This window comes from Legionella drancourtii LLAP12 (assembly GCF_000162755.2).
Classification (GTDB): Bacteria; Pseudomonadota; Gammaproteobacteria; order Legionellales; family Legionellaceae; genus Legionella; species Legionella drancourtii.
The window spans coordinates 132433-183816 of sequence record NZ_JH413822.1; the positions used below are offsets into that span (position 1 = coordinate 132433).

A 51384-nucleotide genomic window follows, 5' to 3' on the forward strand; every position below is an offset into this window, starting at 1 on the left:
TGTAGCAAGCCACCGTGTACTCTTGTGGGCGCTTGAGTTGGTATCCCAAGATTAAAATGATCGCATATTAAATTTAAGTGTTGATTAATCACACAAACCACTCCACATTTTTCCAGTTGCCAAGGTTAGCTTTTTTAGCTGCTATTCTGGCTTCGCTGTTTCCAACATGAATTTCTAATTTGTGCCCATCTGGATCAAGAAAATAGAGAGATTCACCAGGAGATGTGTTCTCTTTAAAAATGTGAGCGCCGGAATTTTGAATTTTATCAGCCATCATTTCAAAATCTTCACTGCTTACACTAAATGCATAATGGGTATAACAAGACTGAGGTTCTCTTGCTAAATCAACGTTGAGGCAGAACCAAAAGTCTCCTATCAAGAAATATGCTCCTTGATCCCATTTAACTAATGGTTTAAACCCTAAAACATCTTTGTAAAACGAGAAAGCTCGGTGGATGTTACTAACAGCTAAAGTGATGTGATTGATGTTTGTAATAGTCATAGTTTTTTTACCATTAAATCACTGTTGTGTCCGATGAATGCTCCTTGCGTTGCTTGATATTGCCCAACTTTAGTAAAGCCGGCTTTATTATAAACTCTTATAGCTCTAGGATTGTTTTCGTCCGGATCGATAAAAAATGTGTCGGCTTTCGGATCTATGTCTTTTTTATAAAAAATCATAAATTCCGACAGCGTAGGCGCCGCCAGTCCGCGCCCTAAATATTCTTTATTGGCTATACCAAAATCGAGCGCGATTGTATACCCCGTTTCAGACATGTTTGCAAGGTGCGTATTCGAAAGGTCTTCTTGATCTTTTTTGAGAATATCAGACAGAACAAAAGCGTACGGCTGTTTATCTATAAAACCGATCCAGTACTGAGTTGTTCCTGCAAAATAAGTTTGCGGCTTTCCCTGGATAAAATTAAGAATATCATCTTTATGTTCTTGGCTGTTATCCCAGAACTCCATCATATGAGGCTCGGTAAGCCAACTAAAGATGGTGTCTATGTATGATGTCGACGCTTTTTGAAACGTAATGTTCATGTGTTTTTCCTTGAATAAATTTTTTGCATCATGCCATCCGTTAAAGCTTTTTCGGCTGTTAAATCAAACTTTTCAAAAGTTAAGCCAAGCGGTATACCTTCTCCTAAAGTCTGAGGAATAATTGTAAGAATGACTTCATTAAGTAGGCCTTCTTGTGCAAAGCTTTTAGCAAGCTCTGCACCGCCCAGAAGCCAGATGTCTTTATCTGATGTGCGGTCTTTGAACTTGGCCATAAACTCAAATGGGCTATCGTGCGTAATGCTGATGTAGGGTTTATCGGGTTCAAGTTTTTTGGAGGTGAAAACATAAGTGTGTTTATCCTGCCAGCCCCAATCACCAAAGCTTAAAATTTGTTTGTAGCTTCGGCTTCCCATTAGAATTGTATCGATGCGTTCCATTAGGTCTTTGTAGCCAACCGCTTCTAGTTCAGCATCATCTTTTGGATGCGGAAGCCAATCAACGCCGCCGTTAATATCTGCGATAAAGCCATCAAGCGCAGTTGCAATATAGAGGATTATTTTATTCATAGCATTACACCTTCTTGGCAATCGTTAATATCCGCTCAGAATTTTCTTTCGAAAACGCTTCGCCATTTATGTCGGTTTGAGCTAATACAACAAACCCATTTTCTTTTAAGATTTCTTGTAACTCATCGCTACCGTAAACTTGAAGCGTGTTTTCATAACCTTTTGATACTTTTGTAGGACTCTCATTTCCATCTTGATAAACATAGGTACTATAGGATGCTAAAATGCTGTCATCAGAGATGGTGCTAAATTGAATTTCTCTGAATTTCTGACCATCGGTTGCAGCCATCCAATCTCCAGTTAATTTTGTGATGTTATTACCGGCTTTCAGATAATCTAAATTAAATATGTCGAAAATATACAAACCACCTGCATTTAAGTTACGATTTATATTTTGGATGGTGAGTTTAAAGTCTTCGCGAGTCAAATGACCAATTGCATTAAATATGGTAATCGCAGCATCGAACTGGCCTGCATGAACAGTGCGGCAATCTCCTTGTAAGAATTTAATTTTCAACTGCTTAAGTTTCGCTTTTTGTTTAGCAATGTTGAGCATGCTCCGGCTAATGTCGCTGCCCATAACTTCAAAGCCTGCCTCGATGAGCCAAAAGACTTGAGAACCGGTACCGCAAGTAAGATCAAGAACGGTAGTAATCTGATGCTCTTTTAATATTTTCTCTAAAAGCGCATTGATGGCCCTCGAATTATTTTCATTAAATTCATCATAGCACTCAGCCCTTGTGTTGTAATAAGAGGCTTTTGCTGTTGTATGTTTAAGTGTTTTCATCTTCACCCTTGGCTTAGTATTTTTATATGATTCATAATGGCCTCCGCTGCATCTTCCGGGCTTAAATTGCTAACATTTAGCGAAAATAAATTAGGGTGGGAGATCGAGATAATTGGCCCATTATCTTCAGCATCGTTTGGATCAATTGACTTCCACCTTTCTCTTCTTTCTGGTCGTGTCAGGCGCTTTAGATGCTCTTCTTTATTAATTTGAATTTGTACTGGAATAAATAATGACCCTCGTGTTTCGGCCATTTGTTGCACTTGTCCGTAAAGTTCTCTATCTTCCTGAGTATCTGCCAAACAGTTTGTAAGCACATAACTATTCTTGGTGTGATGGACCAGGAAATCGAAAAGTTCAGCCCTTATGCGAGCGATAGTATCCCAAGCAAAATCAGGTATCTTGGCATATCCGTCATATTGCAATAGCTCAAAAATAGGATTATTGATCAGCTGATTATCGCAAACGATAAAACCATGGTTTGCAGCCAACTCCTTAGCAATGGTGTATTTACCGACCCCAGGCTTGCCTGTTAAATAGATGATGGTTGTTGGTTGTGTCATATCATCACGCTCCTAAATACATCTGAGGCCCGCGTTTTCAGCCACTGAGGCACGAGTTCTCTCAAGGGCTCGGCTCTAAAATCAATCTCAGATAATTGATGCAAGGGAACCCAGATTAATTCAATATGCTTTTCAAGCTGGGGAATTTTATGATTGCTTTTCAAAGATTCTGATTCAGCCTCAAAAATAAAATTATATTCATGGTTGTGACAGATACTGCTATGACCAGGTTCGAAGCTGTATTCTATACATCCTAAAAATCTCTTGATTTTGCAATGAGCTCCAGTTTCTTCTATTAATTCACGAAGGAGCGATGTTTCAACCGATTCACCATGCTCAACATGCCCCCCTGGGAGAAAATAAAAACTGATTGGCAGGTCAAGTGTTTTGCAAAGCAAAATATGGTCTTGATCTATTATCACGCCTCGACTCAAAACGTGGATATTATTCTTCGTGCTCATCTTCAACCTCACATTTTGTGCCTTGATGAAATATCATTTTCCACTCATCACCATATCGCTGCCAAATTGAAGATCGCAGCGAAGCAATGCCATCTTCTGTTGTTTTGTATGTTGCTAACGTCACGTCCTTGGATAATTCCTTAATCTTGAAGTCGCTGACCACAAATTTTCTTGAGGTTTCATCTGGTTTGATACAATCCTGCTTGTTATAAATCTTACCGGAGGTGCCAAACTCAAGAAAATCATCGGCGATTAACTTACTTAATTGCTCGGTGGATTGTCTTACAGAAGAGTCTAAAAGGGATCGCTCCATCGCTTCAATCGATTTTGACAAAATGCCAGCCTCGGTTATCCTTGATTCTTTTGGGGCATCTGACCTGAATCCATTCCAAAATAATCCACCATAAGATTCTAGAATTTTCATTACTAATAATTCTAATGCAGTAGAATGGCCTGTTTGGAAGAGACCTTCAAAAGCTTGCGTGAATTCTAAAGCAAGATCGGGATTATCGCTTTTCAGATAACGGATAATTGATTTACCGCTGGCGCACCACTTATTTTGGCTTCTAAAATAAAATTGCCCCAGAGCCTCAAGTAACCATGCAGCGGATGCAATCTGCTCATCGCGCCCGGCTGGACATTTAATATCATCCAGAACATCGGTAATTAAAAATCGTTCTTTGTTGATTTGTTCTTGGTCCCATGTAGCTGGCCCTGCATTCAAAACTTCTTGCGCGAGTGTTTTAACATTTTCTGAAAAAGCGCTGGAGTTTGTTACCTCGCGTCCATTCAAAATCATATGGCAGAGGCCAGAGATACCATTCCCTGTCCTTGATTCCTCAAAAAAATATCGCAAGGTATTAAAATCGTTAATAAATGCGTCAATAGGCCAACCATTGTAAATAAAGGCTTCTCGATAAGCGTGGGCTATTTCTTCAAAAATAATCACAAGATCTAGATCGGATGTATTTGTTCCCTTATTAACTGAAACAGATCCCGCCCAGAATATGGCTTTAGCATCAGGATAGCGTTCTTTAATAAGTTTTTGGATGGTTGGCAATGGTTCATTCCTCGAAGATAAATCCTTTAACATCCACACTTCTCCAGTATCTTCCTGTTCTGATACCTTCTTGAATCCTGCTTTCTCGTAGCATTTAACGGCAGCAACATTATTACTATCTGGATCGGCAAAAATGTGGGAGTACTGATTGCCTTGTAATTTAAGGAATTCTAAAATTGCTTTTGAGCCAACACCTTGTTGTAATGCCTCTTCTGCGCCAATAAAAATATCAAATGCACCCAAGTTTTCTGGTAGGCCTAAGAGTGACTTACTTCTGGGAAAATCGTATGCATTATAAATCTGAATGTAACCAACTGGATTTTGGTTATGCTGAATAATGAAGCTTTTGATGGGTTTCTCAAGGCCTTCTACAAGCTTATAGCCTTTGACGTATGAGCTATATTTCTCATGAACCAAATCCAGCGTATACGTCACACTCTGATCCCACCATGCTTTAACGTGCGGCGCTTCCAGCCACTTCAGTAACAGAGGAAAATGTGACTCAGCTAAGGGAGTGAAAGTGATTTTCATAGCAGATTAATCTCTTTAACGCGTGTTAAAACCTTCAGGGAAGTCAAAAATTGTTCCATATCTTGTTCTACGGGAGCAAAATACTCCTTCTCATTTGTTTTCATAATTTCAGCGGCTTTTTTGACGAGCTTTTTTCCGGCAAGTGATAGGCTAGAGTATTTTGCCCGCTCATCACCTTCTATTTGCGCGCGGCAAACAAGCCCACGTTTTTGTAGAGTACGAAGAATTTGGGATGTCATGGTTACATCAGAATTGGTGAGCCTAGCCAGATCATTTTGCGTTGCCTTGTCGTGATGTTTTTCTAGCTCAAACAGTGTCCCCATAAAGACATACTGTGTATGCGTTAGGCCAATAGCCTCTAAAGCCCTGTCTGTGATGCGCTTCCACGTAAAATATGCCTGAGCAAAAGTAAAACTTGGGCCCTCTAACACTGGGATTTTGTAGTCTTTTGTGGCGTTACCTGACATGTATTTTTCTCCATAAAAAGGGGTTGTTTTAGAAAAAAAATAACCATCATAACATGATTATGCATATTATAGATGCACAAAATATAGTTTTATGTCAAGATAAAGCTGTAGGAATCTCATAATTTTGTCATCTGGCGGAAAATTAAAAATGCAACTATTTGATCTAAATGGTAAAACATCATTAATCACCGGGGCTTCAAGTGGTCTTGGGGAACAATTCGCCCGTTGCCTATCAGGTGCAGGCGCACGTGTGATCTTGGCCGCTCGCAGGATTGATAAATTGAACGACTTGGCGCTTAAGCTTAATAACGCTAGGGCCATCCAGATGGATGTGTCAGACAAACAATCCGTAAAAAATTGTTTTTCTGAGTTAGAAAAGAATGGTGAAAAGATCGACATCTGCGTTAATAATGCCGGAATTGCTATTCTTACTCCTATTTTTGAAGAGGATGATAACGATAATTTTGAGTCGATCATTCAAACGAATCTGATGGGTGTTTGGTATGTCACAAAATCAGTGGCGAATCATATGAAGAACCATGGTATTCATGGATCGATTATTAATATCGGCAGTGTGAATGGGGATGCCATTCCTGCAAAATGCGGTGCTGCCTATAGTGTTAGCAAGGCAGCAGTGATTCATTTAACCAAAACCTTGGTTGGTGAGTTATCGCCCCATAAAATACGGATCAATTGTATTTCTCCAGGTTGGATTAGAACCCCTATGAATGGACCTGACTTAGAGCAAATAATTCCCTTGATTCCTTATGGAGATATTGCTGAACCAACTGACCTTGACGGGCTAGTGTTATACCTTGCATCCAACAACGCCTCAAAATATGTTACAGGCGCATGCCTAAATATAGACGGTGGTATGTCTTGGGGAGGAAAGTCATGGTAGAGAGAAATTATCCAAATCCCAACACTCTTTACCCCATAGAGGGCGTTTCAAGGACAGCATACTTAAAAAACATCATCACAAACCCTCAAATTATTGTGGGTGATTATACTTATTATGATGATCCTGAAGACGTGCACAACTTTGAGAAAAATATTCTTTATCTCTTTGACTTTATGGGGGACAAGCTCATCATCGGCAAATTCTGCCAAATCGCCACAGGAGTCCGTTTCATCATGAATGGATCAAACCATGCAATGAATGGTTTTTCCACCTATCCATTTAAGGTTTTTGGTGGAGAATGGGCAGAAAAAGATCCTATGCAAGTAGTGAGTAAGGGGGACACAGTTGTCGGTAATGACGTTTGGATTGGTAATAGCGTAACTATCATGCAAGGTGTAAAAATTGGCGATGGCGCTATTATCGGCACAAACAGCTTAGTGACCAAAGATGTTGAGCCTTACACGATTGTTGGCGGAAATCCTGCAAAGGAAATTCGCAAAAGGTTTGATGAAGAAACGATCCAATTGTTGCTTGCTCTAAAATGGTGGGACTGGGACGTCCAAAAAATCACGGATAATCTTGAGGTTATAACCAATGGCAAGATAGATGAATTGAAACGAATTTATGCGGAAAATAAATGAATTTAAGTAATAAGCAACTCAATACAACAGAGCAAAACCACCTGGGTCATTTTGCATATCTACTAAAAAATCTTGGTTTTGACGTTTATGAAATGAACAGTGTGACCGTCATTAATTGTGACCTAAAAACAAGTATGTTTAGTATTGTATATGGAGCACCTAAGGACACTACTTCTTTAACTTTGTCAGCTTCAAGTGACTCTGGTTATCATATTTACGAACGCCTTGGTTTTTCTAAAGCAGGAAAGTTTGAATGCTTTGAGTATAAAGGAGATCGCCCTTGACCATAGAGTTTATATCCACGCCCGCAAGTGAAGACATAGATTTTCTAACCAATAAAATCAATCAAGAGACACCTAAATTGGGCGAAGCCTATCCTTTTGCATTCTTTATGCGAGATGATAAGAACCAAATTATTGCAGGCTGCAACGGCAGTGTGATTTTCGGCAGCATTTATACAGATCAATTGTGGGTACATCCCGATCATCGCAATAAAGGTTTAGGATATCAATTGATGGAAGCTGTGCATGATTATGGCCGTAAGTCAGGATGTTCTATGGCAACGGTTGCGACTATGAGCTTTCAGGGAGCTAAAGCATTCTATGAAAAATTAGGATACGTAACTGATTTTGAAAGGCAGGGCTATACGCGCGGTTCTAGCTGTATCTTTTTAAAGCGGAGCTTGTAATGTTTAAAGTTGATTGGGAGAAAACAAGTCTCACGTACCAGCTTCCAGAAGGCATGGCAGAAAAAATGGTACGCCTTGCTTATCCTGATAAAAAACTTACCTCCACTGAATTGATTGCTGGCGGATGCGCTAATCTTAATTACAAAATTCAGTTGGAAAATGAACAAAAGCCACTGATTTTGCGTGTTTATTTGCGCGACAAAGATGCAGCGCACATAGAACAAAAATTAGCCGCATTAATCAAAGAAACTGTGCCGGCACCACTAACGCATTATATCGGCAAACTTGAAGGGTATCACTTTGCTATTACAGAGTTTATTTCTGGCATTTCTCTTCGTGATTTTTTGTTAAGCAACGCTTCTGATGCTAACGGTGCACTCATGAGTGAAGTTGGGATGATTCTCTCAAAAATCACAGCATACGAATTTTCAAAATCTGGCTTCTTGAACAAAGATTTGGAGGTGGTCGAGTGCGAATCCTCTGATGTTATAAAATTTGCACTGGATTGCTTGAATGATAGAACCGTAGTATCTGTGCTATCGCCTGAGATGATTGATGAAATCAAAAAAGCTATAAAGCAATATGCATATCTATTTTCCACTGACGATGAAAAGCACCTCGTTCATGGTGACTTTGATCCCGCCAATATTTTGGTAGAACAAATTAACGGCTCTTGGGTTGTTACCGGCATTTTGGACTGGGAATTTGCTTTTCCTGGGTCTTATCTTTGGGACATCGCTAACATGCTCAGATACGCCCATAAAATGCCACCTGAATTCCAGAACTCATTTGTAGATGCCTTACAAAAAAATGGTATTAAATTACCAGCTCATTGGCCCATTACCATACATTTATTGAATTTATCATCGTTGCTTGACCTTCTTAAGCGATCAGACCCTAAAGACCATCCCCATCGATGCGCTGATATTAGCGAACTTATAAATCATATTTTGGGAGAATTAAACGAAATGAATGAAAGAAGAAAGGTTCAAGTGCGATGCTATCAAGATGGGGATGCCAAACATATTGCTAGTATTTTTTACAACACTGTACATACAGTCAATGCCAAGGATTATAGTAAAGAGCAGCTTAATGCATGGACATCATACTATGATAATTATGCTGCTTGGCAAGAAAAATGTGCAAAACTAAATCCTTTTGTTGCAACAATAGATGGTACGGTAGTTGGCTTTGCAGAATTTGAGCCAAATGGCCATATCGATTGCTTTTATGTCCATCATGAATTTCAAGGTTCTGGAGTTGGCACGGCCCTTATGCGTGAAATCGAAATTGAAGCGAGAGAAAAATTATTGCCGCGCATTTATGCAGAAGTTAGCACTACTGCCAGAGCATTTTTTGCTAGCAAAGGATTTCAAGTGATAAAGCAACAAACGGTGCGAATTCGTGATATAGAACTGACAAATTTCCTTATGGAGAAATCCTTTGTAACTTGTGAATTACTATCATCAGATCATATCCCACTTATCTCTGAAGCTTTCAACGCAATCGGCTGGAATAAACCGCCATCGCTTTTCGAAGAATATTTGAAGGAACAAGACGCCGGAGAGCGACTGGTTTGGGTGGCTCACTTCAATGGCGAATTTGCCGGTTACGTGACCTTAAAATGGTGCTCACAGTATCAATCTTTTCAAGAGCAAAGCATCCCCGAGATTGTGGATTTAAACGTATTGCCGGCCTATCGAAAAATCGGTGTTGGCTCCTTACTACTTGATACAGCAGAAAAAGAAGCTGCAACGAACAGCCAAATCATTGGCATCGGCGTTGGCCTGTATGCAGGTGCAGATGGCGGCTATGGAGCAGCTCAAAGACTTTACGTAAAACGCGGCTACATCCCTGATGGCAAGGGTATTACTTATAATTATGAACCCACGATTCCAGGTAATCATTATCAGCTTGATGATGATCTGGTGCTGTGGTTTACGAAGAAATTAGGTTAACAGGATTTATGATAATTACTTTAAATTACCTCTTGACCCTCACGTTACGTCATATCTTATCTTTGAATTGTATTATTTGAGGGCAAGATTATGGCTTATACGGTAAAAGAATTAGCAAAGATATCTGGTGTAAGTGTACGTACCCTGCATTGGTACGATGAAATTGGTTTACTTAAACCTTTCTCAAAAGGAGCTAATAATTACCGTTATTATGAAGAGCAGCAACTATTGCGTTTGCAACAAATTCTGTTTTTTAAAGAGCTAGGCTTTGCCTTAAATGATATCCAAAGGCTTCTTTCGCAAAATGACTTTGACAACATTAGAGCATTAAATGCGCATAGAAAAATTTTGGAAGATGAAATCGTTCGTAAAAATGATCTGATCACTACGATCGATAAAACAATTCAACATTTAAGAGGAAAAGAGGCTATGACAGACAAAGAATTATATTTTGGTTTTGATAAAAAACTGCCTAAGAGCAACCAATATACATGTATAGCTCGTGGTACACCAGCAGAAAAAATGTTGGAGCATTTTAAAAAAGATGATGTCATTTGGTCAGAGCAAGAATGGTCTGATTTTAAAAATGAAGTAGATACGCTGGATAAAGCGATTGCGAAATTAATATCAAAAAATGCTAAACCAGAAAGCGAAGATGTACAAGCGCTGATCCAGAAACATTACGAACTGCAATCTAATTTTTTTAATTTGACTCATGATGCTTATTTGGCCTTGATTCACATGTATGAAGATGATGACGCCACGATCAAAACATTTTTTGAAGCTTATCATCCCAAAATGCAAAAATTTATATGCGAAGCAATGAGGCATTATGCAACTAAAATTTTGTAAAACAAATAAATATGGGGCCGGTTTAACTGGCCTCAAGCGACCTTGGGTTCTTTATGCAAAAAGATACTAAATTGAGAGATATTATGACTTTCCCCTACAAAATCATCGATCTAACCCACGTACTTGATAGCACAATCCCTACATGGAATGGTGGATGCGGGTTTAATCATGATGTGCATATCGATTATGCTGATTGCCAAGGTGAAGATAAATTTCGCGTCATGAAAGTGGGAATGCATGCTGGGATTGGCACGCATATGGATGCGCCAAGTCATTGTATTCCTGAGGGGAGATTCATTCATGATTTTGATGTAAATGATTTGGTAATGCAGTGCATGGTGATTGATGTATCAGGTAAATGCTTTGAGCGTTATTCCTTGAGCGTGCAAGATGTAGCCGATTTTGAAAGCAAGTATGGGCTTATTCAAAAAGGCTCATGCGTGATGGTTAAAACCGGTTGGAGCAAATTTTGGCATACACCTTCGAAATATCATAACAACCATGTGTTCCCATCCGTATCCTCTGAAGCCGCATCACTTTTACTTGAACGAGGCGTGAGCGCCATTGGTATTGATACACTCTCGCCCGATCGCCCAGAAGATGGCTTTAAGGTTCATAAACTCTTTTTAGGTGCGGATAAGATCATCATAGAAAATGTAGCAAATCTGGGTATGCTACCGACCGGAAGCTTTGTCATGGTCCTGCCCATCAAAATTAAAGATGGTACAGAAGCGCCGGTAAGGATCGTTGGATTGATTGAAAATGACAATGGAGCAAGCAGGTAAGGATATGGGTGTTAAATATTTTTAAGGACAAGATATGGAAGAAGTTAAACAACATACGAGTAATAAATTATAAAAAGGTTAGTTAAAATGAAATATTGGAAAGTATTAAGCTTGGCGTTTTGCACATTTGCTTTTGCAGTTAATTGCAAAGCACACGCAGGAGTGAAGCAGATTGAGACAAAGTACAATGTTAAAATTGGCGTTTATGCAATTGACACCAATAATGGTAACAGCTTTTCTTATCGTCAGGATGAGCGCTTCCCATTTCAAAGCACTGTTAAGATGCTAGTAGCAGCTGTTGCTTTAAAAAATATTGAAGCTGATGAGAGAATAAAAATTTCTTCAGATGATATTGTGTTTTGGAGTCCTATCGTTCGCCTGAATTTAGATAGAGGTTACATGACGATAAAGGAGCTTGCAGAAGCAGCAATGCGTTATAGTGATAATGCTGCAACTAATATTCTGATTACAAGGCTTGGAGGAACTAAAAGCATTAATGAATTTGCAAAATCAATAGGCGACAGATCATTTAATTTAGAAAATTTAGAACCTAATTTAAACTCAGATCCAAATAATATTCATGATAGCTCTACTCCCAAAGATATGGCCCAAAGTGTTCAAAAATTATTGATAGAAAATAATGTGTTAGGTCAAGAAAATCAGAATATATTAAAAACTTGGATGATGAACAATACTACAGGTTACAAAAAAATCAGATATGGATTGCCTCTAGGTTGGAGCGCGGCAGAAAAAACAGGTGGAGGCTCTGTTATTTCTAATGATATAGGAATTGTATGGTCGCCTGCATGTAAGCCAATAGTACTAGCAATTTATACATTTTCAAATAAAAAAGATAATGCGCAGAAGGCTGATAAAGCGATTGCTGAAACGACTAAATTTATTCTTGATGAGTTTTCTAAGAAAAACCTATGTTTCTCAGCAACGGATTTTAAATAAGATTTATATGGCGGTTAATTTAATGAAATATTTTAAAAATCTCTGTCTTATATTATGTGCATTCATCATTGCAAGTAATGCTTATGCTCTAGAAAGCAAAACGCTTGATATGTTTGACAAGACCCGAGACAGAAATGTTCCTGTGGTTATTTATCAAGGGGAAACGATAAATAAACCCGCGGTGATCATCAGCCATGGCTATGGCATCAAAAATACAGAATATTCGTTTATTGCAAATGCTCTTGCAACACGTGGATATTTCGTAGTGACTATACAGCATGATTTGGAGACGGATAAACCGCTTTCTACAACAGGAAATCTATTTGAAAGAAGAAACCCCCTTTGGGAACGTGGTGTTCAAAACATTTTGTTTGTGATGAATGAACTGCAAAAAATAGAACCACAGTTGAATCTGAACAAAGTGATTTTAATAGGCCATTCTAACGGAGGCGATATGTCTATGTTGATGGCTCAGACTCATCCCAAAATGGTTTCAAAAGTTATTTCACTTGATAGCAGAAGGTATCCTTTCCCAAGAAATCCGAAATTAGAGATTTTACGTTTTGGAGCAATAGATGATGAACCAGATGAAGGGGTCGTACCTGAGTCTGGTGTTCAAGTTATTTATGTGAAAGGTGCTCTGCATATAGATTTGTGTGATCGAGGAAGTCCGGAAATTAAGGATGAAATTCAAAAATCTATTATTCAATTTTTAGATAGGTAAATTATGACAACAATAACATACGAAGAGTTTGAGCGAGTGAATTTGCGCTCTGGTACGATTGTGAAAGTAGAAGAATTTCCAAGGGCAAAAAAGCCGGCATTCAAAGTGTGGGCAGATTTTGGACCTGAGATTGGCGTATTGCAAACATCAGCTCAAGTGACTGTGCATTATACGCCCCAGTTTCTTATTGGGCGCCAGATTGTGGGATGCGTTAATTTGGGAGAAAAGAATATAGCGGGCTTTACCTCTCAGTTTTTGCTTGTGGGATTTGCGGATGAAAGCGGCGCTATATGTTTGATAACAGTTGATCCAAAGGTTCCTAATGGACAAAAAATGCATTGACATAAGACGCTTCATCCTCACTGGTACCCCAGGAAGTGGAAAAACTTCTGTCATCAAAGAGCTAGAAAAATTAGGTCATACTGTTCTTCATGAAGCTGCGACGGATGTCATTAGCATAGAGCAAGCTAAGGGTATAGAAAGACCATGGGAAGAGCACGGGTTTTTAGATAAAATTGCACACATGCAAAAAGAACGCCAGATGAATTCTACCGGAAATATGCAGTTTTATGATCGCTCACCTTTTTGTACCTATGCTCTTGGTAAATATTTATCTCATTGGAGCAATGACGATTTTAAGCCTTCTTCCATATTGCTTGATGAAATTCTTCGTTGCCTAGAGGGTGGAGTCTATCAAAACAAGGTCTTCTTTTTTGAAAATTTGGGCTTTATCGAGCACACTGATGCTAGAAAAATTAGCTACGAAGATGCATTGGTTTTTGAACAGATTCATCTAGATGTTTATAAAGAGTTTGGTTTTGATATTATGATGTTATCAAAAGAGCTGACGGTCACTTATCGATGTGAATTTATTTTGGAACAAGTCGTATGTTAAAAATACTTGATAAAATTTTAGATCAATGGATTTTAGAAGAATTCAAAACCTTCCCTAATCAAGGGATACTCTGGGAAATTATTGAACATCAAAATACAGGAAAAATATTCGAGCTACCATCTAAGGCAATTTTGATTATGGAGAATTGCCCCGATCCATTTTTATTTATTGCAGGTGAGCTGGAAGATGAAGATGTGACGGAGGTCATCTCTCTTGTTGGTGGATTAGAGTTCCCCATGCTGTACTGCCGGGCTAAATATCATCATCTGTTTTTAAAACGCGGCTGGAATTTTCATTTGCGTAGTTCTCTATCGCTGCTTAAACTAAAGCAAATTATATCACCCGATCCTACCCTTGAAATTAAGCCTATCGAATCAATCGATCTTTTTAAACAATGTACCTGGTATAAAGAGCGATCTGAACTTTATGGGGCAGATGAAAATTTTTTACGCCATGGTATCGGCTACGCTTTATGCAAGGGCTCTAGTGTTGTTAGTGAAGCTTATGCAAGTAAGGGCGGTGGATATGCTGAAATAGGCGTTATTACCCATCCTGAGCATAAACGCAAAGGGTATGCTACATTAATTGTCGCTCATCTAATTAACGAATGTAAAAAATTGAAAATCATTCCACAGTGGAGTTGTAATATAGATAATCGAGCCTCTCTTTATACAGGTCTGAATATGGGTTTTGAAATTGATAGCTACTACACGTTACTTGTCCCAGATTGTGGTAATGTTTTATGTCAAAACTTAATAAATTGGTTAGAAAATAATAATTATTGTGCTTGATATTGAGTAACAGCTCGGGGAAAATACAAAATAGGCGTTCCATCAGGGGAACCAAACTCTGCAAACCCAAGTTGTCGACCGTCAGGCAATGTCATGCTTAAGCTATCACTCCTTGTTTTATTGTTCATAATCAAACCTCACATCAATTGCAAATAGTGCCCACCATAAAACATAATGGCGGACAAAATTTTCAAGATAATTTGTTTTCAGCATAAAATCGCATGGCCTCAACTAAATACTCAACCAAGTCAGCATGATAGCTGCTATAAAAAGAGCGATAGTCCGGATGATCAAGATACATTTGAGCTAGTCCTTTGTATGTTTCCTTAGTGGGTATCCAAAAATTACTTACCCATGTGTAATGTCTTTGGACTAAGGTTTGTACTTCACTGGAGTTTGGCTTTAAGTGATTATTTACGGCTGCAGCCAAATCTTGATTCAATTGTTCTCCTTCCTCTTTAAATGTCTCCCAGTTAGGCTTTTTCCAATGTGCTACTTTTTGCCAACTTTCATCAATCTGTTGCTGAGATATAACTCCTGTATCAAGCATATATTGTTCATGCTCTTGTTGTTTTTTTGGATCAAAGCCGTCATACATTTCCGCATCACGCATGATTAATTTTCCTCTTATATGTGAAATGGTTTTATCAATCGTCTTGATGAGCGTGTCAGTTCTCGCAAGACTGGATTGAAGTATGGATTTATGAGTATTTAATGCTTCAATTTTATCGAAGTCATTGCTACTGATAATTCCCTTGATGTCATTTAGAGGAAAACCTAATTCACGGAAAAATAAGATTTGCTGAAGCATCAAAAGTTGTTCTTCGCCATAATAACGATACTGATTATCTCCATAAAAAGCAGGCGTTAATAAACCAATCTCATCATAAAAGCGAAGGGTTCGAGTACTGACCCCTGAAAGCTTTGCAAGCTTATTTACCGTGTATTGCATGTTTACTCCTCTGGCTGACTTTCCACACGATAAAGGATGACGTAACGTTAAAGTCAATGGTTTTTTATGAGGCTTTTAGATTTAGTTAAGTATAATCCTTAATTTTGGATTTAAAGCGCCAACCTAACAAGATGACGCTTACGCAGGCACCTATAACCATTCCCCACCAAAGCCCGACTCCATTAAGATGGAAGCGAGTGGCAAGTATGTAACCAAAGGGTAAAGCGATTCCCCAGAAACCAATAATGGATGAGAGCAAAGTAAAATGAGTATCTTTTAGCCCTCGCAAGGAGCCAAAGAGAGAAATTCTCGTAGCCTCAATGATTTGAAAAATCGCGCTGATTCCCAAAAACTGTGTTGCAAGGTGTACCGTTTCTAAGTTTTCAGGTTTGTAAATATTAAAATCGATGGAGATTAAGATGCTTGGGAAGGTCCAAAAACAAAGAGCGACAAAAAACATCAAGCTAGCAGACATACAGATTCCAGCATAAGCAGCTTGTTTGGCAGAGGATACCTCACTTGCACCCAGTAAGTGCCCCATACGTACTGTAATTGCTTGGGCGATACAGAAAACAATAGACATAAGCACGCCTAAATACTGCAAGGCGATTTGATTTGCTGCTAAAAGCTCATCTCCAAAAGAACCCATCACCAGGGTTAAGGCGAAGAAAAACGCGACCTCAACGCAGTACATCAAGCCCATGGGTGCACCAACTTTGATTAATTCAAGTAAGTAGGATTTTTTTGTAAGTGTAAATAGATGACTCAGATAGCTTCTGTACTCTTTGTTCATTAAAACATATAGACTTAAGAGGATGAATGTAATCCAATTACCAATGGTAATTCCCCAACCTGCACCTGCAACACCTAGTGCCGGCAATCCAAATTTTCCAAAAATTAAGGCGAAACTGAAGACAATAGTCATTGACATTGTAAGGATGCTAAATATCAAAATCACACGCGCTCGCCCCAAACCAATTATAAATTCCAGTAAAGCAATGACTAGAAAGTTAGGAAATAACCCCCAAGTAAGTGCGTGAAGGTATGATTGTGCAAGAAAAACCGTATGAGGACTCTGACCAAAAATCAGAAAAATAGGAGATATGTTCCAAAAAAAGAATACTGCAGGGATGGATAATAAAATGGCTAACCAAACTCCATCTCTCACCACAAGAGATATACCATGCTTGTCTTTGGCACCGAATTTATGCGCAACTAAAATATTAATGGAGCTTAAAGTTCCAAAAAGAATAACTGCAAAGGTACCAGCAAGCCAACTAACTATAGCACCCGCTGCCAATGCTACTGGACCTAAGTGGGCAAGGAAGATGGTTTCAAAAAAGAAGGTTGCAGACTGAATGAGCCCGGTCATCGCCAGTGGAAGTGCCAAAAGGAGTAAGGGATAAATATTATTTTTAAATTGTTTCACCAAATACTCCCCAAGAAAAGAATGCGTTTTTCGCATTAATGTTTAATAAATTCTAGCATCCAATTTTTTTAGATTATCTATAGAGCACATGCCGCTTAAGAGGACTGTTTTCACTAAGCTTAGGGTGATAAAAATCATCGCTTGGATTATGTTTCCAGTTGGGAATTAATGTCATTCATGAATTGCAGCGCAGTTTTTTCAAACTCATTAAAATGATTCTCGAAACCATGATCTGCACCATTAATAGTAACAAACCTAGAATATATGTTTTCTTTTTCCAAGGCTTGTTTTAAATTCAACTGCTCTTGTAAAGAAACTCTATCATCTGCTGTGCCATAAACGATTAGTACCTTAAGTGTTTTTGGTATATTTGTGAGATTATTGACGGGATTGCGATTCTTAATCCAATTTTCAAAGGTTGTATGAGCACTGTTTTCGAAAAACTGTTTAAAAAGATATTTCATATCAGGTCGTTGTTGCATCGTTACCTGTAGGTCTACGTTACCTGAGACAGAGATGGCTTTATTTACAAGTTGCTGAACGTATTTGCTTTGTTGTAAAGAAAGAAACATTTCCAAAGCACCGCGACTTACCCCCATCATTGTATAAGGTGCCTGCAGTTTTACATTCGAAAAATCTTCAAGACGAGGGATAAACTTAAGAAGGTTTTCAACATCATGGACATCTTCTCCACCAAATTCATCTTTACCTTTATAAATATTTCCGCGATATAAGGTACCTACAACGTTATAGCCCTTAAGAAAAGAGAAACGATTATTGGGTCGCATAAGACCAAAAAATTTATTGCCTCCGCGTAGAAATATTAAAGTTGGGCTTTGTTTTTGATTTGTTAAGTAGCTAAAATATCCAGCTACTTCATGTCCATCACTAAGATACTTGAAAATCACAATCTTACGATCACCACTGATTAAAGGGGCTTTTAATTCAGCAGGGATACTCTCATCTAAAGACAGTTGCTCTGTAATGTCTTTAAAGTCAGTGTTTCCTTTTAATCTATATATTTCGGCTCTGCTTTTAGATAATTTTAAGGATTGATAGTCTTTATATGTCCTGATAATAACATTATGGTACGTGGCAATTAACACAACAAAAATTAGAATAATTAGCAAACTTATTTTTTTAATCATGGCTGTTCGTTTTGTAGGAAAAACTCATGTAGTTTTTCTCGTAATAATTTCTTATCAGGTAGTTGAGTTTTATATTCTGCGATTACTGCTGGTGATAAGGTTCTATTTAGAGCAAATTCAACAACTTCATCATCTTTATTTGCACACAGTAATATTCCAATAGCTGGATTTTCATGTTGTTTTTTTACATTTTGATCTAATGCTTCAAGATAAAAAGAAAGCTTGCCTAAATATTCTGGTTCAAAACGGCCTACTTTTAATTCAAATGCAACCAAACAGTTCAATCCCCGATGAAAAAATAATAAATCTATAGCAAAATCTCGATTACCAACTTGGATAGGATATTCTGAGCCAACAAAGCAAAAATCTTTTCCTAATTCAATTAAAAAATCTTTTAGTTTATGCAATAACCCTCGTTGTAAATCTATTTCATCATGTCCATCTGGTAAATCCAAAAACTCTACCATATAGGCATCTTTAAATATGCTAATTGCTTCTGGCCTTAATTCAGTAAGTATCTTAGAGCTTTTTTGAGGGTGTAATATTGCTCGTTCAAAAAGAGCGGCTTTTAATTGTCGCTCTAGTTCTCGCTTGCTCCACTGTTCGCGAATGGCTTGATTAACATAAAAAAGTCGTTCTTCTCTACTCTTGCTTTGACTCAATATAATTAAATTATGAGTCCATGGTAATTGTCTCACCAGTGGTGAGATAATTTCATCGTGGCAATATGTTTCATAAAACTGACGCATCCTAAATAGATTTACTTTAGTAAAACCCCGCAATCCTGGTAGAGTTTCAGCAATATGGCTAGCCAATTGAGGGATAATTGCATCACCCCATTCTGCATTTTTTATTTTCAGGCTAATGTATTGTCCAACTTGCCAATATAAATCAACCAGCAAGGTATTAACTGCTTTATAAGCTTTTTCACGAGCATTATGAATTAACCCGATTATTTCAGAGAATTGCACTATCTGATTGTTTGTAATGTTTTTATCCATATGAAGGTATTCAAAATAAAATTGTTAATTTTGTCAGGCGACATTCCTAATAAATTGCACCACGACTCCAATGATATCGAGTTTAATATCATCACCTACTTTAATGTTTGGCCAATTATCATTTAACGTTAATAATTCAAATTCTGGTGAAGTATAAGATAATTTTTTGTACTGGCAAATGATCACTTCAGATTTACCATCCATCCTAACTACTACATAATTTCCCGGTTTTGGCTGCGCAGAAGAATCGATCACCAGTGTATCATTCAGTCTGAACTCAGGCATCATACTGTCATCAATCATCTTTAAAGCAAAAGCATCTCCTTCTAATGTTGGTAATAACGCTGCGCTAACAGAAATTAGTACAGCATTATCTGAACTACCTTGTTCACGTAGTTCATTGAGACAATGTTTGGCATCACATGCCTGATGATGGTTGAATAAGGGAATCAACCTACTGAGTTTTTTTGTTTGGTTCTCTTGTTTTTCATCCGATAAGCACATTAAAAAAGCCGCGGGTACTTCTAACGCATTAGCCAACTGTTTAATTTCCTCAGGCCCAGGGGTGCGTAGCCCATTTTCCCAATTATTAATTCTCGATTGCTTGAGATCGGTAGTCAAATTTGCCAACCCTTGTTGGCTCAATCCCTTTGCTTTACGTGCCTCATAAATTCGTTGGCCAATTTTTTCTTTTAATCGTGGACACTATCCCCCCCCCCTAAAAAAATTGAAATCACTCTTGATTAACCACAAATCGTGCTATATCATAAGCATTAATTAGCACATTGAGTGACAATAAATATGTTTATTGAGTTCAATTTATCATAAAAACAATATAAAAACGAGAAATTTGGATATTTTTATGCATAGTTATTTAAAAATAACTTCACAAGAACTTAGTGCATTAATGGGGTTACCCTATCTTCAGCAGGTTACTTACTTGCTAGGCATAAGACCTTATATGGATGCCACTACTTCGCTTGTTGGAATCAAAAGAGGCATTAGTTACCAATCATTGGCGGAAACCTTATACGTTGAACCGCATCAAGGGATTCAATCAGGTAGTCCTAGCCGCCAACAATTAAGACGGGTGATCAAAGCCTTAGAACGTGCAGGACTAGTGTATATACAATCCGATGATAAACACCTCATTTTAAAATGCTTGTTGGCTAATTCGAATTATTCTGTCCAAAATAAAGCCGACACAAACCCGACACAGCAAGCCGACACAAACCCAGCACAAAGACGATCAATAAAATCAAGCGTAGTAGAGGTTATCGACACAAATCCAGACATACCTCAACCCCTAAAAGCCGACACACCTCATATAGAAGATAATTATTTATATATTTTCTTGCAGCAAATGTTCGAGCAATTTTGGTTGCTTTACCCTGAGAAAAAATCGCGTGAATGTGCGTTTGAAACTTTTAAGAAAATCAATCCGGATGATCAGCTCCTAAGAACTATGCTGCAAGCGATTGAAGGCCAAATTAAAGCCCGCAGTGCAAAAGAGTCACGCGGTGAGTGGGTGCCAGCTTGGAAATATCCAGCAAACTGGTTGGCACAAAAATGCTGGGAAGATGAAGTCACAATTGAAGTAACTGAGGAGAAAAGGAATGCAAAGCATCGCCCAAGTACTAAAAACACAACCCATGATCCATTCTGGAACTCAGAAACAGAAGACACAGCAAGCGCCAGTGAAGATGAATACAAGCCAAACAACATCATCAACCTGCAATGCTACCGACAGCAATAAAAAGTGTATTGAGAATCTGTTTACACGCTTTGCTGTCTTTTATGGGCACCTGTGGCGCAGTCAGTTTAAGAGCGACGGATTTTTGGAGTTTGCCAAAAATGAATGGCTGGAGGGGTTAAGTCGATTCAGTGATGACACTTTGAATCACGCCATCATTGAATGTCGGGACCATTGTGAAATGCCACCAAGTTTGCCTCAGTTAATTGGCATTTGTCGTGACATAAAAAAGCGAAATAACGTTTATGTCGCACCCAAAGAATTTGCCCCTGCAAATAAAGAGGTCGCGTTCGCTGCCATCAAACAGTGCAAAGCATTTTTATTTTAAAAACTACAGGAGAAAACACATGTTGGTATTAACAAGAAGAGTCGGGGAGTCTGTCGTTATCCATGATGATGTTTACTGCACGATCGTAGGATATCGGGATGGAGAAGTACGGCTAGCTTTTGACGCACCTAAATCCATTCCCGTCCATCGTGATGAAATTCAGCGACGTATCTATCGAGAACGCCAAAAAGATAAATGGTTTCATGACAATGCTCCAAATAAGGAAAGCATTGTTGACCGTTTAATCAGCAAATTCAAGAGCAGCGTAAAACTTAGTGAATATCATAAATAACAAAATCATCAATCAGGAATTAACCAAAATGATAGATCAAGAAGAACAAAGTATAACGGTTAAAGATAGAGCCTGCGAAAAGCTAAAGCGTGATTTAGGTGGTTTGATTATAGGCGCGCTTAGTGATCCTAAAACGGTAGAAATCATGCTCAATGCAGATGGCAGACTTTGGCAAGAGCGCCTGGGTGAAAGGATGCGTTGTATCGGAAGTATCAACGAGGCACGGGCGGAGAGCATTATCAAAACAGTTGCGGGGTTTCATGGTAAGGAAGTTACCCGCTTTAAGCCCTTGTTGGAAGGTGAACTGCCTCTGGATGGGTCGCGTTTTGCTGGGCAGCTTCCGCCAGTTGTTTCACGACCGACCTTTGCAATTCGCAAAAAAGCGCTGTCGGTTTTTACCCTCAATCACTATGTAGAGTCGGCGATTATGACCGAAGCGCAGTGTGAGGCCATTGAACAGGCGGTTGCAGCACATCGCAATATCTTGGTTATTGGTGGCACTGGATCAGGAAAGACCACCTTGGTTAACGCCATCATCAATGAAATGGTGATTCATGCGCCTCAAGAACGCATTTTTATCATTGAGGATACCGGCGAAATCCAGTGTGCCGCTAAAAACTGTGTCCAATATCACACGACCATTGATGTAAACATGACCCAGCTGTTGAAAACCACGCTCAGGATGCGCCCCGACAGAATTATTGTTGGCGAAGTTCGTGGTTCTGAGGCTTTGGATTTGCTGGATGCCTGGAATACCGGGCATGAAGGCGGTACTGCAACTCTCCATGCCAATAACTGTCTGGCCGGTCTTTATCGTTTGAAATCATTGATTACCAGAAACCCTGCAGCACCCGCTGAGATTGAGCCGCTGATTGGCGAGGCTGTGCATTGTGTTGTGCATATCGCCAGAACACCGCAGGGTCGTAGGGTAGAAGAAATCATCTCGGTTCATGGCTATGAGAATGGTCATTACAACATTGAAAAACTTGTTTAAGGAGAAAATGAATGCACCAAGTAACCCGATTGAATCAAAAGAACTTTGTCTTGATGGGATTAACGATTTTGTTTTTGCTGTTAATCACCCATCCAGCCTTAGCAGCAACGGCTGGTGGCGGCCTTCCCTTTGACTCGTGGCTCACCAAAATTCAAAAATCTGTCACAGGACCCTTTGCCTTTAGTGCGGCCATTATCGGTCTGGTTGCTGCAGGGGCAACGCTGATTTTTGGTGGTGAGTTAAATGGCTTTATGCGCTCCTTAATCTTTTTTGTTCTAGTGCTAGCTTTTTTAGTTGCTGCTCAAAATACCATGACGGCTATTACCGGAAAAGGCGCTGAAATTTCCAAGCCCTCTACGATAACAATTGCGCAGGATATCCAGTCATGAGTTTGCGCACTATCCCAATCCGCCAATGTGGAAACCGCCCGAGTCTTTTCATGGGCGGTGACCGAGAGCTCGTGATGTTTTCAGGTTTGCTGTCCGCCATTCTGATATTTGCAGCTCAAGACTGGCTAGCGGCCTTTGTTGGGGTATTGATGTGGTTTTCAGCCTTAAAAGGTCTTCGTCTCATGGCCAAATCAGATCCATCAATGCGAGCAATTTATCTGAGACAAAGACGCTATCAGGCCTATTATCCAGCGCGCTCAACCCCGTTTAGGACTAATCGAAGAGGTTATCAATGATTGAATTAATCAGTTTTTTAATCAGCAGCACAGGGCTTGTTCTTTTAAGCCTGTTGTTCTGGGAAATCCGCTTGAAAACACGTGAACGACTTTTAAAAAAACACAGGTCGCACCAAGCTGGTTTGAGCGATTTGCTCAACTATGCTGCCGTGATTGATGATGGGGTGATTGTTGGTAAAAACGGCTCATTCATGACCGCCTGGCTTTATAGTGGTGAAGACATTGCCAATACCACCGATGAGGCGCGAGAAATGCTTTCATTTCGTATCAATCAGGCCTTATCGGCCATGGGTAATGGGTGGATGATCCATGTTGATGCGGTGCGACGGGCCGCGCCTGGTTACAGCGATATAAATCATTCGCATTTTCCTGATGCCATTTCTTTAGCTGTTGATGAGGAAAGACGGGCACTATTTGAACAACTGGGAACCCTTTATGAAGGGTATTTCGTGATTACCTTGACCTGGTTTCCCCCTGTATTGGCGCAAAAGCGTTTTGTAGAGTTGATGTTTGATGACGATGGCGTTCATTTGAGTGATAAAGCCAAAACCGATCAGTTGATCGAGGAATTTAATCAATCTTGCCGGAACTTTGAGTCGCGGATGAGTTCTGGGCTTCATCTTGAAAGACTGGTTGCTGAAAAGGAGTCTAATTCGCCTGTCCATGATAATTTCTTAAGACACTTACAATTTTGCATCACAGGCCTTAATCATCCGGTTAACCTGCCTAAAAACCCGATTTATCTTGATGCCTTGATTGGCGGCCAGGAGCTGGTCACAGGGATTACCCCTAAAATTGGCAGAAAGTTCATTCAATGCGTGGCGATTGAAGGCTTTCCCATGGAGTCTTTTCCCGGGATTTTAACGGCACTGACCCAATTGCCGGTTGAATACCGTTGGAGTTCTCGCTTTATCTTTATGGATGCGCATGAGGCCGTCGCGCATTTCACTAAGTATCGTAAAAAATGGAAACAAAAAGTGAGAGGCTTTTTTGATCAGGTTTTTAATACCAACTCTGGGGTAATTGATGAGGATGCACTGGATATGGTCAAAGACGCGCAATCAGCCATTGCAGAAACCAATTCAGGCATGGTCGGCCAAGGTTATTACACCTCGGTTGTTATATTGATGGATGAAGACAGAGTTTTAGTTGAAAAAGCAGCATTGATGATTGAAAAGAACATCAATGCCTTAGGCTTTACCGCAAGAACTGAAACCATTAATACCCTCGATGCCTTCATGGGCAGCTTGCCAGGTCATGGAGTTGAAAATATCAGAAGGCCTTTGATTAACACCATGAATCTGGCGGATTTGTTACCGACGTCCAGCATCTGGACAGGTGAGAATAAGGCGCCTTGCCCCTTGTTCCCTGCATTGTCACCGCCCTTGCTCCATTGTGTCACCAGCGGAAATACACCTTTCAGGCTGAACCTCCATGTTAGGGATTTGGGCCATGGCATCATGTTTGGTCCAACCCGTTCGGGTAAATCAACCCATCTCGGGTTAATTGCCTTGTCCTGGCGGCGATATAAAGAGGCGCGTATTTATTCTTTTGATAAAGGCATGTCGATGTACCCCACCTGCAAGGCAACCGGTGGCGAGCATTACACTATTGCCGATAAAGCATCAACGCTTACCTTCGCACCCCTGCAGTTTTTATCGGCTAAAGCAGACAGGGCATGGGCTATGGAATGGATTGATACCATTCTGGCCTTAAATGGCTTAAACACAACGCCTGCCCAGCGTAATGAGATTGGCCATGCCATCATGAGCATGCATCAAAGTGGCTCTAAAACTTTGTCTGAATTTGTCATGACTATTCAGGACGAACCTATTCGTGAAACCCTAAAACAATACACTATTGATGGTCTGATGGGACATTTATTAGATGCCGAAAGCGATGGTCTTGGTTTGTCCTCCTTTATGACATTTGAAATTGAGCATCTCATGGGTTTGGGTGAGAAATTCGCCTTACCAGTTTTACTATATTTGTTTAGACGGATTGAAACCTCGTTGGATGGCAGACCAACCCTTATCCTGTTGGATGAGGCCTGGTTGATGCTGGCGCATCCGGTGTTTAAAAATAAAATTGCCGAGTGGCTTGATTCCATGGCCAAGAAAAACTGTGTGGTCTTTATGGCAACACAGCATTTATCACACGCAGCAGGCTCTGGCATTCTCGACATTATCGTTGAATCCACCGCCACAAAAATCTTTTTACCTAATCTTTTTGCTCGTGATCCAGAGACACGGTTGATTTATGAGCGCATGGGCTTAAACCCGCGACAAATCGACATCATAGCCACCGCCCAACCCAAACGCGATTACTACTACGTCAGTGAAAAAGGCCAGCGGCTTTATCAGTTGGCATTAGGACCGCGGGCGTTAGCCTTTGTCGGGTCAACCGATCCTGACTCTATCGCGCGGATGAAACAGCTGGAACAACAATTTGGCGAACAATGGGTGAATTACTGGCTCTTGGAAAAAGGCCTCACGTTGAACCAATATGGAGAAGCAGCATGAATAAAATCAGACAATGGCTAACGCCCGCATCCAAAAAACTAAAACTCACGAATAACCCTTATCTCAATGCCAAAAGAGCCTGGAATACACACACCGCAGGCTTGATGAAATCACTGCAAATCTGGCAGCTGATAGGCTTAAGCAGTTTACTGGTAGCCTTGGCTGCCGTTGGCGGATTGATTGCGATTGGAAGCCAGTCAAAGTTTGTTCCCCTGGTATTTCAGCAGGATTACAGCGGTAACACCCTTTCAGTGACTCGTGCTGACCGAGTTGGACAGGCAAGTATTGATGATTATCGCACCACGGCTGCGCATTTCATTGAGAACCTGCGCATGGTTAGTGCCGATAGCGAGTTGCAGAAAAAGGCTGTTTTTCAGGTCTATGCCTATTTAAACCAAAACGATGCGGCACTCACCAAGGTTCAGGAATTCTACAGCGACAAGCAACAATCCAATCCCTTTGAAAGAGCAGCCCATGAGCTGGTCAGTATCGAAATCAGATCTGTTCTGAAAGAGACTGAGGACACCTGGCAGGTTGATTGGATTGAGACGGCTAGAAATCGCGATGGAACCATTAAACAAAAGCCTGCCTTGATGAAGGCTATTGTCACCATGTATCAGGAAAGTGAGATCAATGACATTGCCAGTGAGTCCATTTTGAAAAACCCGCACCTGATTTATATCCGCGATTTTAACTGGTCTTATGACTTAAAACATGGGGAATAGCTATGAAAAAATTAATCCTTTCATTGGGCTTATTGCTGCCGCTGGCAGGTTTTGCTCAAGACAATAACGAACTCGCCAACCTGTATTTTTCCAAAAATCTGCCTGAATTATCTGCCCATGATAAGTTGGCTTTAAATATCGCTGAGCGTTTTCAACAGGGGGACAAGACCAGCAAGCCTTTTCAATCGTCTGATGGCTCAGTCAGTTTTGTTTATGGTTCTGGTCAAATCAGAGTGGTCTGCGCACCCTTGCAGGTTTGTGATATTGCCTTGCAGCCAGGGGAAGAATTTAACGATATGAATGTGGGCGACCCGCGCTTTATCGTTGAACCCTCGATTACTGGCTCAGGCATGGATCAACAAATCCATTTGCTGATTAAACCTAAAGATGCCGGCCTTGATACTTCGCTGGTGGTCACTACCGACAGAAGAACCTACCATTTCCGTTTAAAGTCGGATCGCTATGACTTTATGCCTTATGTTTCATTCACCTATCCCGATGAGGCCAAAGCCAAATGGCGGATGCTGAAACGTATGCAGGCTGTACGGCAAAAAGAAAATACTTTTGCTGAAACCAATGAGTACCTCGGCAATCTGAATTTCAATTACAGGATTGAAGGCAACGCACGATTTAAACCGGTTCGGGTCTATAACAATGGCGTTAAAACCATTATTGAAATGCCGGCCAATATGTCGCAAAACGAAGCCCCAGCGCTCTTGGTCTTACGAGGCGGCGGGCTTTTCAAAAAGCCGGAATCAGTGATGGTCAATTATAGACTGCAAGGCTGTCGCTACATTGTAGACAATGTCTTTGACAAGGCAATTCTGGTTATTGGCAGCGGCTCATCCCAAGAAAAAATTACCATTACGAGGTGTTAGAGATGAAAAAATTAAGTCTGATACTACTGATGATTCTGTTATCAAGCTGTACAACCATGCGTTATGGCAATTTCACTGCTCCAGCGGAAGGCCGTAATGCTTATCTGGCTCAGGATGCCGTGCAGCAATTAATCCGTATTTATCCCCCGGCGCAGAATATCTTTTGCCTTAATCAAAAAGTAACTGATGATTTTGGGCGAAGTCTCATTCAAGAGATGCGAAAAAAAGGCTATGGCGTGATTGAAAACGTCCAGAAAAAGCAAAAGGCCAATTTTTTCTATGTGGTCGATGAGATAGATCTGGGGCAATTGTATCGGGTCAGCCTGTATATCAACAGCCAAGCCTTGAGCAGGCTTTACGACAGCAACAAGAACCAGCTTGCCCCAGTTAGCGCCTGGTCGCACAAGGAGTAATATTGATGAAACCAAATAATGATTTGCTGACACCTGATTCTTCACCCCAAAAGCTCAACACAGCCGGTGTGAAACGAGTTAATAATCTACCCCTGGTCATTGCTATTAGTGTTCTGACTGTCTTTGTCCTGCTGATTGCCTTGGTGGCATATAAGCGCGGTAATGCACAGAATCAGATCGTAGAACCATTAAAAATTGCGAGTGCCAAAAAAAATACCTTAAGCCTTGCCAATGAGATAGTGGGAAATCGCAAGGCCGGGGTCTTGCCAGCTTTTGAAGAAATTCAAACCGCTAAGCCATCAATTGACTTACCGGAACCCCTCCCAAAGCCCAAGGATTTGGAAGATCAAACTGTTTCAGATACCGAAATAGAGCGCATCCGCCAAGAAAAAACGCAGGATTTTGAGGAAGCGGTCAAGGCCAAGACCGCCATCATGGTTGATAACACCCGGTTGAACAATAAAGAGCAGCCAAGAGCATTGCCAGCCAACCAGGATGTAACCATGGATATAGACGTAGCCTCTCACTTTAAAGCACAACTGCAAGCCTTGCAGCAAAAGCAAAATGCAAGACCCGTGGCCTTGAATATTGGTGGAGAGGAAAACGAGATGCGCTGGCATTTAAACTCAAGGCTTGAAAATCCCAATAGTCGATTTGAGTTGCGGGCAGGCTCTGTTATCCCCGGCGTGATGGTAAGCGGTATTACCTCGGAATTACCGGGGCAAATCATCGGTCAAGTCTCGCAGAATGTTTATGACACGCCAACAGGCAAACATCTTTTGATTCCCCAAGGCACAAAACTGATAGGGGTTTATTCCAGCGATGTGAGCTTTGGTCAAAACTCAGTGCTGGTTGCTTGGCAAAGACTGGTTTTCCCTGATGGTAAAGCACTGGATATCGGCTCTATGCCTGGTTCAGATAGTGCGGGATATGCAGGCTATCGCGATCAGGTTGATCATCATTATGCAAGAATATATGGCTCTGCACTTTTGATGTCTGGCATTGTCGCTGGCATTACCTACAGTCAAAATATTAATCAACCCAACCAATACGGCTTTGCCCAACCAACCGCGGGCAGTGTTTTAAGTCAGGCCTTAGGCCAGCAATTGGGTGAGGTAACCTCGCAGCTGGTGTCCAAGAATTTGAATGTCTCTCCGACTATCAATATTCGGCCTGGCTACCGGTTCAATATTATCGTGGTGAAAGACTTAACCTTTAACCGGCCTTATCGCCAATTTGCTTATTAATATAGGAGAAATGTTATGAAATTGAGAATCATGCTTGTTTATCTCTGGTCGCTTCATGCTTTTGCAAGTGGTGCACCTGTGTTCGACGTTGCAAACTGGATTCAAAATGCGAAAATGATTACAACTCAACTAAGTGAGTATAAGACGCAAGTTGATCAGTACAAAAACCAGGTTAATCAATACCAGAATATGTTGGCAAATACGAAGTCACTGACTTCCTTTGAATGGGATAACGCCAACTCAGTTATTAATAACTTGCTTGAATCAACGGATACCATTGATTATTACAAGCAAGAAGCTGGCAGTTTGCAAGGCTATCTTGATCGCTTTCAAAGCCAGGAATATTACCAGAAGACCTCCTGTTTTAATGACAGTGGCCAATGTTCAGCTGAAGACTTAAGAAAAATCAAACAAGCAAGGCTCGCGTCTTCCGTTGCCGAAAAGCGCGCCAATGATGCCATGATCAGAGGCATCGACAAACAACAGCAAAGCTTAAAAACCGATTCCGCCAAACTCCGTACCCTGCAATCCCAGGCGCAAAGTGCCGAAGGTCAAAAGCAGGCACTTCAAGCTGCTTCACAATTAGCCAGTCAACAAAATCACCAACTCATGCAGATCCGGGGTTTATTGATGGCGCAACAAAATGCCCAAGCGGTAAAAGATGCTGTGGCTGCCGACAAGAAAGCCATTCAATCGGCAGGAGATGAGCGTTTTCGCGCAGGCAGCTACCACAAAAGCTCAGGGAAAAAATGGTAGTTCAATTCAAACAACAAGGAGAAACAATGAAAAAAATAGGTCTGACAATAGCAGCTCTGGCTTGTTTACTGTCCGGTTGTGACAGTGCAGAAACCAAGGCAAGCAAAAAAGCCGCGCATCTGGCCACCCTTACCTGTGAAAGCAGCAGAGAAGGTCGCACCAGTGAGGAATTGCAAGTTATTGGGGATGCCTGCTTCAAGCGAGGCAGCTATACCAAAAGTTCTGGAAAAAAATGGTGATCTATGAAAAAAAATACAATCACCTGTTTAATTGCACTCTTTATACTGGTGTTTTCCATTAACAGTTATGCCCAAGGCGGCGGTATAGACAGCAGGGATTTGCTGGATAATATCCTGTATCGGTTTTCCACCACAGCGTCCATGTGGAGCCAAACCTTGCTCGCCTATGCCCGTTACCTTTTTTGGTCTTTGGCCTTAATCAGCATGGTCTGGACTTATGGTCTTATGGCTTTGCGTCGGGCAGATATTCAGGAGTTTCTCGCTGAAACGGTGCGATTTTTTGTGGTTGTCGGCTTTTTTTATTGGCTTCTAGAGAATGGTCCGGCCATTGCAACAGCCATCATGGATTCCATGCGCAAGCTCGCCGCTAATGCTTCGGGGATTGATGCCCATGTATCGCCATCGGATATTGTCGATGTGGGTTTTGATATAGTCTCCAAGGCGATTGATAACTCATCCATTTGGTCACCAGCTGCCACCACAGTCGGCTTGATAGTCGCTGGGCTGATTCTGGTTGTTTTGGCACTGGTCAGTATTAACATGCTGATTGTCCTTATCACCGCCTGGATTTTAACCTATGGCGGCATTATTCTCTTAGGCTTTGGTGGTGGTCGATGGACACAGGATATTGCCATTCAATACTACAAAACCGTGCTGGGTATCGCCTTGCAGGCCTTCGCCATGATTTTGATTATTGGCATTGGCAAGTCTTTTGTTGATCAATATTACGCTGCTATGGCAAAGGACATTTTACTGAAAGAAATGTTTATCATGCTGGTCGTTGCCATTCTTTTACTGGTACTCGTGAATAAAATCCCACCTGTCTTAAGCGGGATTGTCACGGGTGGCTCAGGTGGTGGAGGTGGTCTGGGCTTGGGTGGTGCCTTGGGTGCTGCAGGAATTGCTGGCGCCGCTCTGGCCAGCGCTGCTGGCACAGCAAGCGCTGAAGGTGCCGGTGGTTTATCAGCATTGAAGGCGGCCTTCAATGCTGCATCGCGCGTCAGCACAGGCACTGTTTCAGATGGCGGTTCTAGCCCTAAATCTGGCGGATTAAGTGAGGCCATGGGGCGGGCGACCCAATTTGCCGGTCACCTCGGATCTCATTTGGCCTCAGGTGCCGCAGAAGTCGCGCGTGAAAAGGCAGCCTCTATCCGAGAGGCCTTCTCGGCGAAAGTTGCAGAAACCACGGGGGGTAAAATCGCCGACGCCATTCATCAACGAATGGATGCTAATAATGACTCATCCCCGCCAACGCCGCCAGACCCACCCGCGCCAAACGTCAGATCAATGGGTGCGCCAGAAGGAAGTTTTAGCTCAGGCACTGATGAAGTCAGTCAGTTTGTTAATCGCAAGGTCGCCGGAGATAATCAATGACACTGAACAAACCCAATAAAGCCATTGGCCCTCAAGTGAGACAAAAGCCTAATCAGCGGTTTAACCTGCCGCTGATTGGCTTGGCCTTGCTGTCTGTGATAGTCAGCCTGCAAATAGGCACCCAATATTTGGCCTGGAAATTTCATTACCACGTAAATTTAGGCTTTTCGCTTGCCCATGTTTATCTGCCTTGGCAGCTTTTTTTATGGAATTTTAAATATCACCAATACTACCCGGATTATTTTAACGCCGCATTTGGCATCGTGGTGATGAGCACAAGCCTTTTTTTGATGATGGTGATTCTTGTCAGTCAACAACTTAAAAAAGGTGAAATCAGCGAATACCTGCATGGTTCAGCGAGATGGGCCAATATGGAGGATTTAAAAAATGCCAGCCTTATTGGCCATGACGAAGGGGTCTATGTTGGGGCATTTGAAGATGAACAGGGCGAGATTCATTATCTGCGCCACAATGGCCCAGAGCATATCTTAACCTATGCTCCCACCCGCTCTGGCAAAGGGGTGGGGCTTGTGATTCCCACCCTGTTATCCTGGAAGTATTCCTGTGTTATTACCGACTTAAAGGGCGAGCTGTGGGCAATGACTGCCGGGTGGAGACAACAATATGCCAACAACAAAGTCATCCGTTTTGAACCAGCGACATTAAAAGGCTCAGCCCGCTGGAATCCGTTAGATGAAATCCGGGTAGGCACGGAATCAGAGGTGGGTGATGTGCAAAATCTCGCAACACTGGTAGTTGACCCTGACGGCAAAGGTCTGGAAACCCACTGGCAGAAAACCTCGCAAGCCCTTCTGGTCGGCTTTATTTTACATGCGATTTACAAGCTAAAAAATCAGGGAGAGCCCGCCACCTTTCCCAACATCGACCACATGCTGGTTGACCCCAATACCAATATTGCTGATTTACTCATCGAAATGACGCAATACCCGCATATCGAAGGCAAGACCCATCCGGTTATCTCTGCCTCTGCCCGCGATATGATAGACAGGCCTGAGGAAGAAGCCGGTTCAGTCTTATCGACTTTGAAATCCTATTTGGCTTTATACCGTGATCCGGTGGTCGCTTTTAATGTCTCTGATTCGGATTTTTGTATCCGCGATTTGATGAACCATGAAAGCCCGGTGAGTCTTTATATAGTGACCCAACCCAACGACAAGGCCAGACTACAACCCTTGGTTCGGGTTATGATTAATATGATAGTGCGTCTATTGGCAGACAGGATGGAGTTTGAGCGTGTGCCTGACGATAAGGGGCTTTCTTATGTGAGGGCGAAACGAACTTATAAACATCGACTGCTCTGCATGATTGATGAGTTTCCAAGCCTGGGTAAACTCGATATTTTGCAAGAGTCCTTAGCTTTTGTTGCCGGGTACGGCCTTAAATTTTATTTAATCTGTCAGGACATCAATCAGCTGAAAAGCCGTGAGCGGGGTTATGGCCAGGATGAAACCATTACATCCAATTGCCACATCCAAAATGCCTACCCGCCAAACCGGGTGGAAACTGCCGAGCATTTATCCAAGCTGACGGGGCAAACCACCATCGTTAAAGAACACATCACTACCAGCGGCAAACGCATTTCAACATTTCTCTCGCAAATATCTAAAACCATCCAGGAAGTATCAAGACCATTATTAACAGTCGATGAGTGTTTGCGCATGCCAGGACCAAAAAAGGATGCCAATGGCTTGATCACTGAGGCTGGTGATATGGTGGTTTATGCGGCGGGCTTTCCGGCGATTTATGGCAAGCAACCCCTGTATTTTAAAGATCCGGTTTTTATCGCCCGAGCAGCCATTGAAGCCCCGAAATTGTCCGATATCTTACGCCTGAGATTAAGCAAGGATGAGGAAATCAGACTATGAAAGCATTATCTGTCTGCCTGATTAGTCTGATTGGCTTGGTCTATCTCTTAATCGCCATGGGATTTCGTATTAATCTCACCGATTCAATCCCGGTAGGCCTATATCGCATTACCCACGAGGGCGAACTCAAGAATGCCTATGTTATCTTTTGCCCTGATAACAGGCCAGCTTTCAGGCTTGGCCTTGATAGAAGCTATATAGACCATGGTCTTAACTGCGGAGGTTATGGCTATTTGATGAAAAAGGTGGTGGCCATCCCTGGTGATACCGTCGCAACAACCAAAGTCGGTGTCTTTGTAAATCAGGAGCGTATTCCTTTCTCGAAGCCGAAGTTAAAAGATGGACTAAATCGCCTCTTACCCCAATGGCATGCCACAAATTATCAACTCAGCAAAGACGAGCTGATGACCATGACCAGTCAAAGCGAATGGTCTTTTGATGGTCGCTACTACGGCCTTGTTCATACAGGGCAAATCAAGGGAATGTTAAGGCCCCTATGGGTCATCAATAAACTGGAGAAAAGTCATGATGAATAAAAACGAACTAATGGATGTAATTTCAGAAAAATTCGAGGATTTGGTCATCCCCGGATTTTTAGTTGAAGTCAGTCCAATTGAGGCGGACATCATGGGCGCATTTGTTGAGGATGCACTTAGCGAAGATGAGGCTATGGAGGCAGCTTATGACTAAAATACCCTACCACCAAATTGTGGCCAACCAGATTATTGAAAGTCTAAAAGGCGGAACGGCACCCTGGCTAAAGCCTTGGGAGCCAGGGATTGGCAATGGTCAGGCTCCCTTTAATCCAGTCACTGGCAAACGGTATCGCGGCATCAATGCTCTGTATTTGATGCTCAATCAAAGCGATGACAATCGCTGGCTGACCTACAAACAGGCGCAAAGCATTGATGCGCAGGTGCGAAAAGGTGAGAAAGGCACCAACATTCAATACTGGAAATTTAACGAGGAACGAGTCAAAGAAGATGAGACTGGACGCCCTGTGCTGGATGAGCAGGGCAATTCAGTCAAAATTCAAGCCAGTCTTGAAAGACCTCAGGTCTTTTATGCAACGGTTTTCCACGCCTCACAAATTGAGAATATGCCTACCCTTGTAACAAAAGAGCCGGAATGGTCTATGGTGGAAAAAGCAGAAAAACTATTGCTGCAATCCGGTGCTGCCATTTTTCATTCTGAATCAGACAAAGCCTTTTACATACTTTCGAGCGATAGTATTCACCTGCCGCCCAAAGAACAATTCAAATCTGCTGCCAATTATTATGCCACAGCACTGCATGAACTTGGTCATTGGAGCGGCCATCCTTCAAGGCTTGACAGGGATCTGGGGCATCCCTTTGGCAGTGAGGCCTATGCCAAGGAAGAACTTAGAGCAGAAATTGCCAGCATGTTATTAGGGGCTGAACTCGGCATTGGTCATGACCCATCACAACATACTGCCTATATTAAGTCATGGATTCGGGTTTTGGAGGATGATCCCCTCGAAATTTTCAGAGCCTCTGCAGACGCGGAAAAGATTGTCCATCACATCTGTGCTCTTGATCAAGTTCAGGAAATCCAGCAGGCACAGCCCATAGAAATCAGGGAAGACAGAACTATTGAGGGAAGAGTTATGGAAAATGAACAACTCATCACTGAAAAGACTTGGTTAGGAATTCCCTTCAAAGACAAAGAGATAGCCAAAGCCCTGACAGGAAAACTGCCTGATGGCACAGCCGCCATCGCCTGGGATATAGCCCAAAAATGCTGGTATGCAAACCCGGGTGTTCCTTTAGATAAAATCAAGCCATGGTTACCCAATCCACAAGCATTGGCCCAAGACAAAGCCATCTCCCCAGAAGATGAATTCAAAGAGGCACTGAGTAGCATGGGGGCAATTGTCTCAGGCAAACACCCTGTCATGGACAGCAAGCCGCACCGAATCGAAATGGATGGGGATAAACAGGGTGAAAAGGCTGGATTCTATGTGGCTCATTTAGACGGTATGCCGGCTGGCTACATCAAAAACAACCGTACCGGGGAAGAGCTGAAATGGAAAAGCAAAGGCTATGTTTTGACTGATGAACAAAGGTTGGCGCTCAAGTCTCAAGCCCTACAAAATCAAAGAAATCGCGAGCTTGAGATTGAAGAGTTGCAAAGAAGTACGTCGATTATGCTCAAGAAAAAACTATCCCTAATGAATGAGATAAACGAACCAACCCCCTATTTGAAAGCAAAAGGAATACAGGTTCATTCTGGCGTTTACACTGATGAAACCAACAATTTAACCTGCGTTCCTGCCATCGATACTGAAGGATCCATTTGGACGGTTCAATATATCGCCGATGATGGCACTAAGCGCTTTGCAAAAAATTCGAGAAAAGAAGGTTGTTTTCATGTCTTGGGCGGGCTGGATAAACTGGCCAATACCCCTGTAATTATCATCGCCGAAGGCTATGCCACTGCCGCAACAATAAAAGAAGCAACAGCGCTACCAGCCGTTGTTTCAGCCTTTGATTCAGGCAATCTTAAATCAGTCGCCAAATCCTTGCATGAAAAATATCCACATATCCCGATAATGATCGCTGCCGATGATGACAAACATCTTGAGCTAAGCAAGGGCATGAATCCGGGCAAGGAAAAGGCCACAGAAGCCGCCATGGCCGTCAATGGCATGATTATCTTGCCAACTTTTGCACCCAATGAACAGTCTGAAAATCCCAGAAAATTTAGCGATTTTAATGACATGGCCAAGAATAGTAGCCTGGGCGTGGAGGGCGTTAAGCGACAGTTTAAGTCGAAAATAGAAAAGTTCATAAAAAAGCATAATCAACCACGCTATTCAAAGCAAGGTAATGTTGTTCACATCGCTTAAAACCAATCGGTAATGATATACTAACGGCTTTGATGCTTTTACAATAAGTTGCAACATCTCATTCCGCAATAAGATTTTGCAACGCTGGATGCATTGGCTGATGTTTTTTTGGAGTATAGCTAATCTATGAAGAAAACCATTTTTGATGATGTTGATAATTTAGAAAAAGAAGCCGTTCTTTTTGGCCTACAATGGGAAACCAAAGCTCAAATCATGGCGCAAATTCGCAACGAGTGTCTGGAAATTGAAGAACATCTGGAGGCAAAGGACAAAAGAGATGCCTTGCAGGATGAAATAGGTGATTTAATGCACGCAGTATTTTCCTTATGCACTTATTGTAACTTTGATACCGAGCTTACCCTGCGAAAAAGCCTGAATAAATTTGAATATCGGTTAAATGCCATGAAGGTCATTGCTAAAGAGCAGGGTTTGGATAATTTACAGGGCAAATCATTTGATGAGTTGATGCGCTACTGGGATTTAGCAAAAAAAAGAACTATGATTCCAGAAAATGCAGGTGTTCATGGGACCAAAAAAGCGCTCCAGTTATGGGAAAAGGTAAAACAGAAAGAGTTGATTTTAAATAATGTTTGGTGTGGTCAATGCAGTGGGGTATGCAGAATGATATCCCCTGTGGCCATAGAAAGTGGCAGAACAATTACGCTTGAAGGCGAGTGTGCAACATGTGGTTCCAAGGTTGCTAGATATCTGGATGAAGCATGAAATATAATGATGCAACTACCCACCTCAGAGGAACTATTTAGCCTAAAAAATTACCATCGCACATGGTTATCAGGTTTGACTCTTTTGCGCTCCAGCTTATCAGGTGCATTATCCTGCAATAGCACTTCACCTCTTGCGGTGAGCTGAACCACATCGAGTTGGGACAGGTCTCGCAGGCCGTTTTGATTTTCGGCCGGCGTGCCGCAGCAAGTGCGGTAAGGGTTGGGCTTTGTTCTTGTTTTCCCCCACTGTCTTCGGCCTCCTGTTCTAGCAGCTTCATCGTTTCCAGAAGTTCCTCTTCCATTACCATATCGGTTTCGTCTTGCATGTTCATTGTTGGTCTCCTGTTTCAATTTGGTTCGTTGGGCTTCAATATCTGGATCAGCGAAGGTGATTGGGATGTTATGTTGAATCACTATTTGCAGGATAATTTTTTTAAATAGCGGCGAGCCATTTACCCGAATACAGTTGCCATATTGCCGCTGCGCCATTTCCAAGGCTTTTATTAATGTTTCAATCGAACCGCCTTTAGAAATTTTGACCTCATGGCCATTATTTCTGATGACGGCCTTATCAATTTTGTATATCTCTGTGCCTTCTTTGGTGATCGAGTCAAGGATATTGAGATCGGTTGGGGATGTATCTGCTCTGCCCCCGGACAGAGAGTATTTGCCTTTGTTCTTTCGATTTTGAAAACGCAGTGCGGTTAAAGCATCCAGATCCCCAGTCTCTGCCTTATACCTCAACCAATCAGCCCAGGTTCGATTCTGATGCCGGTTAATCTGGTTTTGGCGCTGGGTGGAATAGTTGTTGCGAATTCTCTCAATCTCATCCAGGAGGGTCTTGCTGATTTGCCCATACAGAAGTTTTTTTTGAATGATCGGCATTTTCATCAATTTCAAGGCCTTTCTTTTTAGCCTGGCTCGTTTTTTGGCTTTTTCAATGGAACCAGCCTTAGTTCTACGTAGTGTTTTGAGCTTGTCTGCAAGGATGATTTTGTTCTTAAGCCTTTCATCACGATAACGGGCATACAGCTCGGAATTGAACATAGTCTTACTAAGTGGTTCATAGCGATAAGTATTTTTTGAACCGACCTCAATCTGAAATGAGGCAGGTGTAAATTCCCCCAGTTTGGACAGTAGGTTCTTTTTGGAAAAATTGCGGGAAACGGAACTGGCTTTAACCATTAGCCCCTTCTTGTCACAGAAAACAAATCCATTGGCTCTGAGCTTAATTGCCAACTCATGCGCTGCCAGTGTTTGGTGAAGCTCATTCCAGCTGCTGGCCGCCTCTAGTTGATCCTTACAATGGCGTTTCATCCAGTTAATCAAGCTTTCAATACCAGAATGCTGCTCCATATCATCGGCTAAATTTTCAGACCGTCCCTTTCGTGATTGATGATTGGTTATTTCCAGTCCATACTCAATTTCCAATTGGGTTGCCACCTCCGCAAAAATTTTATAAACCCTGTATGGCTCAATCATGTTGAGGGTTTTGGGGTGGATTTTATTGATGGCGACATGGATATGAAGATTATCCGTATCATGATGGACGGTGCTGATTCTCTGGTGCTCTTTAAGCCCAATAGAGGAGACAACCCGGTCTTCGATAATGTTCAACAGTTTATCAGACAGGATCTCTCTCGGGGCAAAAGAGATCAATAAATGATAAGTTTTATCCGCTGTAGCCCGTTGATTTTTGGCTTGAGTTGCTAAGACTTCCTGAACCGCCCAAGTGGGATCGATACTGTTACAATTGGATAAGCTAATCTTTCCCACCCGTTCCTGTTTATCCTGGGGATTGGTGATGTATTGGACCAGGCCTGAAAAGCTGCTAAGTCGTGCGGTTTTCATTGGGATATGGCGAACAATCATAGCTTTTTCACCACCTGCAACATTGTCTCCTGCAAGATCCGAATTTTATTTAACAGGGTCATTATCGTGGCATGGTCAAAATGCGCGACGCGCTTATCTTGGGTCAACCAAAGTTTTAACAGTCCACCAAGTCTGCCGACATCTGCATTGATTTTGGCAAGCTGGATTACATGGTCTTTATCAATTGCACTTTGCAGCTGGTACCCAAGACTTATACGTCTTAGGTATTCCGCAATAGACAAACCGGCATTAGCCGCATTGGCTTTAATTTGCGATTCTTCATTGGGAAGAACAGGAACACGAAGGTGACGCCCATTTTTTCTGGTGGGGGATTTAGTTTTATCGTCCATAAGGATGCTGACCTCTTAAATAAAGTGGTTATGCAATCCTTTGGGTATCTGGTTATGACCTCAAATCACTGGATTCCCGTTGAGCACCGAAGGTGCGAATAAGGCTAAGTGAAGTTTGGTAGCCAGCTTGCTGGTTAGCTAACTTCACCTATCTTGCCCAGTGTTTTAAGTTCATTTGACTTCATAATATCAGGTAATTTTACGTAATTTCAAGGTTATTTCGTTAAAACCCCTATTAATTACGGATTATTACCAATAATTACGTTAAATTACACATTTATCTTATTAAGAAGATATTTAATTACGCCAAAAGGAAAGAAACTAACATAGGCTATTGCAGAGTAGCGCAATATTTCATACCATCAGAGAGAACAATAATAAATTGACGGTATGACATGGGAAACTCCCTCAGCGAACGAATCGCAGCCAAGCAGATAAAAAGGAAAGCCTCTGACAAATCTGTAAATAAAGCCGCTTTTCTCGCGCTAAAAAAAGATATAGCTTCAGCGCTAAATGACGGCTGGTCCATAAAGCTTGTCTGGGAAACCTTAGTTGAGGAAGGCAAAATCTCATTTTCATATAAAACATTTTGTGGCTATGTAGCACGTTTGATTGCTGCAGAAAAAAAGCCGTCTATGCAGGAAAACACCAAGGAAGATGAACAGGCTAAAAGTAAAGCAAAAAATGAAATTCGCGGCTTTACTTTTAATCCAAAACCCAATTTGGAGGAACTCTTGTAATGGCAAAAATTCACATCACACTGCAAGGCAAAGGCGGTGTTGGCAAATCATTTATTTCAGCAACCACAGCCCAATACAAACACTACAAAGGCCAAGCCCCACTCTGCATTGACACCGACCCCATCAATTCAACCTTTCATGGCTTTAAGGCCCTAAATGTCGATCATATCCAGGTCATGAGCGGTGACGAAATCAACCCCCGGCTATTCGATAGCCTCATCGAAAAAATTGCCCCAGCAACTAACGATGTAGTCATCGATAATGGCGCCAGTTCCTTTGTACCGCTATCACACTACCTCATCAGTAACCAGGTTCCGGCCTTGCTGCAGGAATTAGGTCATGAAATGGTGATCCACACCGTCATCACCGGCGGCCAAGCCATGTTCGACACCATTAACGGCTTCGCCCAACTGATCGACCAATTTGAAAACGAAGCCCAGTTTGTCGTCTGGCTCAATCCCTATTGGGGAGCCATAGAGCATGAAGGCAGAGCATTTGAACAACTGAAAGCCTACCGAGATAACAAAGACAAAATATCAGCCTTAATTCAAATCCCCGATCTGAAAAAGGAAACCTACGGCTGGGATCTTACCGAGATGTTGCAACAAAAGCTGACCTTTGATGAAGTCCTGGGTATGCCAGAGAAAAGCATCATGACTCGCCAGCGATTAAAAATTGTTCGTGATCAGCTGTTTAGTCAATTAGATAATGCCAGGGTGATTTAATGTCAGATAAATTTGATGCAGCTATCCAGGAGATCGCCGTCAGACATGGTGTGGTTTTAAACAAGGATGATCCGATTCTCATACTGCAGACTATGAATGATAGATTGATCGAAGAATCCCGGCAGGCCCAAGCAGCTATGTTGACAGAGTTCAGAGAGGAAATGGAGAGCATTTCCTCTCAATGGAGAGACGATGCAAAGGAAAAAGCTGAAAAAATTATTAATGCAGCCCTTGCGGGTAGTAAAGAGGCAATGGCCAAATTATTGCTGGAATCTACTAACGCATCGGTTCAATCTATAGACAGGATGATATCTGTTTCATTGGCAGAGGCACGTGATCTGTCACAACAGACAAAGAAATTTGGTTGGTTTATGTTGGTTTCATCAGTGGTAATATTAGCGGCATCTTCTTTATTTATGTTATTTTTGCTCGTTTGATTTAAATTATTGGAAAAAAGTTTATACAAAAACTAAAAAGAGGTATAAAAAATGACAAAGCGTATCTTCATTGTTGGCCATATGGGGGCAGGCAAGTTTATATTTACAGAAGCATTGGCTAAAAAATTAGGATGGCAAATAGTCGATGCAAACCCAAGTATTGAACGTTACATTGGCCGGCAGACACGAGATATTCTTGGTGAGCAAGGTGAAGCCGCATTTAATCGCTGTCAAGCAGACATCATTGCTCATTGTACTGGAAAAGAAAATGTTGTTGTTTTATTGGAAGAGTGTGTTGTATCAAGCGAACAATGTCGGGAATTGTTATCCTCTGAATTTGTTGTTTATTTGAAAGTCTCTATTCCAACTCAACTTGGTCGTATGCAAAATGGACGAGTTCCATCACTTCCGGTGGATGATATGAAGAGTTTCTTGGAAAAACAACATCGCGAACGAGATGCTTTTTATGAAGAAGTTGCAACGACGGTTGTTGAATCTGTTGGTTATTCAGATGATGCTTTGGAAATCAATAAAATTATTGAGGAAGATGTCAACAAAGTTATGGAAGCCCTTGGGAAGTAAGCCATTAGGTTAACGAAGATGACTTGATAGATTTTGATTTTTTGATGGTATAATCATGACCTTGTTTAAGTTCCAAAAAATAGAATAAAAATAAGACATTTTAATTGTCGCTACACATATAACTCTGACCGTCATTTTTCTATCAAGTCATCTGCGAAGATATATAAATATAAACTGGGTGAACCAGTTTAAGATTGTAGTTCAATTTCAGGGAACAAGACCAAATGGGATGATAAAAATCCAACATTAGAAGGCCCACTATATGAATTATAACCCAGAGATCCCATCGACATTACGCCATTTTATAAGTCGTTATCTAAAGATAAAAAAGAATAAGCGTCTTATGATTGGCATACTTGCAATGTTTACAATTTATGCATTAGAAGGTTCGATCTCTCCCTATTTATTAGGAAAAATGGTTTCTATTGTAAGTAATTATAATTCAAGCCAACAGTTTTTATCCCTTATCCTCTGGCCTGCCATATTTTACGCAATGATGCCCATGGTAACTAACATTGCTGTTAGATCAAAAGAGTATTTTGAGGCCTGTTTATACCCCTCAATGAAATCGGACATTAAAAAAGATATGTTTGAGTACTTATTAGGTCATTCCTATGAATTTTTTGAAAGTAATTTCTCGGGTACATTAACCAAAAAAATAATAGATATTTCTGAAAATATTGAGGAATTACTTAAAATCGCTTCAGGTTGGATCTATAACTCTATTTTGGGAATTTTAATTGCTGTGCTCACTCTGTATCTATTTGTAGGTGGTATTTATGCATTGATTCTCTTTATTTGGGCAATTCTATTTGTAGGTATCTCATTTATTACTGCAGATACAACACAAACCTCCTCAGCAGAACTAGCGAATGCCAAAACAAAATTAAGCGGATACCTTTCTGACTCTATTAGCAATATTTCTAGCACCATATTATTTTCAGGTAGTACTAAAGAGTCTAAAACGATTCAAAAATCAGTCACTGAAGTAGCAAAATCCGAGAAAAAAATACAATGCCAAATGATTAAAGTATTCTTTTATCAGGGGTGTTTAGTCACTGCATTAATATCAGCATTTGTGGGTGCGCTAATATATGGAGCTCAAAAACATTCTATTCATGCAGGTGATTTTGCTTTAGTACTTAGTATTGCGCTCTCATGTTTGATGATGATATTTGGATTAGGACAGCAAATTTTGAAAGTACACCAACTTATTGGCGCATGTAATGATGCATTAAGCTTCATTAAAATTCCTCATGCCATTATTGATAAACCTAACGTCCCTCCATTACAGGTTTCAAAAGGTGAAATTATTTTTGACAACATAAACTTCTCATATCCTAATTCGGCATTCCTTTTTAATCAACTTAATTTATCTATTGCTGCAGGAGAAAAAATTGGGCTTGTAGGTAAGTCAGGCAGTGGTAAATCAACACTTTTGAAATTATTACTGCGTCTTGTAGAACCATCTTCAGGAAATATCGTTATTGATAAACAAAGGATAAGCGAAGTGCAGTTCAAATCTCTTCGTTCACAAATAACAATTATTCCTCAGGAAACGCAATTATTTCATCGAAGTATTTTTGATAATATACACTTTGCTAACGATACTGCAACCAAAGATGAAGTGATTAGTGCAGCAAAAAAAGCCAATTGTCATGACTTTATTATGAACTTGCCGGAACAATATAACACACTTGTTGGTGAGCGTGGTTTAAAACTCTCAGGTGGACAAAAACAACGCATTTCTATTGCTAGGGCATTCCTTAGAAATACGAAAATTCTAATTCTTGATGAGGCAACCTCTTCATTAGACACTGAAACGGAACAAGCCATCCAAAAAGCATTGCATGAAGTAATGAAAGATAAAACAACATTGATTATTTCACATCGACTTTCAACATTGCAGGAAGTGGATACCATTGTGGTTATTGATAATGGGGAGATAGTTGAACAAGGCAGGCTTGAGCTTTTAACAAAAAAACAGGGTGGTGTATTTGCAGCTCTTTGGAAAACACAAGTGGGAGGGTTTTTATTTGCTGAAACTTCAACAACACGCATTTGAATCAAGAGATGGGAGTGGCATATGAACGCTCCGTTAATAGATTTATACCGCCAAGCTGAGGATTATTTTTTCAGAGGTATTTCCTCAAAATGCATGGATCTAGAAACCAGCGCTCATGCTTATATGACCGGCGGTGCTGAACTCAATTTTATCTACATTACAAGAAACACAAATGCCCTGGATAAAATTTTAATCCAAGGAAAGCAGTTTTTCGACCAAGATAACCTTTCTTTTGATGTGATCATTCCACAAGAATTGTGCACGCCTCAAATAATAGATATTTTAAATACCATAGGTTATTCCCAGAAAAGCAAATCGGTTTCAATGCTTGTGGACCTAGATAAATTTTCATTTGATCAAACTGCCAATCTTACCGATGAAACAGTGATTAAATCGAATGATGATCAATTAAATGACTGGATGATCCCATTGATAGGCGCATTCGAATCTACATTTGAAATTTGTTCGATCTATGCAATCACCCATGAAACTGCCATAAAAAAGAATATTAATCTTCGCCATTTCAGCTTATACAAACAGGAAAAACCCATCGCGTCGATTACCTTATCAATGTGCGACAACAGCATTGCAAGAATAGATGATGTGGGAACCCAGCCTAAATTTCAAGGCAAAGGATATGCTAGCGCGCTCATGCGTTATGTACTATCCGAAGCAAAAAGATTAGGTGCTCAATATTGCTTTTTAGAGTCCTCTGATTCAGGGCTTGGAGTCTATCAAAAACTGGGGTTTGAGCCTCTTTTTAAAAACAATATTTATTCGAGGAAACCATGAGTGCTGATTTTGGGGTACAAAGACTATGCTAATAAAACCTGATCTTAACGATGAAGCAATCATTACATGTTTACAGGATGCCTATGGGCTAGAGGTAGCAACCATTTTATTTCTACCTATTGGAGCTGACTTTAATACGGCTGTTTATCGCATTACAACAAGCAACCAAACGGATTATTTTCTTAAATTAAGAAGTGGTGAATTTTTAGAGGCTTCGGTATTAGTTCCGAAATACTTGGCGGATCTAGGTGTCAAACAAGTGATTCCTCCGCTTCCAACCAAGACAAGGCAACTTTGGGCGAGCTTGGGATCCTTCAAGGCGATTCTCTACCCCTATGTTGAAGGGCGTAATGGTGTCGAAGCCAAACTATCGGAAGATCAATGGGCCCAATTTGGGGTGGCAATTAAAAGGCTGCATACCACCGATACTCCTTCATCAATAACAAAAGATATACCGCGGGAAGCGTTCTCTTCCAAATGGAGAGAAACCGTCAAAGCATTTTTGATGCGTATTGAAAATGAAATTTTTGAAGAGCCTGTCGCTGTACAAATGGCCATGTTCCTGAAATCCAAAAGGAACGAAATACTCAAACTGCTTGAGCACGCTGCAAAGCTTGCGATCACGATCCAAAAACAACCCCTCAACTATGTTTTATGCCATGCAGATATGCATGGCTGGAACCTGATTGTTGATAAAGAAGCAGTTTTTTATATTGTTGATTGGGATACCCTTATCTTTGCTCCTAAAGAACGTGATTTAATGTTTATCGGAGCCGGTATTTGGGGCAGCGGTCGCACAGTTTTTGCCGAGGAGTCATTATTTTATCAGGGCTATGGCCAAACAAAGATAGATTGGGATGTAATCGCTTATTACCGCTTCGAGCGTATCATCCAAGATATCGGCGATTATTGTGAATACATTTTTCTGTCTGATGAAGGTGGTGACGATCGAATGCAATGCTTTGAACACTTACAGCCAGTTTTTCTGCCGAATGGTGCCATAGAGAGAGCATATGACTCTTATAATACGAGGAAAATTTTATGAGATTATATTTTATAGGCGGCGCCAGTGGCAGCGGAAAAACAGCAGTAATATCACATTTGAAAGAACTTTTGGGAGGTGATATCGCTGTTTATGATTTTGATGATATAGGTGTACCCGAAGGTGCTGATAAAAAATGGCGTCAAGAATCCACAGAGAAGTGGTTGCAAAAATTATTGAGTGATGGAAAAGACGCTTGTTTGCTTGGTCAAATTGTTTTGGGCGAAATACTGAGCTGTCCTTCAGCCAAGCAAATAGATAAAATCAACTTCTGTCTCTTAGACGTCAGCGATTTTCAAAGAATTCAACGACTCAAAAAGCGTAGTACCTACGGTGTTGATCAAAACATGCTGAATTGGTCATCTTGGCTGCGTATGCATCATCAAGATCCGCAATGGATGCAACATGTTATCCAAGAAGATACTGCAAGTATCATGGATTTTAGCCGATTATCTGCTCTTAAAAGTTATGAAGAAGTTGCGAATGTACAAATCCTCGATACAACCGATCTTGCTTTGCATGAGGTTGCTCAAGAATTGGCAGATTGGGTTTTATCATTTGATATCGAACCATTTCATATTGTTAAAGTCCAGCCAAATGAAATAGATGTTATAGGAAGTAAAATAACATCATACAATAACAGCCAAGTACCATTTATCCAGGAACAACCTTTTATAAATTTAAATTTTTCTATAAAAGATGATAGTGGGGTAATTATCGCGGGTATTACATCTCTGATGTATTGTTGGGGTATCCTGTTTGTAGATATTTTAGCAGTAGACGAAAAATATTATAAAACCGGTCTGGGTAGTAAACTGCTCAGCCATGCAGAAAACGAGGCTAAGAAACTTGGGGCAACCCTAGCTCATCTAGATACATTTGATTTTCAGGCTAAAGACTTTTACCTCAAACAGGGTTATGAAGTATTTGGCGTTTTAGACGACTGCCCCAAAGGCCATAAGAGATTCTTTATGAAGAAGGTGTTGAATCATAAATATGATCAATCTGACCAATTGGAAATTGTTATCGATCATAGTCCCAGTCAATTTGATAATGATACTGTAATGGAAGGATTAATTTCCTCCAATGAACGTATCATGGGAGAGCCTAGGGATAAAGAATTTTCAGTATTTTTAAAAAATGATTCAGGGAATGTTTTGGGTGGAATACAAGCACATTTTGATAAAGAATCAGTTTATATAGAAGCATTGTGGGTCGATGAAAAACTCAGAAAACAAGGATATGGCTCAAAATTAATGAATGCTGCGGAGCAAGAAGCCATCAAACAAGGTTGCATTTTCTCAATAACAGATACTTTGGATTTTCAAGCAGAAGATTTTTATTTAAAAAATGGATATCAACGCATAGGAGAAATAAAAAAATATTGGTATGAACATTCACGATTTTTTCTCAAGAAGGTATTGTAAATGAATTTGGATGTTGTATTCAGAACTATTTACTGTCATGCACGTGATTCAGCAGTGAATTTTTATCTGAAAAATGGATATATGGCAGAGGGTAATTATTTCGATGAAGATAATATCCCTTATTTAAAGATGAGAAAGAAGTTATGAACACAATTAAATCTGCTTACGAATTATCTCCTGCTACAAACGGTGAAGCAGAAGCACTCAATGATAAAATTAATGCTTTTGTTGCCCAGCAATTTTCATTTCATGGCGATACTGAAGTTTTGAAAGATTATGTTATCAAAGAAAATAGCTTGATTATTGCTGGCGTTAGAAGCTGTTTTTATCTAGGAGAATGCTTGGCTATTAATGTGCTTTTTGTGGAAGAAAATCATAGGCTCAAAGGATTAGGCGCTTTATTACTTAATCAAGTTGAAGCTGATGCTAGAGCTATGGGCGCCAAATTGATCCATTTAGATACATTTAACCTCCAGGCAAAAGATTTCTATTTAAAGCATGGCTATAAGATATTCGGTATTCTTGAGGATTGCCCCACTGGACATAAACGGTATTACATGAAAAAAATTTTATGAAATTTTAGGAGCCCAAACAATGAACAAAATATGGACTTGAAATCCTTTTAAAGGAAAGCGCTCAAGATCAACATCTTGTTTGGATAGCAAAAAAATGGCTATCGATATAAATTTTACATTCTTAGGCCATTAAAAAACGTGGTGGATCGATTAAATATCATTATCGCGGTATAGAGGATCACAAGTGAACAAACTTACTATTTCAACGATTATCTTTTTTACAATAAATGGCCTGCAATGCTTCGCAGTTGATACCAAGCAGCTCCAGGCTAAAAAATCTGATGAATATTATATGCAGATAGCCATTGATCTCGCAAAAAGCAATCCAAAGGCTCCATTTGCTGCCCTCATCGTTGACAATAAAACAGGTGAAATTTTGTCAAAAGGAATCAATGCAAGCAAAGTTAATCCAACTTTTCATGGGGAGATGGTGGCGATCAACAATTGTGTTAAAGAACATCCCAAGGTGGATTGGTCACAAGTGACTTTATACACCACCGCTGAGCCTTGTTCGATGTGCCAAAGTGCTGTTGTTTGGACAAAAATATCAAGGGTTGTATTTGCCACTTCTTTTGAATATTTGATAAACCATGGTTGGAATCAAATTAATATTCGTGCGGCAGAAATTAATAAAAGGTCATCCTTCTATAAAGGAACAATTACTGGCGGAACTCTTGCCAGTCAATCAAACGTCCTATTTGACAGATTGTAGGTCTCTTAATTCTTTTGCTTTAATAAATAATTGATTGCACTCTGCTTCTTTGACACCACCAACAAGCTCACAAGTATAAAAATTCGGTGTCTTTGAAAAAATTTCTGTGGCTCTAACCTCAATTTGTCGACCAAATAAATCATGGAGAAAAGGGATAGATGTGCCATACACTACTTTTGGAATCATTGCCCAGTAAATCGCAGCCGCACACATAGGACAAGGTTCTGCTGTAGTATAGAGGCTTAGCTTGCTAACATCACCATTGAAGCCCTTATTAAACAAGGTATGGATAACAGATAATTCACCATGCATTAATGGATGATGATGGGCGCTATTAACAGATTTCAGTAAAATTTCTTTATCGTCATAAACAATGATTGCGCCATAAGGAGCTATGGGATTTGATGCAGCTATCTCTATTGTTGCCGTCATAAAATCATGTAGGCATTTATCCATCATTTTTCCTCTCTGGTGGAATATAATTTTCTGCAAATTTGTTTGCACTCAGTTTGTAATTAGTGTCAATCCTGAAGGGATTTAAATTCGATAGTTCATCATAAATATCGACTTTTTCTTTTACCTTGAGAAAATAAATCAGCAGGATTGAAACTGGTGCCAGCAAAACTTCATACGATATTTTGTAAGCGTCTTCAAAGACAATGACACTGCCTAGCTTTTCGGTTGGTACTATGCCATAAAAAGCTACCAATGAAAAAAGACTTACATCAATAATGATTCCAAAGGCAGAGGACGTAGCAATTCTCGTCCATACAGTAGTAATGAACTCTTTCTTTAGCGAAATACCTCGCTTTCGTTGTCTCGATTTAATAATGGAGATTACCGTTGAATTAATAGTCATGCCAAGAAAAAAAGCTGTAGCTGAGGCAATAAACATGCGCGCCTGATTATGTAAAATCGATCTAAAAGGATCACTTTCATGAATAGCAAGCAAATTTGTTATCCAAACATCAAAAACAAACAGTAGGTTGCAAAAAATAACGAATAAGATCATCTGCTTCGTACGTTCAATGCCATACACATCGGTCATCATATCTGCAGCTAAGTAAGCTAGTGAAAAAACAATGCCACCAACATTAATGGTTAGAAATCCTATCGAGATGAATTTAGCCGCCATAGTTTTTGATGCAATAAAAAAAACGATACTTGAGCAAAAAAGAATATGATGATATTTAAATTTATTCCCATATTCAGGTGATCGTTGGGGTGGTCCAAATTGGAACAGTCTCTGATCAGCTTCATGCAGAGCGTTTATTTGCTCGATCTTGGAAATAAGATTGCATAGTATTTGACAGAAAATATTCAAAAAACCGAGAATCATCAATCCAATGATTAGCTGTAATTTGCTGGTTTCATCATGAGGATTAAGCCAAACCATATTCAGCACAAAAAAGACAAACAACGAAGTTAGAAATACATATTGGCTTTGTTTTGTATCAATGCGCGTTATAAATTGAATGGGTAACAACGCACAACCCCACAAAAATAGTGAGCTCCTTACCACATAAAAGAAATCTCTGCCAAGGACTTGTGTATAGATCTCTTGCATCTTCCAGAACGACGATGCAGGTAACCAAATAGCAAACTTTAAGAACAAAATATAGATCGCGTGGAACACGATTACTAAATAAACAGTATGCCGCAAGTATGCTAATCCATAGACTCTATAGATCAATTGAAATACAAAAAAAACAACAGGCCACCACAAAAATTCTGATGCCATTCGTATGCTAAAAATATCGATTACCTGAGCTTCAGCAGGGATAGTTATTAAGGAAAAGAAAACTGCAAAACCAAGCAAGGTATGAAATACTTTAAATTGAAGGGGGGTTTTTGATTTACCCGATATTAAATTAGTCATCAATAAATACCCGTTTTAAGCCAGTAACGCATTTTGCTTTTAAACTGGGATTTTTCTTTTTTGTAACAAGAAGTTTCTCCATATGAGAACCAAATTGTTGTCCCATATCAAAAACAATACGCGGATCAACAAGATAAATCATATCGGATTTCACAAAATCAGCGACGGTCCTTTCTTCATTAACACGTTTATTGGCAACATGAAACGCAACCGATAGTTCATTGCTATTGGGATCAGTAAAAATATTATCAATACGTATCAAGTAAGGCTCTCTGACTTGGCCAACAAATCTGACAACAACATGCTGATATATAAAGCGTAAAAATTTGTTTCCTTTACTCCACTTTTCCATCTTTACATCCTGAAACTTATTTTTTAGTGCGTAATTTTTGATGCACTTCTAATATTACCCCAATAACAGTGTATAAGTTTTCATCAAAAATTTCTATCGGCAACTTAGGATTAATTGGATACAAATAGATTTGATCGCCTTCCTGAACATATTTTTTTATCAAATAGTGATGGGGGTTATCGTTCTTTTTAATCAAAATATAGGAACGATCGTCAGGAGCTATATCTCGGTTTATAATCAGTAGCGAATTTTTCTGGAAAGTAGGTTCATACAAGTCCGTATTAAGCGCAAGAGTGAAATAATCCCCGGCAATATCATTTGGAATCCAACGATACCATTCCTTTGTCATTTGTTCAGGATGACTCAATTCAAAAATTGGCAATGCCTGAGTTGTTGTCAATCGTTGAGAGATGCCTTCACGCACCATAGGTTCCACACCAAGCAATTGTTCAATAGTGATGCCAAAGTAATTTGCGATTTGCAATAAAGTACTTGCTTTAGGATCGGTAACATCTCCATTTAGGATGCGGGTAATTTTATTGGTCGGAATTCCTAGTTTTCGTGCAAGGGCAGCCGGCGTGAGTTTATTTTCACGTTCAATTAAATCTGTCAGCGTTTGCGCCAATGAGAGTTGATTAATATCGTTTAAAAGAATTGTCGACATACCTTGACTTAGTTACATTAATGTAATAGTTTACATCGATGTAACTAATTACACTGATGTAAAAGTAGATATTAACACATCTGACGAAAATATCACGTAGTAAGAACTTACTAAACAATTTTTAAATTCATAACACAATAATAATTGTGCGTTATTACAGGAGTGCCATCTTATGAAGTGCCAGTGCAAATTCAAGGTCACTATTTATAAAGGAATAATTGACTATTTATTGTCATCGACACACTTTACCTTAAAGGATATTGCTAATCATACAGGGGCACCGATCAGCAGCATACGTTCAATTTATCATGATCAAACGATA

Annotated in this window: 60 protein-coding genes and 1 pseudogene; 41 read left to right on the plus strand and 20 right to left on the minus strand. The window is 40.5% G+C overall.

Translation table 11 applies throughout. The annotated features are described in order from the left end of the window. Positions 1 to 88 precede the first annotated feature (88 nt). The 8 genes from LDG_RS09110 to LDG_RS09145 are packed head-to-tail and all read right to left on the minus strand — an operon-like array spanning position 89 to position 5440. The gene (locus LDG_RS09110) at positions 89 to 502 is read right to left on the minus strand and encodes a fosfomycin resistance glutathione transferase (RefSeq protein WP_040535111.1); all 414 of its coding nucleotides are present in this window, start codon (positions 500 to 502) and stop codon (positions 89 to 91) included. After that, complete coding sequence (locus tag LDG_RS09115) at positions 499 to 1044, minus strand: GNAT family N-acetyltransferase (protein ID WP_006871012.1); 546 nt, start codon at positions 1042 to 1044, stop codon at positions 499 to 501. The genes LDG_RS09110 and LDG_RS09115 overlap by 4 nt, the downstream gene beginning before the upstream one ends. Beyond that, positions 1041 to 1571: a dihydrofolate reductase family protein gene (locus LDG_RS09120; protein ID WP_006871013.1), complete on the minus strand. Its 531-nt coding sequence runs from the start codon at positions 1569 to 1571 to the stop codon at positions 1041 to 1043. The genes LDG_RS09115 and LDG_RS09120 overlap by 4 nt, the downstream gene beginning before the upstream one ends. A gap of 4 nt (positions 1572 to 1575) precedes the next feature. Beyond that, positions 1576 to 2358: a class I SAM-dependent methyltransferase gene (locus LDG_RS09125; RefSeq protein WP_006871014.1), complete on the minus strand. Its 783-nt coding sequence runs from the start codon at positions 2356 to 2358 to the stop codon at positions 1576 to 1578. 2 nt (positions 2359 to 2360) lie between these two features. Continuing rightward, positions 2361 to 2921, minus strand: coding sequence for an AAA family ATPase (locus LDG_RS09130; RefSeq protein WP_006871015.1), 561 nt, complete (start codon positions 2919 to 2921; stop codon positions 2361 to 2363). Next, a complete protein-coding gene (locus LDG_RS09135; RefSeq protein ID WP_040535112.1) occupies positions 2918 to 3382 on the minus strand; it encodes an NUDIX domain-containing protein in 465 nt (154 codons plus the stop codon). The genes LDG_RS09130 and LDG_RS09135 overlap by 4 nt, the downstream gene beginning before the upstream one ends. Next, a complete protein-coding gene (locus LDG_RS20245) occupies positions 3366 to 4973 on the minus strand; it encodes a GNAT family N-acetyltransferase (RefSeq protein ID WP_065236313.1) in 1608 nt (535 codons plus the stop codon). Before LDG_RS20245 ends, LDG_RS09135 begins: the two co-directional genes overlap by 17 nt. Then, positions 4970 to 5440: a MarR family winged helix-turn-helix transcriptional regulator gene (locus LDG_RS09145; RefSeq protein WP_006871018.1), complete on the minus strand. Its 471-nt coding sequence runs from the start codon at positions 5438 to 5440 to the stop codon at positions 4970 to 4972. The genes LDG_RS20245 and LDG_RS09145 overlap by 4 nt, the downstream gene beginning before the upstream one ends. Positions 5441 to 5588: 148 nt before the next feature. Between LDG_RS09145 and LDG_RS09150 the strand changes: the two genes are divergently transcribed. From LDG_RS09150 to LDG_RS09210, 12 genes are all read left to right on the plus strand, one after another. Continuing rightward, a complete protein-coding gene (locus LDG_RS09150; protein ID WP_040535184.1) occupies positions 5589 to 6341 on the plus strand; it encodes an SDR family NAD(P)-dependent oxidoreductase in 753 nt (250 codons plus the stop codon). Beyond that, positions 6335 to 6982, plus strand: a complete 648-nt coding sequence (locus LDG_RS09155; RefSeq protein ID WP_040535114.1) for a CatB-related O-acetyltransferase — start codon at positions 6335 to 6337, stop codon at positions 6980 to 6982. Before LDG_RS09150 ends, LDG_RS09155 begins: the two co-directional genes overlap by 7 nt. Next, the gene (locus LDG_RS09160; protein ID WP_006871021.1) at positions 6979 to 7266 is read left to right on the plus strand and encodes a hypothetical protein; all 288 of its coding nucleotides are present in this window, start codon (positions 6979 to 6981) and stop codon (positions 7264 to 7266) included. The genes LDG_RS09155 and LDG_RS09160 overlap by 4 nt, the downstream gene beginning before the upstream one ends. Further along, positions 7263 to 7670 carry a GNAT family N-acetyltransferase gene (locus tag LDG_RS09165; protein WP_006871022.1) on the plus strand — a complete coding sequence of 136 codons (408 nt, stop codon included), beginning with the start codon at positions 7263 to 7265 and terminating at the stop codon, positions 7668 to 7670. The genes LDG_RS09160 and LDG_RS09165 overlap by 4 nt, the downstream gene beginning before the upstream one ends. Next, a complete protein-coding gene (locus tag LDG_RS20250) occupies positions 7670 to 9628 on the plus strand; it encodes a GNAT family N-acetyltransferase (protein ID WP_006871023.1) in 1959 nt (652 codons plus the stop codon). The genes LDG_RS09165 and LDG_RS20250 overlap by 1 nt, the downstream gene beginning before the upstream one ends. Before the next feature lie 90 nt (positions 9629 to 9718). After that, entirely contained in the window at positions 9719 to 10480 is a 762-nt protein-coding gene (locus LDG_RS09180; RefSeq protein ID WP_006871024.1) for a MerR family transcriptional regulator, read from the plus strand. Between the two features lie 53 nt (positions 10481 to 10533). After that, positions 10534 to 11265, plus strand: a complete 732-nt coding sequence (locus LDG_RS09185; RefSeq protein ID WP_006871025.1) for a cyclase family protein — start codon at positions 10534 to 10536, stop codon at positions 11263 to 11265. An 87-nt stretch (positions 11266 to 11352) separates the two neighbouring features. Then, entirely contained in the window at positions 11353 to 12222 is an 870-nt protein-coding gene (gene bla, locus LDG_RS09190) for a class A beta-lactamase (protein ID WP_006871026.1), read from the plus strand. Between the two features lie 7 nt (positions 12223 to 12229). Continuing rightward, entirely contained in the window at positions 12230 to 12946 is a 717-nt protein-coding gene (locus LDG_RS09195) for an alpha/beta fold hydrolase (RefSeq protein ID WP_199484674.1), read from the plus strand. Between the two features lie 3 nt (positions 12947 to 12949). Continuing rightward, a complete protein-coding gene (locus LDG_RS09200) occupies positions 12950 to 13288 on the plus strand; it encodes a tRNA-binding protein (protein WP_006871028.1) in 339 nt (112 codons plus the stop codon). Continuing rightward, a complete protein-coding gene (locus tag LDG_RS09205) occupies positions 13269 to 13841 on the plus strand; it encodes an AAA family ATPase (protein WP_006871029.1) in 573 nt (190 codons plus the stop codon). The genes LDG_RS09200 and LDG_RS09205 overlap by 20 nt, the downstream gene beginning before the upstream one ends. Continuing rightward, on the plus strand, positions 13835 to 14632 hold the full coding sequence (locus LDG_RS09210; protein ID WP_006871030.1) for a GNAT family N-acetyltransferase: 798 nt from the start codon (positions 13835 to 13837) through the stop codon (positions 14630 to 14632). The genes LDG_RS09205 and LDG_RS09210 overlap by 7 nt, the downstream gene beginning before the upstream one ends. Here LDG_RS09210 and LDG_RS19645 read toward each other — a convergent pair. The 6 genes from LDG_RS19645 to LDG_RS09235 form a co-directional block, all read right to left on the minus strand. Continuing rightward, complete coding sequence (locus LDG_RS19645) at positions 14620 to 14760, minus strand: hypothetical protein (RefSeq protein WP_006871031.1); 141 nt, start codon at positions 14758 to 14760, stop codon at positions 14620 to 14622. The genes LDG_RS09210 and LDG_RS19645 overlap by 13 nt on opposite strands. Positions 14761 to 14822: 62 nt before the next feature. Continuing rightward, positions 14823 to 15584, minus strand: a complete 762-nt coding sequence (locus LDG_RS09215; RefSeq protein ID WP_006871032.1) for a MerR family transcriptional regulator — start codon at positions 15582 to 15584, stop codon at positions 14823 to 14825. 85 nt (positions 15585 to 15669) lie between these two features. Beyond that, positions 15670 to 17013 (minus strand): MATE family efflux transporter, encoded by a 1344-nt coding sequence (locus LDG_RS09220; RefSeq protein WP_006871033.1) that lies wholly within the window; start codon positions 17011 to 17013, stop codon positions 15670 to 15672. 146 nt (positions 17014 to 17159) lie between these two features. After that, the gene (locus LDG_RS09225) at positions 17160 to 18161 is read right to left on the minus strand and encodes an alpha/beta hydrolase family protein (protein ID WP_006871034.1); all 1002 of its coding nucleotides are present in this window, start codon (positions 18159 to 18161) and stop codon (positions 17160 to 17162) included. Next, positions 18158 to 19162 (minus strand): PDDEXK nuclease domain-containing protein, encoded by a 1005-nt coding sequence (locus LDG_RS09230; protein WP_006871035.1) that lies wholly within the window; start codon positions 19160 to 19162, stop codon positions 18158 to 18160. Before LDG_RS09230 ends, LDG_RS09225 begins: the two co-directional genes overlap by 4 nt. 33 nt (positions 19163 to 19195) lie before the next feature. Continuing rightward, entirely contained in the window at positions 19196 to 19846 is a 651-nt protein-coding gene (locus tag LDG_RS09235; RefSeq protein ID WP_040535116.1) for a helix-turn-helix domain-containing protein, read from the minus strand. A gap of 178 nt (positions 19847 to 20024) precedes the next feature. Here LDG_RS09235 and LDG_RS09240 point away from each other — a divergent pair, with 178 nt between their 5' ends. From LDG_RS09240 to LDG_RS09330, 19 genes are all read left to right on the plus strand, one after another. Next, on the plus strand, positions 20025 to 20918 hold the full coding sequence (locus tag LDG_RS09240; RefSeq protein ID WP_006871037.1) for a hypothetical protein: 894 nt from the start codon (positions 20025 to 20027) through the stop codon (positions 20916 to 20918). A 16-nt stretch (positions 20919 to 20934) separates the two neighbouring features. Further along, positions 20935 to 21243 carry a hypothetical protein gene (locus LDG_RS20255; RefSeq protein WP_040535194.1) on the plus strand — a complete coding sequence of 103 codons (309 nt, stop codon included), beginning with the start codon at positions 20935 to 20937 and terminating at the stop codon, positions 21241 to 21243. 19 nt (positions 21244 to 21262) lie between these two features. Continuing rightward, positions 21263 to 21535: a carbon storage regulator CsrA gene (csrA, locus tag LDG_RS09250; protein ID WP_006871039.1), complete on the plus strand. Its 273-nt coding sequence runs from the start codon at positions 21263 to 21265 to the stop codon at positions 21533 to 21535. 28 nt (positions 21536 to 21563) lie between these two features. Further along, on the plus strand, positions 21564 to 22529 hold the full coding sequence (gene trbB / locus LDG_RS09255; protein WP_006871040.1) for a P-type conjugative transfer ATPase TrbB: 966 nt from the start codon (positions 21564 to 21566) through the stop codon (positions 22527 to 22529). An 11-nt stretch (positions 22530 to 22540) separates the two neighbouring features. After that, on the plus strand, positions 22541 to 22918 hold the full coding sequence (locus LDG_RS09260; protein WP_006871041.1) for a TrbC/VirB2 family protein: 378 nt from the start codon (positions 22541 to 22543) through the stop codon (positions 22916 to 22918). Then, a complete protein-coding gene (locus LDG_RS09265) occupies positions 22915 to 23214 on the plus strand; it encodes a conjugal transfer protein TrbD (RefSeq protein ID WP_040535119.1) in 300 nt (99 codons plus the stop codon). The genes LDG_RS09260 and LDG_RS09265 overlap by 4 nt, the downstream gene beginning before the upstream one ends. Then, positions 23211 to 25736, plus strand: a complete 2526-nt coding sequence (locus LDG_RS09270) for a VirB4 family type IV secretion/conjugal transfer ATPase (RefSeq protein ID WP_006871043.1) — start codon at positions 23211 to 23213, stop codon at positions 25734 to 25736. The genes LDG_RS09265 and LDG_RS09270 overlap by 4 nt, the downstream gene beginning before the upstream one ends. Beyond that, positions 25733 to 26461: a conjugal transfer protein TrbF gene (locus LDG_RS09275; protein ID WP_006871044.1), complete on the plus strand. Its 729-nt coding sequence runs from the start codon at positions 25733 to 25735 to the stop codon at positions 26459 to 26461. Before LDG_RS09270 ends, LDG_RS09275 begins: the two co-directional genes overlap by 4 nt. A gap of 2 nt (positions 26462 to 26463) precedes the next feature. Beyond that, positions 26464 to 27339, plus strand: a complete 876-nt coding sequence (trbG, locus tag LDG_RS09280) for a P-type conjugative transfer protein TrbG (RefSeq protein WP_006871045.1) — start codon at positions 26464 to 26466, stop codon at positions 27337 to 27339. Positions 27340 to 27341: 2 nt separating this feature from the next. After that, positions 27342 to 27752 (plus strand): conjugal transfer protein TrbH, encoded by a 411-nt coding sequence (locus LDG_RS09285; RefSeq protein ID WP_040535123.1) that lies wholly within the window; start codon positions 27342 to 27344, stop codon positions 27750 to 27752. A gap of 5 nt (positions 27753 to 27757) precedes the next feature. Further along, positions 27758 to 28999 carry a TrbI/VirB10 family protein gene (locus LDG_RS09290; protein ID WP_006871047.1) on the plus strand — a complete coding sequence of 414 codons (1242 nt, stop codon included), beginning with the start codon at positions 27758 to 27760 and terminating at the stop codon, positions 28997 to 28999. Between the two features lie 15 nt (positions 29000 to 29014). Next, positions 29015 to 29755 carry a P-type conjugative transfer protein TrbJ gene (gene trbJ, locus LDG_RS09295; protein ID WP_006871048.1) on the plus strand — a complete coding sequence of 247 codons (741 nt, stop codon included), beginning with the start codon at positions 29015 to 29017 and terminating at the stop codon, positions 29753 to 29755. A 26-nt stretch (positions 29756 to 29781) separates the two neighbouring features. After that, positions 29782 to 29994, plus strand: a complete 213-nt coding sequence (locus LDG_RS09300) for a hypothetical protein (RefSeq protein ID WP_006871049.1) — start codon at positions 29782 to 29784, stop codon at positions 29992 to 29994. A 3-nt stretch (positions 29995 to 29997) separates the two neighbouring features. Next, positions 29998 to 31368 carry a P-type conjugative transfer protein TrbL gene (gene trbL, locus LDG_RS09305; protein WP_040535126.1) on the plus strand — a complete coding sequence of 457 codons (1371 nt, stop codon included), beginning with the start codon at positions 29998 to 30000 and terminating at the stop codon, positions 31366 to 31368. Beyond that, on the plus strand, positions 31365 to 33254 hold the full coding sequence (locus LDG_RS09310) for a type IV secretory system conjugative DNA transfer family protein (RefSeq protein ID WP_006871052.1): 1890 nt from the start codon (positions 31365 to 31367) through the stop codon (positions 33252 to 33254). The genes trbL and LDG_RS09310 overlap by 4 nt, the downstream gene beginning before the upstream one ends. Then, positions 33251 to 33790 carry a conjugative transfer signal peptidase TraF gene (gene traF, locus LDG_RS09315; protein WP_040535129.1) on the plus strand — a complete coding sequence of 180 codons (540 nt, stop codon included), beginning with the start codon at positions 33251 to 33253 and terminating at the stop codon, positions 33788 to 33790. Before LDG_RS09310 ends, traF begins: the two co-directional genes overlap by 4 nt. Beyond that, positions 33780 to 33944, plus strand: a complete 165-nt coding sequence (locus LDG_RS19860; RefSeq protein WP_040535132.1) for a hypothetical protein — start codon at positions 33780 to 33782, stop codon at positions 33942 to 33944. The genes traF and LDG_RS19860 overlap by 11 nt, the downstream gene beginning before the upstream one ends. Next, positions 33937 to 36123, plus strand: coding sequence for a zincin-like metallopeptidase domain-containing protein (locus tag LDG_RS09325; RefSeq protein ID WP_006871055.1), 2187 nt, complete (start codon positions 33937 to 33939; stop codon positions 36121 to 36123). The genes LDG_RS19860 and LDG_RS09325 overlap by 8 nt, the downstream gene beginning before the upstream one ends. 126 nt (positions 36124 to 36249) lie before the next feature. After that, positions 36250 to 36846 carry a MazG nucleotide pyrophosphohydrolase domain-containing protein gene (locus LDG_RS09330; RefSeq protein ID WP_006871056.1) on the plus strand — a complete coding sequence of 199 codons (597 nt, stop codon included), beginning with the start codon at positions 36250 to 36252 and terminating at the stop codon, positions 36844 to 36846. Between the two features lie 50 nt (positions 36847 to 36896). Here the strand turns inward: LDG_RS09330 and traI are convergent, their stop codons facing one another. Further along, on the minus strand, positions 36897 to 38720 hold the full coding sequence (gene traI / locus LDG_RS09335; RefSeq protein ID WP_006871057.1) for a TraI/MobA(P) family conjugative relaxase: 1824 nt from the start codon (positions 38718 to 38720) through the stop codon (positions 36897 to 36899). Next, the gene (traJ, locus tag LDG_RS09340) at positions 38717 to 39070 is read right to left on the minus strand and encodes a conjugal transfer transcriptional regulator TraJ (RefSeq protein WP_006871058.1); all 354 of its coding nucleotides are present in this window, start codon (positions 39068 to 39070) and stop codon (positions 38717 to 38719) included. The genes traI and traJ overlap by 4 nt, the downstream gene beginning before the upstream one ends. A 395-nt stretch (positions 39071 to 39465) precedes the next feature. Between traJ and LDG_RS09345 the strand changes: the two genes are divergently transcribed. The 10 genes and pseudogenes from LDG_RS09345 (at position 39466) to LDG_RS09390 (ending at position 48167) form a co-directional block, all read left to right on the plus strand. Continuing rightward, on the plus strand, positions 39466 to 39810 hold the full coding sequence (locus LDG_RS09345; protein ID WP_006871060.1) for a TraK family protein: 345 nt from the start codon (positions 39466 to 39468) through the stop codon (positions 39808 to 39810). Then, positions 39810 to 40535, plus strand: a complete 726-nt coding sequence (locus LDG_RS09350) for an ArsA-related P-loop ATPase (protein WP_006871061.1) — start codon at positions 39810 to 39812, stop codon at positions 40533 to 40535. The genes LDG_RS09345 and LDG_RS09350 overlap by 1 nt, the downstream gene beginning before the upstream one ends. Next, on the plus strand, positions 40535 to 40972 hold the full coding sequence (locus LDG_RS09355) for a conjugal transfer protein TraM (protein WP_006871062.1): 438 nt from the start codon (positions 40535 to 40537) through the stop codon (positions 40970 to 40972). Before LDG_RS09350 ends, LDG_RS09355 begins: the two co-directional genes overlap by 1 nt. A gap of 51 nt (positions 40973 to 41023) precedes the next feature. Continuing rightward, entirely contained in the window at positions 41024 to 41554 is a 531-nt protein-coding gene (locus LDG_RS09360) for a shikimate kinase (protein ID WP_006871063.1), read from the plus strand. A 262-nt stretch (positions 41555 to 41816) separates the two neighbouring features. Beyond that, entirely contained in the window at positions 41817 to 43619 is a 1803-nt protein-coding gene (locus LDG_RS09365) for an ABC transporter ATP-binding protein (protein WP_040535135.1), read from the plus strand. 21 nt (positions 43620 to 43640) lie between these two features. Then, entirely contained in the window at positions 43641 to 44411 is a 771-nt protein-coding gene (locus LDG_RS09370) for a GNAT family N-acetyltransferase (RefSeq protein WP_006871065.1), read from the plus strand. A 25-nt stretch (positions 44412 to 44436) separates the two neighbouring features. After that, the gene (locus LDG_RS09375; RefSeq protein WP_006871066.1) at positions 44437 to 45456 is read left to right on the plus strand and encodes a phosphotransferase enzyme family protein; all 1020 of its coding nucleotides are present in this window, start codon (positions 44437 to 44439) and stop codon (positions 45454 to 45456) included. 431 nt (positions 45457 to 45887) lie between these two features. Beyond that, positions 45888 to 47027 (plus strand): annotated as a pseudogene (locus tag LDG_RS19650) (GNAT family N-acetyltransferase). Continuing rightward, the gene (locus LDG_RS09385; protein ID WP_006871069.1) at positions 47024 to 47455 is read left to right on the plus strand and encodes a GNAT family N-acetyltransferase; all 432 of its coding nucleotides are present in this window, start codon (positions 47024 to 47026) and stop codon (positions 47453 to 47455) included. The pseudogene LDG_RS19650 and the gene LDG_RS09385 overlap by 4 nt, the downstream one beginning before the upstream one ends. 184 nt (positions 47456 to 47639) lie before the next feature. Then, on the plus strand, positions 47640 to 48167 hold the full coding sequence (locus tag LDG_RS09390) for a nucleoside deaminase (RefSeq protein WP_006871070.1): 528 nt from the start codon (positions 47640 to 47642) through the stop codon (positions 48165 to 48167). Here the strand turns inward: LDG_RS09390 and LDG_RS09395 are convergent. From LDG_RS09395 to LDG_RS09410, 4 genes are all read right to left on the minus strand, one after another. Then, positions 48150 to 48626, minus strand: a complete 477-nt coding sequence (locus LDG_RS09395; RefSeq protein ID WP_133134248.1) for a nucleoside deaminase — start codon at positions 48624 to 48626, stop codon at positions 48150 to 48152. The two genes, LDG_RS09390 and LDG_RS09395, sit on opposite strands and share 18 nt — an antisense overlap. Continuing rightward, on the minus strand, positions 48616 to 49563 hold the full coding sequence (locus LDG_RS09400) for a VUT family protein (RefSeq protein ID WP_233491449.1): 948 nt from the start codon (positions 49561 to 49563) through the stop codon (positions 48616 to 48618). Before LDG_RS09400 ends, LDG_RS09395 begins: the two co-directional genes overlap by 11 nt. A 475-nt stretch (positions 49564 to 50038) precedes the next feature. Continuing rightward, the gene (locus LDG_RS09405; RefSeq protein ID WP_006871073.1) at positions 50039 to 50398 is read right to left on the minus strand and encodes a hypothetical protein; all 360 of its coding nucleotides are present in this window, start codon (positions 50396 to 50398) and stop codon (positions 50039 to 50041) included. A 16-nt stretch (positions 50399 to 50414) separates the two neighbouring features. Next, entirely contained in the window at positions 50415 to 51062 is a 648-nt protein-coding gene (locus LDG_RS09410; protein WP_006871074.1) for a helix-turn-helix domain-containing protein, read from the minus strand. Positions 51063 to 51384 lie beyond the last annotated feature (322 nt).

What these genes read in the sequence shown, in the direction of transcription:
- LDG_RS09135 (WP_040535112.1), bottom strand. Translation starts at nt 3,382, where the DNA reads ATGAGCACGAAGAATAATATCCACGTTTTGAGTCGAGGCGTGATAATA.
- LDG_RS09205 (WP_006871029.1), top strand. Translation starts at nt 13,269, where the DNA reads ATGGACAAAAAATGCATTGACATAAGACGCTTCATCCTCACTGGTACC.
- LDG_RS09110 (WP_040535111.1), bottom strand. Translation starts at nt 502, where the DNA reads ATGACTATTACAAACATCAATCACATCACTTTAGCTGTTAGTAACATC.
- LDG_RS09310 (WP_006871052.1), top strand. Translation starts at nt 31,365, where the DNA reads ATGACACTGAACAAACCCAATAAAGCCATTGGCCCTCAAGTGAGACAA.
- traI (WP_006871057.1), bottom strand. Translation starts at nt 38,720, where the DNA reads ATGATTGTTCGCCATATCCCAATGAAAACCGCACGACTTAGCAGCTTT.
- LDG_RS09275 (WP_006871044.1), top strand. Translation starts at nt 25,733, where the DNA reads ATGAATAAAATCAGACAATGGCTAACGCCCGCATCCAAAAAACTAAAA.
- LDG_RS09345 (WP_006871060.1), top strand. Translation starts at nt 39,466, where the DNA reads ATGGGAAACTCCCTCAGCGAACGAATCGCAGCCAAGCAGATAAAAAGG.
- LDG_RS09265 (WP_040535119.1), top strand. Translation starts at nt 22,915, where the DNA reads ATGAGTTTGCGCACTATCCCAATCCGCCAATGTGGAAACCGCCCGAGT.
- LDG_RS19645 (WP_006871031.1), bottom strand. Translation starts at nt 14,760, where the DNA reads ATGAACAATAAAACAAGGAGTGATAGCTTAAGCATGACATTGCCTGAC.
- LDG_RS09155 (WP_040535114.1), top strand. Translation starts at nt 6,335, where the DNA reads ATGGTAGAGAGAAATTATCCAAATCCCAACACTCTTTACCCCATAGAG.
- traF (WP_040535129.1), top strand. Translation starts at nt 33,251, where the DNA reads ATGAAAGCATTATCTGTCTGCCTGATTAGTCTGATTGGCTTGGTCTAT.
- LDG_RS09395 (WP_133134248.1), bottom strand. Translation starts at nt 48,626, where the DNA reads ATGATGGATAAATGCCTACATGATTTTATGACGGCAACAATAGAGATA.
- LDG_RS09260 (WP_006871041.1), top strand. Translation starts at nt 22,541, where the DNA reads ATGCACCAAGTAACCCGATTGAATCAAAAGAACTTTGTCTTGATGGGA.
- LDG_RS09215 (WP_006871032.1), bottom strand. Translation starts at nt 15,584, where the DNA reads ATGCAATACACGGTAAATAAGCTTGCAAAGCTTTCAGGGGTCAGTACT.
- trbL (WP_040535126.1), top strand. Translation starts at nt 29,998, where the DNA reads ATGAAAAAAAATACAATCACCTGTTTAATTGCACTCTTTATACTGGTG.
- LDG_RS09180 (WP_006871024.1), top strand. Translation starts at nt 9,719, where the DNA reads ATGGCTTATACGGTAAAAGAATTAGCAAAGATATCTGGTGTAAGTGTA.
- LDG_RS09150 (WP_040535184.1), top strand. Translation starts at nt 5,589, where the DNA reads ATGCAACTATTTGATCTAAATGGTAAAACATCATTAATCACCGGGGCT.
- LDG_RS09195 (WP_199484674.1), top strand. Translation starts at nt 12,230, where the DNA reads ATGGCGGTTAATTTAATGAAATATTTTAAAAATCTCTGTCTTATATTA.
- LDG_RS09375 (WP_006871066.1), top strand. Translation starts at nt 44,437, where the DNA reads ATGCTAATAAAACCTGATCTTAACGATGAAGCAATCATTACATGTTTA.
- LDG_RS09120 (WP_006871013.1), bottom strand. Translation starts at nt 1,571, where the DNA reads ATGAATAAAATAATCCTCTATATTGCAACTGCGCTTGATGGCTTTATC.
- LDG_RS09350 (WP_006871061.1), top strand. Translation starts at nt 39,810, where the DNA reads ATGGCAAAAATTCACATCACACTGCAAGGCAAAGGCGGTGTTGGCAAA.
- traJ (WP_006871058.1), bottom strand. Translation starts at nt 39,070, where the DNA reads ATGGACGATAAAACTAAATCCCCCACCAGAAAAAATGGGCGTCACCTT.
- LDG_RS09270 (WP_006871043.1), top strand. Translation starts at nt 23,211, where the DNA reads ATGATTGAATTAATCAGTTTTTTAATCAGCAGCACAGGGCTTGTTCTT.
- csrA (WP_006871039.1), top strand. Translation starts at nt 21,263, where the DNA reads ATGTTGGTATTAACAAGAAGAGTCGGGGAGTCTGTCGTTATCCATGAT.
- LDG_RS09200 (WP_006871028.1), top strand. Translation starts at nt 12,950, where the DNA reads ATGACAACAATAACATACGAAGAGTTTGAGCGAGTGAATTTGCGCTCT.
- LDG_RS09355 (WP_006871062.1), top strand. Translation starts at nt 40,535, where the DNA reads ATGTCAGATAAATTTGATGCAGCTATCCAGGAGATCGCCGTCAGACAT.
- LDG_RS09115 (WP_006871012.1), bottom strand. Translation starts at nt 1,044, where the DNA reads ATGAACATTACGTTTCAAAAAGCGTCGACATCATACATAGACACCATC.
- LDG_RS09410 (WP_006871074.1), bottom strand. Translation starts at nt 51,062, where the DNA reads ATGTCGACAATTCTTTTAAACGATATTAATCAACTCTCATTGGCGCAA.
- LDG_RS09290 (WP_006871047.1), top strand. Translation starts at nt 27,758, where the DNA reads ATGAAACCAAATAATGATTTGCTGACACCTGATTCTTCACCCCAAAAG.
- LDG_RS09405 (WP_006871073.1), bottom strand. Translation starts at nt 50,398, where the DNA reads ATGGAAAAGTGGAGTAAAGGAAACAAATTTTTACGCTTTATATATCAG.
- LDG_RS09185 (WP_006871025.1), top strand. Translation starts at nt 10,534, where the DNA reads ATGCAAAAAGATACTAAATTGAGAGATATTATGACTTTCCCCTACAAA.
- trbB (WP_006871040.1), top strand. Translation starts at nt 21,564, where the DNA reads ATGATAGATCAAGAAGAACAAAGTATAACGGTTAAAGATAGAGCCTGC.
- LDG_RS09230 (WP_006871035.1), bottom strand. Translation starts at nt 19,162, where the DNA reads ATGGATAAAAACATTACAAACAATCAGATAGTGCAATTCTCTGAAATA.
- bla (WP_006871026.1), top strand. Translation starts at nt 11,353, where the DNA reads ATGAAATATTGGAAAGTATTAAGCTTGGCGTTTTGCACATTTGCTTTT.
- LDG_RS20250 (WP_006871023.1), top strand. Translation starts at nt 7,670, where the DNA reads ATGTTTAAAGTTGATTGGGAGAAAACAAGTCTCACGTACCAGCTTCCA.
- LDG_RS19860 (WP_040535132.1), top strand. Translation starts at nt 33,780, where the DNA reads ATGATGAATAAAAACGAACTAATGGATGTAATTTCAGAAAAATTCGAG.
- trbJ (WP_006871048.1), top strand. Translation starts at nt 29,015, where the DNA reads ATGAAATTGAGAATCATGCTTGTTTATCTCTGGTCGCTTCATGCTTTT.
- LDG_RS09325 (WP_006871055.1), top strand. Translation starts at nt 33,937, where the DNA reads ATGACTAAAATACCCTACCACCAAATTGTGGCCAACCAGATTATTGAA.
- LDG_RS09385 (WP_006871069.1), top strand. Translation starts at nt 47,024, where the DNA reads ATGAACACAATTAAATCTGCTTACGAATTATCTCCTGCTACAAACGGT.
- LDG_RS09300 (WP_006871049.1), top strand. Translation starts at nt 29,782, where the DNA reads ATGAAAAAAATAGGTCTGACAATAGCAGCTCTGGCTTGTTTACTGTCC.
- LDG_RS09130 (WP_006871015.1), bottom strand. Translation starts at nt 2,921, where the DNA reads ATGACACAACCAACAACCATCATCTATTTAACAGGCAAGCCTGGGGTC.
- LDG_RS09210 (WP_006871030.1), top strand. Translation starts at nt 13,835, where the DNA reads ATGTTAAAAATACTTGATAAAATTTTAGATCAATGGATTTTAGAAGAA.
- LDG_RS09225 (WP_006871034.1), bottom strand. Translation starts at nt 18,161, where the DNA reads ATGATTAAAAAAATAAGTTTGCTAATTATTCTAATTTTTGTTGTGTTA.
- LDG_RS09365 (WP_040535135.1), top strand. Translation starts at nt 41,817, where the DNA reads ATGAATTATAACCCAGAGATCCCATCGACATTACGCCATTTTATAAGT.
- LDG_RS09125 (WP_006871014.1), bottom strand. Translation starts at nt 2,358, where the DNA reads ATGAAAACACTTAAACATACAACAGCAAAAGCCTCTTATTACAACACA.
- LDG_RS09160 (WP_006871021.1), top strand. Translation starts at nt 6,979, where the DNA reads ATGAATTTAAGTAATAAGCAACTCAATACAACAGAGCAAAACCACCTG.
- LDG_RS09360 (WP_006871063.1), top strand. Translation starts at nt 41,024, where the DNA reads ATGACAAAGCGTATCTTCATTGTTGGCCATATGGGGGCAGGCAAGTTT.
- LDG_RS09400 (WP_233491449.1), bottom strand. Translation starts at nt 49,563, where the DNA reads ATGGTTTGGCTTAATCCTCATGATGAAACCAGCAAATTACAGCTAATC.
- trbG (WP_006871045.1), top strand. Translation starts at nt 26,464, where the DNA reads ATGAAAAAATTAATCCTTTCATTGGGCTTATTGCTGCCGCTGGCAGGT.
- LDG_RS09145 (WP_006871018.1), bottom strand. Translation starts at nt 5,440, where the DNA reads ATGTCAGGTAACGCCACAAAAGACTACAAAATCCCAGTGTTAGAGGGC.
- LDG_RS09330 (WP_006871056.1), top strand. Translation starts at nt 36,250, where the DNA reads ATGAAGAAAACCATTTTTGATGATGTTGATAATTTAGAAAAAGAAGCC.
- LDG_RS09285 (WP_040535123.1), top strand. Translation starts at nt 27,342, where the DNA reads ATGAAAAAATTAAGTCTGATACTACTGATGATTCTGTTATCAAGCTGT.
- LDG_RS20245 (WP_065236313.1), bottom strand. Translation starts at nt 4,973, where the DNA reads ATGAAAATCACTTTCACTCCCTTAGCTGAGTCACATTTTCCTCTGTTA.
- LDG_RS09370 (WP_006871065.1), top strand. Translation starts at nt 43,641, where the DNA reads ATGAACGCTCCGTTAATAGATTTATACCGCCAAGCTGAGGATTATTTT.
- LDG_RS09240 (WP_006871037.1), top strand. Translation starts at nt 20,025, where the DNA reads ATGCATAGTTATTTAAAAATAACTTCACAAGAACTTAGTGCATTAATG.